General features: G+C 69.8%; 56 protein-coding genes (1 of these 56 cut by a window edge). 10 read left to right on the top strand and 46 right to left on the bottom strand.

Going from position 1 to position 57,091, the window contains the following annotated elements; genetic code table 11:
- From QN206_05105 to QN206_05075, 7 genes are all read left to right on the top strand, one after another.
- Positions 1 to 694: the 3' portion of an ethylbenzene dehydrogenase-related protein gene (locus tag QN206_05105; GenBank protein ID MDR7614184.1), read on the top strand. It extends 206 nt beyond the left edge of the window; 694 of the gene's 900 nt are visible here — the last part of the coding sequence; its start codon lies beyond the left edge, outside the window; its stop codon occupies positions 692 to 694.
- Positions 691 to 1,314, top strand: a complete 624-nt coding sequence (locus QN206_05100) for a molecular chaperone TorD family protein (GenBank protein MDR7614183.1) — start codon at positions 691 to 693, stop codon at positions 1,312 to 1,314. Before QN206_05105 ends, QN206_05100 begins: the two co-directional genes overlap by 4 nt.
- 667 nt (positions 1,315 to 1,981) lie before the next feature.
- Positions 1,982 to 3,139 carry a hypothetical protein gene (locus QN206_05095; GenBank protein ID MDR7614182.1) on the top strand — a complete coding sequence of 386 codons (1,158 nt, stop codon included), beginning with the start codon at positions 1,982 to 1,984 and terminating at the stop codon, positions 3,137 to 3,139.
- Positions 3,140 to 3,205: 66 nt separating this feature from the next.
- Positions 3,206 to 3,781, top strand: coding sequence for a hypothetical protein (locus QN206_05090; protein MDR7614181.1), 576 nt, complete (start codon positions 3,206 to 3,208; stop codon positions 3,779 to 3,781).
- Between the two features lie 15 nt (positions 3,782 to 3,796).
- Positions 3,797 to 5,230, top strand: coding sequence for a molybdopterin-dependent oxidoreductase (locus tag QN206_05085; GenBank protein ID MDR7614180.1), 1,434 nt, complete (start codon positions 3,797 to 3,799; stop codon positions 5,228 to 5,230).
- Positions 5,231 to 5,246: 16 nt separating this feature from the next.
- On the top strand, positions 5,247 to 5,624 hold the full coding sequence (locus tag QN206_05080) for a cytochrome c (GenBank protein ID MDR7614179.1): 378 nt from the start codon (positions 5,247 to 5,249) through the stop codon (positions 5,622 to 5,624).
- A 15-nt stretch (positions 5,625 to 5,639) separates the two neighbouring features.
- The gene (locus tag QN206_05075) at positions 5,640 to 6,563 is read left to right on the top strand and encodes an aldo/keto reductase (GenBank protein ID MDR7614178.1); all 924 of its coding nucleotides are present in this window, start codon (positions 5,640 to 5,642) and stop codon (positions 6,561 to 6,563) included.
- A gap of 29 nt (positions 6,564 to 6,592) precedes the next feature.
- On the opposite strand, the gene QN206_05070 is transcribed toward QN206_05075, so the two are convergent.
- The 26 genes from QN206_05070 to QN206_04945 all read right to left on the bottom strand — a co-directional run bounded on the left by QN206_05070 (position 6,593) and on the right by QN206_04945 (position 31,843).
- Positions 6,593 to 8,005: a 3-hydroxybutyryl-CoA dehydrogenase gene (locus QN206_05070; GenBank protein ID MDR7614177.1), complete on the bottom strand. Its 1,413-nt coding sequence runs from the start codon at positions 8,003 to 8,005 to the stop codon at positions 6,593 to 6,595.
- The gene (locus QN206_05065) at positions 8,002 to 9,306 is read right to left on the bottom strand and encodes a pyrimidine-nucleoside phosphorylase (GenBank protein MDR7614176.1); all 1,305 of its coding nucleotides are present in this window, start codon (positions 9,304 to 9,306) and stop codon (positions 8,002 to 8,004) included. The genes QN206_05070 and QN206_05065 overlap by 4 nt, the downstream gene beginning before the upstream one ends.
- 122 nt (positions 9,307 to 9,428) lie before the next feature.
- Positions 9,429 to 10,256 carry a purine-nucleoside phosphorylase gene (locus tag QN206_05060; GenBank protein MDR7614175.1) on the bottom strand — a complete coding sequence of 276 codons (828 nt, stop codon included), beginning with the start codon at positions 10,254 to 10,256 and terminating at the stop codon, positions 9,429 to 9,431.
- Positions 10,253 to 11,179, bottom strand: a complete 927-nt coding sequence (xerD, locus tag QN206_05055) for a site-specific tyrosine recombinase XerD (GenBank protein MDR7614174.1) — start codon at positions 11,177 to 11,179, stop codon at positions 10,253 to 10,255. The genes QN206_05060 and xerD overlap by 4 nt, the downstream gene beginning before the upstream one ends.
- Positions 11,169 to 11,717: an NUDIX hydrolase gene (locus QN206_05050; GenBank protein ID MDR7614173.1), complete on the bottom strand. Its 549-nt coding sequence runs from the start codon at positions 11,715 to 11,717 to the stop codon at positions 11,169 to 11,171. The genes xerD and QN206_05050 overlap by 11 nt, the downstream gene beginning before the upstream one ends.
- Before the next feature lie 9 nt (positions 11,718 to 11,726).
- Positions 11,727 to 13,388, bottom strand: a complete 1,662-nt coding sequence (locus tag QN206_05045) for a CTP synthase (GenBank protein ID MDR7614172.1) — start codon at positions 13,386 to 13,388, stop codon at positions 11,727 to 11,729.
- Positions 13,389 to 13,452: 64 nt separating this feature from the next.
- Positions 13,453 to 15,198 carry a DNA repair protein RecN gene (recN, locus tag QN206_05040; protein ID MDR7614171.1) on the bottom strand — a complete coding sequence of 582 codons (1,746 nt, stop codon included), beginning with the start codon at positions 15,196 to 15,198 and terminating at the stop codon, positions 13,453 to 13,455.
- Positions 15,183 to 16,052 carry an NAD(+)/NADH kinase gene (locus QN206_05035; protein ID MDR7614170.1) on the bottom strand — a complete coding sequence of 290 codons (870 nt, stop codon included), beginning with the start codon at positions 16,050 to 16,052 and terminating at the stop codon, positions 15,183 to 15,185. Before QN206_05035 ends, recN begins: the two co-directional genes overlap by 16 nt.
- Positions 16,049 to 16,888 (bottom strand): TlyA family RNA methyltransferase, encoded by an 840-nt coding sequence (locus tag QN206_05030; GenBank protein ID MDR7614169.1) that lies wholly within the window; start codon positions 16,886 to 16,888, stop codon positions 16,049 to 16,051. The genes QN206_05035 and QN206_05030 overlap by 4 nt, the downstream gene beginning before the upstream one ends.
- Positions 16,852 to 17,727, bottom strand: coding sequence for a polyprenyl synthetase family protein (locus QN206_05025; GenBank protein MDR7614168.1), 876 nt, complete (start codon positions 17,725 to 17,727; stop codon positions 16,852 to 16,854). Before QN206_05025 ends, QN206_05030 begins: the two co-directional genes overlap by 37 nt.
- Positions 17,705 to 17,983: an acylphosphatase gene (locus QN206_05020; GenBank protein ID MDR7614167.1), complete on the bottom strand. Its 279-nt coding sequence runs from the start codon at positions 17,981 to 17,983 to the stop codon at positions 17,705 to 17,707. Before QN206_05020 ends, QN206_05025 begins: the two co-directional genes overlap by 23 nt.
- Positions 17,976 to 18,431, bottom strand: a complete 456-nt coding sequence (nusB, locus tag QN206_05015) for a transcription antitermination factor NusB (protein MDR7614166.1) — start codon at positions 18,429 to 18,431, stop codon at positions 17,976 to 17,978. The genes QN206_05020 and nusB overlap by 8 nt, the downstream gene beginning before the upstream one ends.
- A gap of 6 nt (positions 18,432 to 18,437) precedes the next feature.
- Positions 18,438 to 18,998: an elongation factor P gene (gene efp / locus QN206_05010; GenBank protein MDR7614165.1), complete on the bottom strand. Its 561-nt coding sequence runs from the start codon at positions 18,996 to 18,998 to the stop codon at positions 18,438 to 18,440.
- Between the two features lie 82 nt (positions 18,999 to 19,080).
- On the bottom strand, positions 19,081 to 19,947 hold the full coding sequence (locus QN206_05005; protein MDR7614164.1) for a GGDEF domain-containing protein: 867 nt from the start codon (positions 19,945 to 19,947) through the stop codon (positions 19,081 to 19,083).
- A gap of 10 nt (positions 19,948 to 19,957) precedes the next feature.
- On the bottom strand, positions 19,958 to 20,707 hold the full coding sequence (locus tag QN206_05000; protein MDR7614163.1) for a prepilin peptidase: 750 nt from the start codon (positions 20,705 to 20,707) through the stop codon (positions 19,958 to 19,960).
- A gap of 6 nt (positions 20,708 to 20,713) precedes the next feature.
- Complete coding sequence (locus QN206_04995; protein ID MDR7614162.1) at positions 20,714 to 21,178, bottom strand: hypothetical protein; 465 nt, start codon at positions 21,176 to 21,178, stop codon at positions 20,714 to 20,716.
- Positions 21,179 to 21,191: 13 nt separating this feature from the next.
- Positions 21,192 to 22,769: a hypothetical protein gene (locus QN206_04990; protein ID MDR7614161.1), complete on the bottom strand. Its 1,578-nt coding sequence runs from the start codon at positions 22,767 to 22,769 to the stop codon at positions 21,192 to 21,194.
- Between the two features lie 44 nt (positions 22,770 to 22,813).
- A complete protein-coding gene (locus tag QN206_04985; GenBank protein MDR7614160.1) occupies positions 22,814 to 25,228 on the bottom strand; it encodes a secretin N-terminal domain-containing protein in 2,415 nt (804 codons plus the stop codon).
- Positions 25,225 to 25,845, bottom strand: a complete 621-nt coding sequence (locus QN206_04980) for a hypothetical protein (GenBank protein MDR7614159.1) — start codon at positions 25,843 to 25,845, stop codon at positions 25,225 to 25,227. Before QN206_04980 ends, QN206_04985 begins: the two co-directional genes overlap by 4 nt.
- The gene (gene pilO / locus QN206_04975; protein ID MDR7614158.1) at positions 25,842 to 26,459 is read right to left on the bottom strand and encodes a type 4a pilus biogenesis protein PilO; all 618 of its coding nucleotides are present in this window, start codon (positions 26,457 to 26,459) and stop codon (positions 25,842 to 25,844) included. The genes QN206_04980 and pilO overlap by 4 nt, the downstream gene beginning before the upstream one ends.
- Complete coding sequence (locus tag QN206_04970; GenBank protein MDR7614157.1) at positions 26,456 to 27,028, bottom strand: PilN domain-containing protein; 573 nt, start codon at positions 27,026 to 27,028, stop codon at positions 26,456 to 26,458. The genes pilO and QN206_04970 overlap by 4 nt, the downstream gene beginning before the upstream one ends.
- Positions 27,025 to 28,068 (bottom strand): type IV pilus assembly protein PilM, encoded by a 1,044-nt coding sequence (pilM, locus tag QN206_04965; protein MDR7614156.1) that lies wholly within the window; start codon positions 28,066 to 28,068, stop codon positions 27,025 to 27,027. Before pilM ends, QN206_04970 begins: the two co-directional genes overlap by 4 nt.
- 175 nt (positions 28,069 to 28,243) lie before the next feature.
- A complete protein-coding gene (locus QN206_04960; protein ID MDR7614155.1) occupies positions 28,244 to 30,139 on the bottom strand; it encodes a hypothetical protein in 1,896 nt (631 codons plus the stop codon).
- A complete protein-coding gene (locus tag QN206_04955; GenBank protein MDR7614154.1) occupies positions 30,136 to 30,786 on the bottom strand; it encodes a prepilin-type N-terminal cleavage/methylation domain-containing protein in 651 nt (216 codons plus the stop codon). The genes QN206_04960 and QN206_04955 overlap by 4 nt, the downstream gene beginning before the upstream one ends.
- Positions 30,783 to 31,298: a hypothetical protein gene (locus QN206_04950; GenBank protein ID MDR7614153.1), complete on the bottom strand. Its 516-nt coding sequence runs from the start codon at positions 31,296 to 31,298 to the stop codon at positions 30,783 to 30,785. The genes QN206_04955 and QN206_04950 overlap by 4 nt, the downstream gene beginning before the upstream one ends.
- Positions 31,295 to 31,843, bottom strand: coding sequence for a GspH/FimT family pseudopilin (locus QN206_04945; GenBank protein MDR7614152.1), 549 nt, complete (start codon positions 31,841 to 31,843; stop codon positions 31,295 to 31,297). Before QN206_04945 ends, QN206_04950 begins: the two co-directional genes overlap by 4 nt.
- Positions 31,844 to 31,977: 134 nt before the next feature.
- On the opposite strand from QN206_04945, the gene QN206_04940 reads away from it, so the two are divergent.
- Positions 31,978 to 33,072, top strand: a complete 1,095-nt coding sequence (locus tag QN206_04940; protein MDR7614151.1) for a GGDEF domain-containing protein — start codon at positions 31,978 to 31,980, stop codon at positions 33,070 to 33,072.
- On the opposite strand, the gene QN206_04935 is transcribed toward QN206_04940, so the two are convergent.
- The gene (locus QN206_04935) at positions 33,069 to 34,580 is read right to left on the bottom strand and encodes an HD domain-containing phosphohydrolase (GenBank protein ID MDR7614150.1); all 1,512 of its coding nucleotides are present in this window, start codon (positions 34,578 to 34,580) and stop codon (positions 33,069 to 33,071) included. The genes QN206_04940 and QN206_04935 overlap by 4 nt on opposite strands.
- Before the next feature lie 44 nt (positions 34,581 to 34,624).
- Positions 34,625 to 36,133, bottom strand: coding sequence for a SagB family peptide dehydrogenase (locus tag QN206_04930; protein ID MDR7614149.1), 1,509 nt, complete (start codon positions 36,131 to 36,133; stop codon positions 34,625 to 34,627).
- A 70-nt stretch (positions 36,134 to 36,203) separates the two neighbouring features.
- On the opposite strand from QN206_04930, the gene guaB reads away from it, so the two are divergent.
- Both guaB and QN206_04920 read left to right on the top strand, forming a co-directional pair.
- On the top strand, positions 36,204 to 37,646 hold the full coding sequence (gene guaB / locus QN206_04925) for an IMP dehydrogenase (GenBank protein MDR7614148.1): 1,443 nt from the start codon (positions 36,204 to 36,206) through the stop codon (positions 37,644 to 37,646).
- 3 nt (positions 37,647 to 37,649) lie between these two features.
- Positions 37,650 to 38,159, top strand: coding sequence for a thermonuclease family protein (locus QN206_04920; protein MDR7614147.1), 510 nt, complete (start codon positions 37,650 to 37,652; stop codon positions 38,157 to 38,159).
- Between the two features lies 1 nt (position 38,160).
- Here QN206_04920 and QN206_04915 read toward each other — a convergent pair whose 3' ends face one another.
- The 18 genes from QN206_04915 to QN206_04830 all read right to left on the bottom strand — a co-directional run.
- Positions 38,161 to 39,138, bottom strand: a complete 978-nt coding sequence (locus tag QN206_04915) for a VWA domain-containing protein (protein MDR7614146.1) — start codon at positions 39,136 to 39,138, stop codon at positions 38,161 to 38,163.
- Positions 39,135 to 40,148 carry a VWA domain-containing protein gene (locus tag QN206_04910; protein ID MDR7614145.1) on the bottom strand — a complete coding sequence of 338 codons (1,014 nt, stop codon included), beginning with the start codon at positions 40,146 to 40,148 and terminating at the stop codon, positions 39,135 to 39,137. Before QN206_04910 ends, QN206_04915 begins: the two co-directional genes overlap by 4 nt.
- Positions 40,127 to 40,996 (bottom strand): DUF58 domain-containing protein, encoded by an 870-nt coding sequence (locus QN206_04905; GenBank protein ID MDR7614144.1) that lies wholly within the window; start codon positions 40,994 to 40,996, stop codon positions 40,127 to 40,129. The genes QN206_04910 and QN206_04905 overlap by 22 nt, the downstream gene beginning before the upstream one ends.
- Complete coding sequence (locus QN206_04900) at positions 40,977 to 42,014, bottom strand: MoxR family ATPase (protein ID MDR7614143.1); 1,038 nt, start codon at positions 42,012 to 42,014, stop codon at positions 40,977 to 40,979. Before QN206_04900 ends, QN206_04905 begins: the two co-directional genes overlap by 20 nt.
- Before the next feature lie 90 nt (positions 42,015 to 42,104).
- Positions 42,105 to 42,926 (bottom strand): carbohydrate ABC transporter permease, encoded by an 822-nt coding sequence (locus QN206_04895; GenBank protein ID MDR7614142.1) that lies wholly within the window; start codon positions 42,924 to 42,926, stop codon positions 42,105 to 42,107.
- Between the two features lie 38 nt (positions 42,927 to 42,964).
- On the bottom strand, positions 42,965 to 43,909 hold the full coding sequence (locus tag QN206_04890) for a sugar ABC transporter permease (protein ID MDR7614141.1): 945 nt from the start codon (positions 43,907 to 43,909) through the stop codon (positions 42,965 to 42,967).
- A 9-nt stretch (positions 43,910 to 43,918) separates the two neighbouring features.
- Positions 43,919 to 44,977: an ATP-binding cassette domain-containing protein gene (locus QN206_04885; protein MDR7614140.1), complete on the bottom strand. Its 1,059-nt coding sequence runs from the start codon at positions 44,975 to 44,977 to the stop codon at positions 43,919 to 43,921.
- Between the two features lie 27 nt (positions 44,978 to 45,004).
- The gene (locus QN206_04880) at positions 45,005 to 46,456 is read right to left on the bottom strand and encodes an extracellular solute-binding protein (GenBank protein MDR7614139.1); all 1,452 of its coding nucleotides are present in this window, start codon (positions 46,454 to 46,456) and stop codon (positions 45,005 to 45,007) included.
- 34 nt (positions 46,457 to 46,490) lie between these two features.
- On the bottom strand, positions 46,491 to 47,627 hold the full coding sequence (locus tag QN206_04875; protein MDR7614138.1) for a zinc-binding dehydrogenase: 1,137 nt from the start codon (positions 47,625 to 47,627) through the stop codon (positions 46,491 to 46,493).
- Positions 47,624 to 48,409: an alpha/beta fold hydrolase gene (locus QN206_04870; protein ID MDR7614137.1), complete on the bottom strand. Its 786-nt coding sequence runs from the start codon at positions 48,407 to 48,409 to the stop codon at positions 47,624 to 47,626. The genes QN206_04875 and QN206_04870 overlap by 4 nt, the downstream gene beginning before the upstream one ends.
- Before the next feature lie 18 nt (positions 48,410 to 48,427).
- Positions 48,428 to 49,219, bottom strand: a complete 792-nt coding sequence (locus tag QN206_04865; protein ID MDR7614136.1) for an SDR family NAD(P)-dependent oxidoreductase — start codon at positions 49,217 to 49,219, stop codon at positions 48,428 to 48,430.
- Between the two features lie 6 nt (positions 49,220 to 49,225).
- Entirely contained in the window at positions 49,226 to 50,164 is a 939-nt protein-coding gene (locus QN206_04860; GenBank protein ID MDR7614135.1) for an ABC transporter permease, read from the bottom strand.
- Between the two features lie 2 nt (positions 50,165 to 50,166).
- Positions 50,167 to 51,099, bottom strand: a complete 933-nt coding sequence (locus tag QN206_04855; protein ID MDR7614134.1) for an ABC transporter permease — start codon at positions 51,097 to 51,099, stop codon at positions 50,167 to 50,169.
- Between the two features lie 3 nt (positions 51,100 to 51,102).
- Entirely contained in the window at positions 51,103 to 52,626 is a 1,524-nt protein-coding gene (locus tag QN206_04850; protein ID MDR7614133.1) for an ABC transporter substrate-binding protein, read from the bottom strand.
- A 25-nt stretch (positions 52,627 to 52,651) separates the two neighbouring features.
- Positions 52,652 to 53,872 carry an LLM class flavin-dependent oxidoreductase gene (locus QN206_04845; GenBank protein ID MDR7614132.1) on the bottom strand — a complete coding sequence of 407 codons (1,221 nt, stop codon included), beginning with the start codon at positions 53,870 to 53,872 and terminating at the stop codon, positions 52,652 to 52,654.
- Positions 53,869 to 54,363, bottom strand: a complete 495-nt coding sequence (locus tag QN206_04840) for a flavin reductase family protein (protein MDR7614131.1) — start codon at positions 54,361 to 54,363, stop codon at positions 53,869 to 53,871. The genes QN206_04845 and QN206_04840 overlap by 4 nt, the downstream gene beginning before the upstream one ends.
- Positions 54,364 to 54,657: 294 nt before the next feature.
- Positions 54,658 to 55,923: a glycoside hydrolase family 1 protein gene (locus QN206_04835; protein ID MDR7614130.1), complete on the bottom strand. Its 1,266-nt coding sequence runs from the start codon at positions 55,921 to 55,923 to the stop codon at positions 54,658 to 54,660.
- Positions 55,924 to 55,974: 51 nt separating this feature from the next.
- Positions 55,975 to 57,091 (bottom strand): hypothetical protein (locus QN206_04830; protein ID MDR7614129.1); only part of this gene is annotated, 1,117 nt, incomplete at its 5' end.

Genomic DNA, 57,091 nt, shown 5'->3' with positions numbered 1-57,091 from the left:
CATGGTTCACCCTTTCAAGATGCGTCCCTCGGTGCCCTCCGTGCAGGCGCGGTCCCTGCACGACGGGGAGCGGATCGCGTTCCTGGTGGAGTGGCGGGATCCGCGGCCTGATCGGCGCACCGTCAAGACCCGGGAGTTCAAGGACGGGTGCGCGGTGATGCTGTTGCCGGGGGAGGCCGGTTCCACGGAGTGGATGATGGGGACCCCGAAGATGCCCGTGACCGTCCTGCACTGGCGGGCGGACTGGCAGCTGGACCTGGACCAAGGGTTCCAGGACCTGGAAGCGGCGTTCCCCAACGTGGCCTTCGACTTCTACCCGCCGCTTGTGGGCGTCGACCGTCCGAAGCTGCCGGAAGGCTATCCCGCCGAAGCCCGCAGGTGGTTGCCCGGCTGGTACGCAGGCAACCCGCTCTCCCAGCCAGGCAAGCGGAGTCCGGTGGAGAAACTGGTGGCGCAGGGCGCGGGGACGCTGGAGCAGCTCCCCACGCAGAACGCCACCGGTCGGGGCGTGTGGAGGGACGGACGGTGGCGGGTGGTGCTGAGCAAACCCCTGCGCGCCACAGACGCCCGGGAGCTCACCCTGGCACCGGGCGGCACCTACGCGGTGGCGTTCGCCGTGTGGCAGGGAGCCACGGGCGACCGGGGAGCCCGGAAGTCCATTACCCTCCTGAACCGGCTGCGGCTCGCGCCATGACCCCGCTTCCGGACCGTCTCCTCCTCAGGGCCTTGGCGTATGGGGCCCTGGCGCGGCTGTTCTCGCCCTTCTCCGACGGCGAGATCCCCGCAGAGGCCCTCTCCCGCCTGCAGGAGGCGGTGGAAGGGCTGGAGATGGAGGAGCCCGCGACGCACCTGCGGGCCTTACGGGCGGACGCGGAGCAGGACCCGGAAGGGTACCGGACCGAGTACCTGCGGCTGTTCGTGCGGGCTGAAGCTCCACCGTACGAGGCCTCCACCGGGACTTCTGCCGGAGCGTCCGGCGGCCCCAACCTGCAGCTGCTGGCGGATGTGGCGGGATTCTACCGGGCGTTCGGGTTCGAGGCCCGGGGCGAGCGGCCAGACCATCTCGCCGCGGAGCTGGAGTTCCTGGCCCTCCTGTGCCTACTGGAGGCGCGCGCGCTCCTTGCCGGACAGCCGGAGGAGGCCCGGGTGTGCGCGGAGGCCCGGGCGTCCTTCCTCCGGGACCACCTCCTGACCTGGCTTCCCACCTTCCAGGAGAAAGTGGAGCACCTCACCTCCCGTCCCGCCCTCCGCCACCTGGTGGGCCTGACCGTACGCCTGATCCAGGCAGACGCTGCCTCTGCACCCGTAAGTTGACGGGGTTCTGGAGGTCTCTTATGTATCGGACAGGAGACCCTGCCCGAGGGCCTCCGGGGTGGGGAGATGGGCCATCCGATCCCCTTTGTCTCCGCGGTGGGGTTCGCCGCGGCCTTGTGGCTGGGGGCGTATCTGTGGACCGCGGGACGAAACCAGCAGACGGCCAAGTGGGCGGCAGCCAGCTTCTTTTCCTTGGCCTTCTATTTTCTGCACGCGGTGCTGTGCCTGCACGTGCCGGCGGTGCACGCGGGCTTTCTCTGGCGCAGATTCCTCGGGTGGTTCATCGTCCCCTTCTTCGCCCTCTGGGTACACACGACCGCGGAGGCCTCAGGCAATTTCCGGCACCGGCGAGATCGGCTTCCCCTGCTCGCCTTGGATGCTGGGGCGATGGCCCTCGCGGGCATCTGGCTGTGGGGTAGGTGGACGTTCACCTCCACCGCCCTGCATCCCGCGGAGCTGCGCCTCCCCGTGGCCGTGTACGGAGCCGCCGCCGGCGCAGCCGCCTCGATCATGTGGCTGTTTTCCCGGAACGACGTCGTACGGCCGGCGATGGCGCTCGCCTCGGGCCTTCGGTCTGGGCGGGGCAATCCTGTCCCCTCCGCTCCCCCCTGGCCTCCCCCCGCAGGTTCCCATCCTGGCTGGGGAGAGCCTGCTCATTTTCGGGGTCATGTGCTCCGGGATCGCGGTGGGCCGCACGGGCCTGTTCCTGGGCGGGAAGGCGGCGGCCAGGGATATGTGCTTGCACCTTGCCACCACGGCGTCCCTCGTCCTGGCCTACGGGGCCATCCTCGTCTTCACCACCGACTTTGCCCGGCGCCTCCGTTTCGATCCCCTGATCCTGGGGGCCATCGCCGTCCTTGGCTTGGTGGTTCTCACGCACCTCCTCGCGGACGATCTCCGCGCCCTGTGGGACCATCTGTTCTTCCCCACCCTGGCCCCTCTCCGGTTACACCTCCGCTCCTTGACCAGCGAGCTCTCTAGGGACGACCGCATGGCCGCCGTGCAGAAGATCTTAAGCGGCGCCAGAAGCGTCCTCCGCGCCCGGTGGGTCCGCCTGGATCTCCCAGGCGGTCCTGCCCTGGGCCTTCCCCGGCACATAGGAGAGGGCGGGGAAGAACACCCCCCTCCAGAGGAGGAGCGGGGTGTTCTCCGACATCCGGTTCACGCTGGGGAGCGCGCGGTGGGAGAACTCCTGGTGGGCCCCCACGAGGATGGCAGACCTTACGGCCAGGAGGAACTCCTTTGGCTTTCCTATTTCGCCGGTCAAGTCTCCCTCTTCCTCTCCCACGAGGTGACGGCCCGGGAGGAGGTGGGACAGCTGGAGGAGGCCCTCCGGCGGCTGAGAGAGATCCGGGAACAGCAACTCCGCCTTGGAAGCGAGGCGCGACAAACCGTCCTCTCCTCCGCCCTGCTGCGGCCGGATGAGGTCCGGTGGATCCTGCGGATGAGCGCCTCCCCCCGCCTGGGCGAGATGGTGTGTTCCGCACATGGTCGTCTGAACTTTCTGCATCCTCTGGGGCCTGAGAGGGTCGGGCACCTGCTCCGGAAGGCGCTGGAGGCCAGCGTGGAGGAGATCCGCCCTGGGGAGGAGGGACCCTCTCTGGCCGAGCTCCGGGACCGGCCTGTACGGAGGAAACGGAAGACCCGGCTCCCCCTCCTGTGGGCCGAGTATTACATCGCCAGGTTGCTCCTGGCAGGGTACACCATCGAGGCCATCGCGGAGGAGCTGGAGCTCTCCCCCCGGCAGATTCACTACCACCTCGACCGTTTGGCGATCCGCCTTGCCCCCCTCCTGGAGGCCCGCTTGCGGGAAATTTCAACGTAACCGCAGCCCCTTTGCTGGCAGAACTCGTTGATCTCCTACCCGAACCGGGCGGAAGTTAGAGAAGCGATGGATCGGGTTCGACCCCGGGGGGTCGTCGGGGCGGCGGTCAGCGTCCTCGTCATCGCGGGGTACTTCCTCCCGATCTGGGAGATGCGGGCGGATGTTCGGGGCCTTGGGATGTTCCGGGAGCCGTTCATCGATCTGCGGATCAGCGGCACCGGCATTGCCGGCCACCTCCAGTCCTTCAACCGGTTCGGACACATGTTCGGCATCCGCCCCATCCGGTCCGAGGCGTTCGTCGAGCTGCGGCTGTTCCCCATGGCCGTGGCCGCGGCCGTGGTCCTTACCCTCCTGTGGGTGGTCCAGGGCCGGAGCTGGCAACGCTGGGTGGTCCTCCTCCTGCTCTGGGGGCTACCTGCAGGGGCCATCGGCCTCACCCAGTTGAGGCTCGCCCACATGGCCTACACGCGGGATCCCATGGCCTCGTACTACATGGACGTCCGCGACCTCTTGCTGCCGGTGTTCGGCACCAAGAAGATCCTGGGCGCGACGATCTACACCTGGCCTGGGCCGGGGCTCTTGCTGTTCGTGGTCGCCGCCCTCCTGTGGACCCTTGCACCTTCCAGACTGCAAAAGCCGTGAAGGGAGGGGATGGGGATGCACGAGAAGTCCGCGAGCCGAAGGACGAGAACCCCCGTCGACGAGGTTCTCCTGCATGCGAGGGAACTGGAGGCCTCCGAGCCTCCCCTGACCCACGAGCAGGTGGAGGTCCTGTGGAGGACCGCCCGGGACTACATGGGCCGCCGGGACTTCCTCCGGCTGCTGGCCCTGGGGGGTGCCGCCGCGGTCCTGGCGGCCATGGGCGAGTGCCGGCAGTTCCGCGTGGTGGCCGAGGCGGCCCCTGCAGGGCCCGAACGGCGCCTCGGCCCGCTGCCGAGCCACTTCCCGGAGCCCCGCACTGAGGAAAAACCCTACGTGAAGGACCTCAGCCGTCACTGGCGACTGGATCCTCTGAACTACGCCCTGCGCTATGAGAACCTGAAGTACGGGGACATCAACGTCCCCACCTCCCTGTACTACGTCCGAACCCACCACGCGGGCGTCATCGTGGACCACACGAAGTGGAAGCTGGTGGTGGAGGGGCCGGGGGTGACGCGCCGGCTGGAGCTCAGTTTCGACGACATCCTTCGCCTACCCTCCGTCAACCAGAACGCGTACACGGAGTGTTCTGGCAACGGCCGCTCCTTCTTCCGCGACGTCATGGGGCGGCCCGCGGAGGGGTTGCAGTGGCGGTGGGGGAGCAACAGCCAGGCCAACTGGGACGGGGTTCCGCTTCGGGAGATTCTGGAGCGGGCGGGCGTCAAACGGGAGGCCGTAGCCGTTAACCTCATCGACCTGAGTGCCAAGAAATACAACCGGCCGATCTCCATCGAGGAGGCGATGTTCCCAGGGACCATCCTCGCGTACGGCATGAACGGAACATGGCTCCCCTGGGATCACGGCTGGCCCCTCCGGGCCGTGGTCCCCCGCTGGACCTGCGCCTCGATGGTCAAGTGGATCGGGACGATCTACGTGGACACAAAACCCATCTGGGTGGAGTGGAACACGGAGAAGTACATCTTCGAGGGGCCCGATTTTCCGCCGCAGCCGCCCGCCCGGGGGGTGCCGGTCACCTTCACGACCATTCGGAGTGCTTTGGCGTTGAAGTGGGTGGAGCCGGACGACCCAGTCCCTCACCGCTTGCGGCCGGGCCCGAACCGCATCTGGGGATTCGCCTGGTCTCCGTTTGGGAAAATCCGCAGCGTGGACTATGCCATCGTCCGCCTGAGCACGCTGGACGACTGGAAGAAGGTGGACCCCGCGGATCGGACGAGGGTCAGGTGGCAGCGTGCACGCCTGAGTTCTCGGCAACGGAGCGAGATCGAGTGGGTTCGGTTCGAGTTCGAGTGGGACGCGTCACCCGGGCTGTACGGCATCCTGACTCGCGCGACCGACGAGAAGGGGAATGCCCAGCCGCTGGAAATGCCGAAGTGGAACAAACTTGGGTACGGATGGAACCGGCCCGTGGCGCATCCGGTGCAGGTGGGGTAACGCCCTTGCCGGGGCGTTGATCCTGGGCGCCGCGGTCAAGGTGGGGCTGAGCGCTGCCCTCCCCCGCGGCGTCCAGGACCAGATCGAGCGGGGAGAAAGGCTGTACGCCTTCTACTGCGCCTCCTGCCACGGCCGCCGGGGTGAGGGAGGAGATCGGGTGCCAGCCCTCATCGGGCCGTCCCGGCAGTACTGCCGCCGCTTCGCCACTGCCCTGGACCTGTACCGGTGGGTCGCCCGACAGATGCCCCCTGAGGACCTGCTGCGACCGCAGGAGTACTGGGACATCCTGGCCTTCCTGCTGGACGCGAACGGGGAACTCCCTCGAGCCCGGGTCCTGAACCCGGAAACCGCGGGCCGGATCTCCCTCGGCATCTCCTGCCGGAAGGGGCCCTGAACGTACAATGGTTCCGTGCAGGCCCAGACCGTCCGCATCGGAACGGCGGAATTTCCCGCCCTCGGCCTTGGGACCTGGCAGTGGGGCGACCGGTGGGTCTGGGGCTTCGGCCGCGGATACGGCGAGCCGGACCTGCGGGGGGCTTTCCTCGCCTCGATCCGTGGCGGAGTGCGGCTGGTGGACACCGCGGAGGTGTACGGAGGTGGGTACGCGGAGCGCCTGCTGGGGAAGCTCCTGCGGGAAACGCGGGCGCCGGTGCTGGTGGCCACCAAGTTCATGCCGTTCCCCTGGCGCCTCACCCGGGCAAGCCTCCTGCGGGCCCTGCGCCGGAGCCTGCAACGCCTCGGGATCCCGAAGGTGTTCCTCTACCAGGTGCACTGGCCCTTCCCGCCCCGCCCCGTGGAGTTCTGGGCCGAGGCGCTCGCGGACGCTGTCGAAGAAGGCCTGTGCGAGCACGTGGGCGTCTCCAACTTCAGCACGGACCAGGTGCGCCGGGCCGCGGACCGCCTCGCCCGCAGGAGCGTGCGCCTGGCCTCCGTCCAGGTGTCCTACAGCCTCACCGACCGCGGTCCCGAGCGCAACGGCCTCCTGGAAACCTGCCGCGCGCTGCAGGCCGTCCTCCTCGCCTACAGCCCCCTGGGGATGGGCCTGCTCACAGGAAAGTACGGCCCCGGTAACCTCCCCCCGGGCTTCCGGCGGGCCCGCTTCGCCCGGCAGCTGCGTCGGTGGTCGGCCCTCCTGCGCGCCCTGGGAGAAGTCGCCCGGACCCGTGGCAAGACCCCCGCGCAGGTGGCCCTCAACTGGCTCGTGCTGCGCGGGGCGGTGCCGATCCCGGGCGCGAAGAACGCCCGCCAGGCCGAGGAGAACGCGGGAGCGCTCGGCTGGTCCCTCACCACCGAGGAGGTGGCACTTCTGGACTCCGCCGCAGGACCCCCCTGACCCTGGCCGCATGGCGTGGCGGCCGGGAACTATCCGCCGTACTCGTAGAACCCCTTCCCCGTCTTGCGTCCGTGCAGGCCCGCGAGGGCCATCTGCTTGAGCAGCACGGGCGGGGCGTACTTGGGGTCCTTCAGTTCCGCGAACATGGCCTCCGCGATGTAGTAGGTGGTGTCGATCCCCACCAGGTCCAGGAACTCGAACGGCCCCATGGGGTGGTTGAGGCCCAACCGCACCGCGGTGTCGATGTCTTCCTTTGAGGCAAGCCCCCGCTCCAGGGCCCGCACCGCCTCAAGCAGGTACGGGAGGGAGAGGGAGTTCACGATGAACCCGGGGTAGTCCTTCGCCACCACCACGGTCTTGCCCAGGGACTCCGCGAAGGACCGGCAGATCTGGACGGTTTGCTCGCTGGTGAGCTGCCCGCGCACGAGCTCCACCAGCCGCATCACGGGCACCGGGTTGAAGAAGTGCAGGCCACAGAACCGGTCCGGACGTTTGGTCACGGAGGCCATCTCCGTGATGGAGAGCGAACTCGTGTTGCTGGCGAAGATGGTGTGCGGGGGACAGATCCCGTCCAGGGCGCGCCACAGCTCCTTCTTGAGGTCCATGTTCTCCGTGATGGCCTCGATCACGAGATCGCATTCCCCCAGGTCCTCCAGCCGCGTGGTTCCCTGGATCCGGGTCCAGGCCGCGTCCCGCTCCTCCGGGGTGATCTTCTGCCGCTCCACGGCCCGAGCCATGGACTGCTCGACCCGCCGCAGGCCCCGTCGCAAGAGGTCCTCGCTCACCTCCCGCACCACCACCCGGTACCCGGACCGGGCACACACCTCCACGATGCCGGACCCCATGAGGCCACACCCCACCACCCCCACGCGGCCGATCGTCATCTCCCTCACCTCCTTTTGATCGGGTTGGCTTTCCGCACGCGGCCTCCAGGGGGCAGCGATCTCCACCACGACCTCCTCCTGCCCGCGCTCGTCCAGCGCGTACCAGGCGTCGTAGCCCTCCCGGGGGATCTGCTCCAGGGCCGTCCGCAGCATCCGGTGGTGACGCTCGATCACTTCCGGACCCACCCGGCGCTCCCGGGATCCGTCCCGGACAAGACACGTCTCCCGAGAGGTAAGGAATACGAGGGCCACCACGGGAACCCCTGCCTGGCGGGCCAGACTCCGCAGCTCCCGCCGGACCCGGGGGGAGAGGGCGGTGCTGTCCGCCACGGTGAGCCGCCCCAGGGCGAGGCGGTGGCGGATGATTTCGTAGAAGAGCTGGAAGGCCCGACCGCTCACCGCCAGGTTCGATTCGTCGTCGCTGATCATGGCCCGACACCCGTCGCTGCTCACGATCTGCGTGGGGGAAAACCACTTCCGCGCGAAGGTGCTCTTGCCGCTCCCCGCGGGACCCACCAGAACCACCAGGGCGTTGCCGGGGATCGAAATCCGTCTCACGCCACCACGGCGTGCACCAGAGGCCGGAAGCGGGGCGCTTCCGGCCCGATCCGGTAGGCCGTCCGGACGTGTCGGGCGGCCTCCATCCCGGTTTCCTCGCTCCGGCACAGGAGCCGGGCGAGGGGCTGGCCCGCCTCCACCCGGGCTCCCACCTTCGCCTCCACCCATAGGCCCACCCCGTGGTCGATGCGGTCGTCCTTGCGCACCCGGCCTGCCCCCAGGATCATCGCGGCCCGGCCCACCGCTTCTGCGTCCATGGCCTGCACGTACCCGCTTTCAGGCGCCAGGACCTCCACGACCCGCGGCGCCCGGGGAAGCCGGCGGGGATCGTCCACCACCGCGGGATCTCCCTCCTGCGCCTCGATCATCTCCGCCAGTTTCCGGAGCCCCGCCCCGTCCCGGAGGCGCGCCCGCAGCAGCTCCTTCCCCTCCTCCTCCGTCCGGGCCTGCCCGGCCAGGAGGAGCATCTGAGCGCCCAGGGCCAGACAGAGCTCCACCAGGTCCTCGGGGCCCTCTCCCCGCAGGGCTCCGATGGCCTCCTCCACCTCCACGGAATTCCCCACCGCGCGCCCCAGGGGCTGGTCCATGTCGCTCACCACCGCCACGGTTCGCCGCCGCAGTTGCCGCCCGATCTCCACCATGAGCCGGGCCAGATCCAGGGCGTCCTCCACCCGCTTCATGAAGGCGCCGCTCCCGGTCTTCACGTCCAGCACGATGGCGTCCGCCCCGCCCGCGAGCTTCTTGCTCATGATGCTGCTGGCGATGAGGGGCACGCTGTCCACGGTGGCGGTCACGTCCCGCAGCGCGTACAGCTTCTTGTCCGCGGGCACGAGCTCCTCGGACTGCGCCACGATGGCGCAACCCACCCGCCGCACCTGCTCCACGAACCGGTCCACGGAGATCTCCGTGCGCAGGCCCGGGATGGACTCCAGCTTGTCCAGGGTCCCGCCCGTATGGCCCAGACCGCGGCCCGACATCTTGGGGACCTTCACCCCGCACGAAGCCACGAGCGGCACCACCACCAGGGAGGTCTTGTCCCCCACCCCGCCGCTGCTGTGCTTGTCCACCTTCGGACCGGGAACGCCGCCGAGGTCCAGCATCCGGCCCGAGCGGGCCATGGCCAGGGTGAGGTCCGCGGTCTCCCGGTCCGTCATCCCGCGGAAGTACACCGCCATGAGCCAGGCGCTCACCTGGTAGTCGGCCACCTCGCCCCGCACGAACCCGCCCACCAGGAACTCCAGCTCCTCCGCGGTGAGCTCCTTGCCGTCCCGCTTCTTGCGGATCAGGTCGTACGGCCTCACGCGATCCTCCCTCCGGAACCCCAGGACCCCACCGGACCCTCCTCCCGCCGCCGGAATCTTTCCGGCAGGGCCGCGGCCGGCTCCGCCCCTCGCATCCAGCCCCACGTCCGCCGCACGGTCCTCTACAGATCCAGCTCCCGTACGATCCGGCGCACCAGCCGCACGAACCGTGGCTCCAGCTCCCTCGCCACCCGCAGCACCTCCTCGTGGGTCACGGGCTGCACCACTTCTCCCGTGGCCATGTCCGTGATGGCGCTGATCCCCAGCACCCGCATCCCCAGGTGGCGGGCCGCGATCACCTCAGGGACCGTGGACATCCCCACGGCATCCGCGCCCAGCAGCCGCAGCATCCGGAGCTCCGCCGGGGTCTCATAAGAAGGGCCCAGGACCGCCACGTACACCCCCCTGCGCAGCGGGATCCGCTCCTCCAGGGCGCACCGCTCCGCGAGCGCCACCAGTTCCGGGTCGTAGGCCCGGGACATGTCCGGGAACCGGGGGCCCAGGCGCTCGTCGTTGGGCCCGAGGAGGGGGTTGGTCGCCTGCAGGTTGATGTGGTCGGAGATCACCATCAGGTCCCCCGCCCGCCACTCCCGGTTGAGCCCGCCCGCGGCGTTCGTCACCACGAGCAGACGACAGCCCAGGGCGTGCAGCACCCGCACCGGAAAGGCTACCTCCTGCGGGGAGTAGCCCTCGTAGAGGTGGGCCCGGCCCCGCAGGATCGCCACGGGCTTCCCCTCCAGGCGGCCCAGCACGAGCTCCCCCGCGTGTCCCTCCACGGTGGGCCGGGGGAAGTGGGGGATCTCCGCATAGGGCACCGTGCCCGTCCGTTCCACGTGATCCACGAGGGCCCCAAGCCCCGTCCCCAGCACGATGCCGATCTGGGGACGGAACGGCACCCGGGCCCGGATGGCCGAGGCCGCCTCCTGCACGGATTCCCAGGTTCCGCTCATGGCCGCGACATCCGGTCCCGGGGATGGGCGCGGTCGAAGGCCTGACGGAGGTGCTCCCGGGTGACGTGGGTATAGATCTGGGTGGTGGCGATGCTGGCGTGGCCCAGGAGCTCCTGAACCGCCCGCAGGTCCGCCCCGCCCTCCAGCAGGTGCGTGGCGAAGGAATGACGGAGCACATGAGGGCTGACGGGGGAAGCGATCCCCGCGAGGCGCGCGTACCGGCGCAGCATCCCCCACACCCCCTGCCGGCTCAGCGGCCTTCCCGCCCGGTTTACGAACAGCGCCCGGGTCTGCCGCCCCCGCAGCAGCGCGGGCCGTCCCAGGTTCAGGTAGGCCTCCAGGGCCCGCACCGCGTAGCTTCCCACGGGCACCACCCGCGGGCGGCGGCCTTTGCCCGTGACCCGCACGAGCTCCGCCTCCAGGTCCACGTCTCCCACCTCCAGCCCCACGAGTTCCGCGACCCGCAGTCCGCTGGCGTAGAGCAGCTCGAGGATGGCGCGATCCCGGAGTCCTTCCGGGCTCCGGGCGGAGGGCTGCGTCAGCAGGCGCGCCACCTCTTCCCGGGAGAGGACCTTCGGGAGCGGGCGGCGGCGTCTGGGCCCACGGACATCCTCCGTGGGATCCGTGTTCGCCTCACCCTCCTGGACCAGGAACCGGTAGAGGGTCCGAAGGGCCGAAAGCCGCCGCGCCACGGTGGCCGGGGACATGCGCCGGTGCCGGAGGGAGAACAGGTAGAGGGTGACCTCCGCCCGCGAGACGGCCCGGAGATCCGTCACGCCCCGCGCCCGCACGAACCGGGCGAAGTCCACGAGATCCGTCCGGTAGGCGGCGCAGGTGTGCGGGCTGCACCCCACCTCCAGCCGCAGATGATCCAGAAAGGCGTCCACGGGCCCGAGCAGCCCATCCAGCCCCTCATCCCCCATGGCCGACACCCCGTTGCTTGGCCGCCAGCAGGATCCCCAGGATGCTCTTCGCGTCCCGGATCTCCCGGCCGATCATGCGCAGGGCCTCCGCGAGGGGCACCCGCACCGCATGCAGCATTTCCTCGTCTCCCGGAGGTCGAGGCCGAGGCCGGAGATCCGTGCAGAGGTAGAGGTGGACCTGCTCCGTGAGGAACCCCGGAGAGGGGAAGAACGTGAGGAGGAACGCCGCCCGGCCCGCCTCCACGCCCAGCTCCTCCGCGAGTTCCCGGTTCAGGCACTCCTCCACGGTCTCCCCGGGCTCCAGGGTGCCCGCGGGGATCTCCAGGGTCCATTGATCCAGGGCCCGGCGGTACTGCCGCACGAGCAGCACCTCGTTCTGCTCCGTCACCGGGACCATGGCCACCGCGCCCCGGTGCTCCACGATCTCCCGGGTGGCGATCCGTCCGCTTGGAAGCCGCACCTCTTCCACCCGGACCCGCACCAGCCTCCCCTCGAAGGGATAGCGGAACGAGAGGACTTCCTCCGGCCGGTCCGCCACTCTGACCTCCTAACGGCTGGGGGTTAGGCCGTGCACGTCCGCGGGGAGCGCCTCCCGGCGGCGTTCCGCATACGCCAGGGCCGCGGCCACAAAGGCCCGATACAGAGGGTGCGGGCGGGTGGGTCGGGATTTGTACTCCGCGTGGAACTGGGTCCCCAGAAACCACGGATGGTCCTCCAGCTCCACGATCTCCACCAGGTTCTTTTCGGGGTAGACGCCGCTCACCCGCAACCCCCGCTCCACCAGCCGGGGCAGGAGTTCGTTGTTGACCTCATAGCGGTGGCGGTGTCGCTCCCACACCACCAGTTCCCCGTAGGCCCGGTGCGCCAGGGTTTCCGGAACTAGGTGACAGGGGTAGCTGCCGAGCCGCATGGTTCCGCCCTTCTCCCGCACCGCCTTCTGCTCGGGCAAAAGGTCGATCACGGGATACGGGCTGTTGGGATCCACCTCCGTGGTGTTCGCGCCTTCCAGGCCGCACACGTTTCGGGCGAACTCCACCACCGCCCACTGCATCCCGTAACACACGCCGAAGAACGGGACCTTCCTCTCCCGCGCATAGCGGATGGCCCGGACCTTTCCCTCCACGCCCCGGCTCCCGAACCCCGGGCACACCAGGATGCCATCGAAACTCCGGAGGCGTTCCTCCACCTCCTCCTGAGGGAGGACCTCGAGATCCTCCGCGTCCACCTTCACGATCTCCACGTGGACGTTGTTCGCGATGCCGCCATGCCGCAAGGCCTCCACGATGCTCACGTAGGAGTCCTCCACCCCCATGTACTTGCCCACCAGGGCGATCCGCACCCGGTGGCGGGGGTGCTTGAGGCGGTGGACCATCTCCCGCCACTCCTCCAGGTCCGGCTCCGTGTCCGGGAGCCCGAGGGCCCGCGTCACGAGCCGACCCAGCCCTTCCTGTTCCAGGATGAGGGGGACTTCGTAGATGGTCTCCGCGTCCCGCGCTTCGATCACCGCCTCCGGCTCCACGTCGCAGAACAGCGCGATCTTCTCCCGCACCGCGGGCGTGAGGGGCAGCGGGGTGCGGCAGACGATGATGTCCGGCTGGATCCCGATGCTGCGCAGCTCCCGCACGGAGTGCTGGGTGGGCTTGGTCTTGAGCTCCCCGGACCCCGGGAGGTGCGGAACCAGGGAGACGTGCACGTACAGACAGTTCTGCTCCCCCACCTGCCGGCGGAACTGCCGGATGGCCTCCAGGAACGGCAGGCTCTCGATGTCGCCCACCGTCCCGCCCACCTCCACGATGACCACGTCCGCGCCGCTCTGCTCCGCCACCCGCCGGATCTCGTCCTTGATCTCGTTGGTGACGTGCGGGATGATCTGCACCGTGGCCCCCAGGTACTCCCCCCGGCGTTCCCGCTGGATCACGGCCCCGTAGATGCGGCCCGTGGTGGTGTTGTTGTCCCGGCCGAGATTCGCGTCCAGGAACCGCTCGTAGTGGCCCAGGTCCATGTCCGTCTCCGCCCCATCCTCCGTAACGAAGACCTCCCCGTGCTGGTGAGGGTTCATGGTGCCCGCATCCACGTTCACGTACGGATCGAACTTCAGCATGGTGACCCGCTGACCGCGTGCCACCAGCAACCGCCCCAGGGACGCGGCGGTGATCCCCTTCCCCAGGCCGGAAACCACGCCGCCCGTGATGAAGATGTACTTGGTCAAAGCAGGACCTCCTACCCCTGTGGATTCTATCCGCGGCCCTTCCCCCGGACAAGCGACGGCGCAGCTACCGGGAAGGAGCGATCCGGTGACGCAGGAGCAGCTCCCGCGCGTGCCGCCGGCTCATCTCCGTAGGCGGATCTCCCGCCAGCATCCGCGCGATCTCCTCCACCCGCGCATCGCCCTCCACCCGGTGGACCTCCGTGCGGGTGCGGCCGCCGGCGGTGACCTTGCGGATGACGTGGTGGACGTCCGCCTGCGCCGCGATCTGGGCGAGGTGGGTGACGCACAGGACCTGAGCCCACCGGGCGAGGGCGGCAAGTTTCGCGCCCACCACGTGGGCGGCGTGTCCGCCGACCCCCGCGTCCACCTCATCGAAGACCATCACGGGCGTGGGGCGAGCCTCCGCGAGGGCGCTGCGCAGCGCCAGCATGAGGCGGGAGAGTTCCCCGCCGGAGGCCACCCGGTGCAGCGGCCGGGGAGGTTCTCCGGGGTTGGCGGAGAAGAGGAACTCCACGCGATCCGCGCCCCGCGGGGTGAGCTGAAGCCGCCGCGGTTCCCCGTGGTCCGGAAGGAGCACCGGCACCCCTTCGGGATCCTCCCGGACCTCGAAGGCCACCAGGAAGCGGGCTTCGGGCATCCCCAGCGCCCGGAGGTGCTCCTCCACGGATCGCTCGAGACTCCGGGCCGCCCTGCGGCGCGCCGCACTCAGAGCAGAGGCGGCCCGCCCCAGGGCCTCCTCCGCAGCCTGCAGGGCCTCCTCCACCTCCGCGCGATGCAGCTCGAGGTTCTCCAGCTCCGCGATCTCCCGCAGGGCCCGGTCCCGGTACGCGAGGATCTCCTCCACCGTGTCCCCGTACTTGCGCTGGAGGGCGCGCAGGGTCTGGAGGCGCGCTTCCACCTCTTCCAGCCGGCGGGGATCCGCCTGCACCTCCTCCGCGTATCGCCGCAACTCCAGACCCACCTCGTCCAGCTGGACCTGCACCGCCTCCAGCGCTTCCACGAGGGGACGGAGCTGCGGATCCCATGAGGAGGCCTGACGCAAAAGCGCCGCGGCCCGGCCCACGAACCGGACCGCGCCCCCCTCCCCGTACAGGGCCTCGTACGCGCCGCCCGCGGCCTCCGCGAGGCGGCCCGCGTTCACCAGCCGCGTCCGGATCGACTGGAGCTCCTCCAGCTCCCCGGGCCGGGGCCGGACCGCCTCGATCTCCCGCACCTGCCAGTGGAGGAGGTCCAGGCGCTGTGCCCGCTCCCGCTCCGTGCGATCCAGCTCTGCCAGGCGCGCCCGGAGCCCGGACCAGCGCCCAAAGGCCTCTCCCACCTCTTCCCTCAGCCTTCGCACCGTCTCGTCCCCCGAGGCGTCCACCAGCTCCAGGTGCGTCCGGGGTTCCAGCAGCCGTTGCCCCTCGTGCTGCCCGTGGATCTCCACGAGAAGACTCCCGATCTCCCGCAGGGTTCCCACGGTGACCGGGGTTCCGTTCGCGTACGCCCGGCCCCGGCCTCCGATCTCCCGCACCAGGACGAGGAACTCGTCCTCCAGGGGGATCCCTACTGCGTCCAGGGCCGCCCGGGCCTCCGGGGCCCGGGAGAGTTCGAAGACCACCTCCACCCGGGCCTCCGCCGCCCCGGTGCGAACCACATCCGAACTCACCCGGTGCCCGAGACACGCCCCCAGGGCGTCCAGCAGGATGGATTTGCCCGCGCCCGTCTCGCCCGTGAGGACGTTGAGGCCGGGGCCGAACTCCACCCGCACGTCCTCCAGGAGGGCGAAGTTGCGTGCGTGGAGCTCCCGGAGCACTACCGCCCTCCCCAACCGAACTTCCTCCGGAGGAGATCGTAGAACGAGGGCGGCCGCAGCCGCACCAGCCGCGCCCGCTCCTCGGCTTCCCGAACCTCCACCCGATCTCCCGGCCGGAGGGGGATCCCGACCTGCCCGTCCACGGTCAGCCAGACGTCCTCCACGTCCTCCGCCACCTCCAGGGTGGCCACGTCCGAGGCGTCCAGCACCACGGGGCGGGCGTTGAGGGTGTGGGGGCAGATGGGGGTTACCACCAGGGCCCGAACCGTGGGGCTGAGGATGGGGCCGCCCGCGGAGAGGGAGTACGCGGTGGACCCCGTGGGCGTAGCCACGATGAGGCCATCCGCGAGGTAGGTGGCCAAGTGCTCGTGGTTCACAAAGGCGCGGATGGGCATGAGGCGCGCGTACCCGCCCTTGGTGATCACCACGTCGTTGAGGGCCAGGGCCCGGTGCACCGCGTGGCCCTCACGCCGCACGCAGGAGGCGAGCATCATGCGCTCCTCCACCGCGTACGAGCGCTCCAGCAGCCGGGGCACGGCTGCCGGAAGCTCCTCGGGTTGCAGCTCCGCCAGAAACCCGAACCCGCCCAGGTTCACGCTGAGGATCGGCACCCCCCGGGGCGCGCTCAAGCGGGCGGCCCGGAGGATGGTGCCGTCCCCACCCGCGGCCACCAGGGCGTCCGCGGTTTTGATGATCCCCTCCTCCTCCTCCCCCAGCTCCTCCGCGCCCAGAAGCCGGGCGCTCTCCCCGTTCACCCGCACGACCACGCCCCGTGTCCGCGCCGCCTCCATGGCCTCCCGCAGGAAACCAGCGGCCTCCGGGAGCTCCTCGAGCTTCTCCGGGTTTATGAAAAACCCGATGACCTTCACGGAATCCTCTGGGCCTCCTCCACGGCTGCCTCGATCTCCTCTTCCGGCAGGGAAGGACTCGCCCCCTTCCGGAACAGCACGAGGAACTCCGCGTTTCCCGCATCTCCCCGAATGGGAGACGGCACCACGGCTTGGGCGCCGAGTCCGTGCTTGGACAGCTCCTCCACCACCTTCCGGATCACGGCCCGGTGCACCTCAGGATCTTGCACCACCCCCCTTTTGGCCACCCCCCGGCCCGCCTCGAACTGCGGCTTCACCAGGGCCACCACGGCCGCGCCCTCCCGCAACAGGGGGATTAAGGGCGGCAGGGCTCGGGCGAGGGAGATGAAGGAGACGTCCGCGCACGCGAAATCCAGCACTTCCGGGATGAGGGCCTGGGAGAGGTCCTTGGCATGGGTCCTTTCCAGCACCACCACCCGGGGATCCGCACGCAGCCTGGGGTGGAGCTGGCCATGACCCACATCCACCGCGTACACCCGCTTCGCCCCGTGCTGCAGCAGGCAATCCGTGAATCCCCCGGTCCCGGCCCCGAGGTCCAGGGCCACCGCGCCCCGTACGTCCAGGCGGAAATCCCGCAGGGCCCGCTCCAGCTTCAACCCCCCCCGGCTCACGTACGGGTGATCCGGACCCCGCACCTCCAGGATCGCCTCCTCCGGCACCGGGGTCCCGGGCTTGTCCACGCGCCGTCCATCCACGAACACCCGGCCCGCCAGCACGTATGCCTGGGCCCGCTCCCGGCTGGGCGCGAGGCCCCGGCGGACCAGCAGCGCGTCCAGCCGCTCCTTCCTCCGGGCCGCGTTCACCATGCCCGCTCCACCGCGAACCGCGCGAGGCACCTCAGGACCTCCGCCCGTTCCCCCAGGGGCTCCAGGGCCTGCAGGGCCTGCTCCATCTCCATGCGGCTCAACCGCCGGGACTCCTCCAGGCCGAACACCCGTGGATAGGTGGCTTTCGGGAGGGCGGATTCCTCCTCCGCGTCCAGGACGTCGTCCGCGATCTGGAAGGCGAGCCCCAGGTGTTCCCCGTACGTGGTGAGGGGATCCAGGTCTCCCCAGGAGCCGCTCAGGATGGGGCCCAGGCGCGCACAGGCCCGGATCAAGGCCCCCGTCTTCCGGCGGTGGATCTCGGCCACCCGGTCCGCGGGAAACCGTCCCTGCTCCGCCAGCAGGTCCAGGACCTGGCCGCCCACCATGCCCGTGGGGCCGATCGCCTCCGACACCTCCCGGGTGGCCCAAGCCACCCGGTCCGCCGGGATCCCGTCTTCCACGAGCCGCGCGAGCCAGCAAAAGGCGAGGGCGTGGAGGGCATCCCCCGCGAGGATGGCCATGGCCTCCCCGAAGGCCACATGGCAGGTGGGCTTTCCCCGCCGCAGGTCCGCGTTGTCCATGCTGGGCAGGTCGTCGTGGATGAGGGAGTACGTGTGGATGGCCTCCACCGCGCACGCGGCCCGCAAAGCCCGCTCCGGAGGGAGGCCGCACGCCTCGCTGCTCGCGAGGACCACGAGGGGACGAAAGCGCTTGCCCGCGCCGAAGACACTGTGCCGGATCGCGCGGTGGAGCACGCCCGGTTCATCCTCCTCCGCGGGGAGCCAGCGGTCCAGGGCCTCCTCGATGCGGGGGCTCCACGTACGGACGAACCCTTCGAGGACCGCCTCAGTACCGGATGGAAAATCCATGCTCTCCCCGCGGCTCCTCCCAGCGCACCCGGAAGTCCTCCACCCGCGCGGCCCGGGGTCCCTGGCGCATGGCCTCCAGGAAGCGCGTCACGGCCTCCGGGTCTCCCTCCGCCACGATCTCGAGCCCGCCGTCCGGAAGGTTCCGGGCGTAGCCGCAGACCCCCAGCCGCTGTGCCCAGTCCACCGCGAAGAACCGGAACCCCACGCCCTGCACCCGGCCCCGGAGGATGGCGTGCGCGCGCACCCGTTCACCCACGGCCCGAACTGCCCAGAAGCGCCATCCGCTCCCGGTAGATCCGGCCCAGGATCCCGTTGATGAACCGGCTGGAATCCTCCGTGCCGTACCTGTGCGCCAGCTCCACCGCCTCGTTGATGACCACCGCGGGCGGCGTGTCCGTGTGGAGGAGCTCGTAGAGGGCGAGACGCAGGATGGCGAGGTCCACCCGGGCAAGGCGATCCACGGACCAGTCCTCCGCGTATCGGCCGATGAGCTCGTCCGCCTCCGAGCGGTGCTCCCAGGCTCCCCGCGCCGTCCGCACGATGAACTGCCAGGCGTCCTCGTCCCACCCGAACCCCGGCGTTCCCTCGTTGGTCACGGGCCCCTCCACGTAGTCCGCGATCACCTGCTCCAGGGGCCGGCGGCCCACCTCCGCCTGGTAGAGGATCTGAAGGACGGCTTCCCGGGCCTTGCGGCGGCTGCTCATGGCCCTCTACCGCACCCGCTCCAGGTACTGCCCGGTCCGGGTGTCCACCCGGACCCGATCCCCCACCTCCACGAACAGCGGCACCTGGACCGTGGCCCCCGTCTCCAGCTTTGCGGGCTTGCTCCCGCCCTGGGCGGTGTCGCCCCGCACCCCGGGCGGGGTCTCCACCACCAGGAGCTCCACGCTCGTGGGGAGCTCCACCTCGATGGGAGCCCCCTCGTGGAAGACCACTTCCACCTCCATCCCCTCCTTCAGGAACCGCGCGGCCTCCCCGACCACGGAGGCGGGGATGGAGAGCTGCTCGTAGGTCTCGGTGTCCATGAAGGTGAAGTTGGCCTCGTCCCGGTACAGGTACTGCATGGTCCGGCTCTCCAGGATCGCGAGCGGCACCCGCTCTCCCGCGTTGAACTTCCGCTCGATGGTGGCCCCGGTCCGCAGGTTTCGGATCTTGGCCCGCACGTACGCGGACCCCCGGCCGAGCTTCACGTGCTGGGCCTCCAGCACCGTGTAGAGCTCACCCTCCAGGACGATGTGCACGCCGTATCGGAGATCGTTCGTGGAGATCAACCCTGCTCCCTCCCCTGCCTCCGAGGTTCCGTCCGTATGGTACCAGAGAGACGGGGCGGGTTGAACGCGATGGTGGCAGAGGTCACGGCCGATACACGAGGCTGAGGTTCCCGCCCATGCGACGGGCGTCTTCTAGGGCCTCCTCCGCCCGTCGCAGCAAGGTCTCCGCGTCCGCCGCGTGCTCGGGGCAGGAGGCGATCCCGATGGTCACGCACAGCGCGTGGGAATCCGGGCCTGCTTCGAAGGGACCCGCGGATGCAGCCCGCTCCCGCACCCGCTCCGCGGCCACCAGGGCCTCTTCCGGCCCGGTCTCGGGCAGCAACACCGCGATCCGGCCCCCGCCCACCCGGTAGCGGGTGTCCGTGGACCGGAGCATGCGGGCCAGCATCTCCGCGATCTCCTCCACGGCCCGGTCCGCCGCCTCCGGGCCGTAGAGGCGGGCGAGGTCGTCGTAGGCGTCCAGCTCGACCAGCATGAGGCTCAAGGGCCGGCCGTATCGCAGGGAACGTTGGACCTCCAGAGGCAGGATCAGGCGGAAACCGGAGAGGTCGAACTCCGGCGTCCCGCGCGCCGTCGAAACGGAGGCGGGCTCCGGGCGGGGGTGCTTCCCGTCGTGCCAGGCGGCCAACACGAGCGCGGCCCGATCGAAGGCTTCGTCGAGGGCTTCCCGGATCGGTGGAGCAAGGCCTGCGAGGGTCCTGAGGGCGGCCCGCCGGAAGAGCAGCAAGAGCTCCAGGGGCTCCGCCACGGGGCCCACGGGAGCCCCCTTCACGAGACCCAGGACGGCCTCCTCAATGGCGGGGGCCCGGCCATACAGGAACTGCTCCGTGGCCTCCACCAGAGCCTGGCCCCACCCACGGAGGGCGTGTTCGGACCGAACCCGGCTCGATCCTTCCCGCACGAGCCGCAGCCAGGTCTCCAGGATCCGCGCGCGGTCCGTGGCCCGCACCGCTGCTCCCTCAAAGCCCGAAGGCCCGCAGGTACGCGTGGAGGAGCTGGGTCCCCCACTCCATCCCCACGAACCCTCCCAGAGCAAGGGCCGGGCCGAAGGGGATGAGGTCCTTCCGGCCCTTGCGGCCGGTGAGCAGGAGCACCAGGGCCACAAGTCCCCCGAAAAGAACCCCCGCGAACATGCCCACCACGATGTTCGGCCAGCCCAGAAAACACCCCAGCATGGCCGCGAGCTTGATGTCCCCTCCCCCCATCCCCCCCGGACTCACGAGGGCCACCGCCAGCAGCACCCCGCCCGCGCCGATCCCCGAAAGCAGGGCGCCCACTCCCCCCGGGAGCCCTCCTCGGGCGAGGGAGAGCAAAAGCCCCAGGACCATCCCGGGGAGGGTGAGCCGGTCCGGGACGATCCGGTGCTCCAGGTCGATGAAGAACACCGCCACGAGCAGCACCCCCAGGGCCGCGGTGCTCACAGCGTCCCAGCTCAACCCGTGGCGGAACGCCGCGTAGGTGAAGATCAGGCTCACCAGGAGCTCCACCGCCGGATACCGCCAGGAGATGGGCCGCGAGCACGCCGCGCACCGCCCCCGCAGGAGCACGAAGCTCAAAAGCGGCACGTTCTCCCACCAGCTCAGCCGGTGCCCACAGGCCGGGCAGCGGGAGGGGGGCCAGACCACGGACTCACCCCGGGGGATGCGGTGGATGAGGACGTTGGTGAAGGAACCGAAGATGGCACCCAGGACGAAGGCCACCAAAGCCATGCCGAACTAGGGGGCGGGCGGGGGTTGCGGAGGAGGACCGGGAGCTGGACGGACGCCGCGCGACAGCACCTCCACGTCCCGGGTGAGTTCCAGGAGCCTGGGGAGCAACCGCCCCGCCGCCTCCCAGTCCCCCCTGGACTGGTACAGCTCGTAGAGCAGGAGATGGGCGCCGAGGTGTCTGGGGTCCGCGGCGATGGCGGCCCTGAACTCCCCCTCCGCCAGCCGGTCGTAGCCCTCCCCGTACGGGACGAGCCGGCCCCGCCACAGCCGCCAGGCCACGTAGTACGCGTAGCCCAGCCGGAAGTGGGCCTCCGCGTTCCGGGGTTCGGCCTCGGCGGCCTGCCGGAGGGGAGCGATGGCCTGTTGGAAGGACTGTTCGGTGGGGTACAGGAGCACGGGCGCGAACTCCTGGGCGGAAAGGGGGGCCGCGAGGAGCACCAGGGCGGCTACGGCTCCGAGTGTTCTCTTCACGGCCCCCTCCCCGCTATGGCACCGCGGTGAACTCCCACGTGTCGCTAGCGACCGGCGGGTTCGGTGCCGTCTTCACGGCCGTGACGCGCCACTGGTAGGTCCGCGGGCACGGGTTCGGATCCGTCCACGTAACCAGCGCGGACGTGTTGGTGGCCCCGGCCACCACCGTGCTGCCCACCAGGTTGCCCGTCGGTTTGTCGTAGACGTCGACCCGATAACTGGTCGCGTTCAGCACCACGGTCCACGTGAAGAGGACAGACCTCGTCCCGTTCGCCGCACAGGCTGCCGCGCCGAGGGCCACGGTTGAGCCGTTCGGCGGGCTCACGAGGAACGGTTTCTCCACGGTCATGGTGAAGGTGGAGAAGCCGCTCCAGAAGACGTTGGAGTTCACGTGGGCGCCCACCCGCCACCGGTACTGAAGCGCAAGCTCGGGCCGGCACACCACCGTCTCTGTCGTCTGGCTCGCGGTCACCGTGCGGCTCAGGAACAGGGAGCCGTCCGAGGCCCGGTACACCTCCAGGGTGTAACTCGTGGCATTCTGGACGTCCGTCCAGTCGAAGTTCACCCGGCCGTTGTCGGGCGCCTGGCACTCGATGGTCGCCCCATCCGGCGGGGAGATGAGCTGGGGAGCGTTGACGCCAGACACCATCGTGAAGGTGAAGAATCCGCTGAACACCGTATTCCCATTGACGTTTGCCCCTACCCGCCACCGGTAGGTGATGGCTCCGTTCGGCTGGCACGGAATCGTCTCCGTAGATTGGCTTGCTGTCACGTTCCGGCTCACAACCAGGGATCCATCCGAAACCCGGTACACCTCCAGCGTGTAGCTGCTAGCATTCTGGACGTCCGTCCAGTCGAGCAGCACACTCCCATTCGTCGGAGTGCTGCACTGAACCGTCGCCCCGTCCGGCGGGGAGATGAGCTGGGGCCCGCCTCCTCCGGGAGCGCCCGAGACGCTGAAGGTCCACACCGGGCTCTGGACCGGCGGATTGGGGAAGTTCTTGACGGCGGTCACCTGCCACCGGTAAGTGTCCCCACAGAAGACCTGGATCTCTGTGCTGGTTCCGGTGACGCGAGCGGTTGCTGCCACCTCGCCCCGCCCGTTCCACACGACCAGGTTGTATTCGGTCGCGTCCCGCACGACGGTCCACGAGAACCGCACGTTAACCCGGGGCGGCGTGGTACAGCTCACCGTATCTCCGTCCCGCGGGGTGATCAGGCTGAAGGTCTCCCCCGTCAGGGTGAACCGCCGTCTCGGGGTCCAGTAGCTCGATCCACCCGGGTTCGCCGCCACCTGCCACGAGTAGCTGGCCCCGCAGGGGAGCTGCAATTCGATGGTCGTGTCCGTGGTCGTCCGCGTCAGGAACTGCTGCCCCGAGGCGTCGTACACCACGATGGTGTAGCTCCGGGCCGCCGCCACCGGGGTCCAGCTGAACCGCACCACCCCCGCGTCCACCGAGGAGCAGCTGATGACCGCGTTGTCCTCAGGCGCCAGCAGCCGGAGCCCCAGGGACTGCTCGCAGGCCGCGAGCACCACCAGGGCCACCACCGGCAGGCTCAAACCCCGCACCGTTTTCTGCGTCAGCCGCATCGTCCACCACTCCCTCAGTCAGCGCTGGGCTCGCTCATCGCCCGCTACGGCGCCGGCGTGGGCGAGGGGCTGGGCGCAGGCGTGGGCGGGGCCAGAACCCTCGGCAGCCGACGCGGCGTGATGATGAAGACGATCTCCGTGTTGATCTGCTCGGTCCGCTCGCTCCGGAAGAGGGACCCGATGACCGGAATGTCCCCCAGCACCGGGACCTTCACCACCCGCCGGCGTTCCTCGTTCTGGATCAGTCCCGCGAGCACGATGGGGCTCCCCTCCCGAACCCGCAAGGTGGTGGCCGCCTGACGGGTGCGGACGTGCACCAATTGCGGGGTGGGAGGGGCGGCGAGCGAGCTCACGTCCGTGAGGATCCGGAGGGTGATGTCGCCCTCGGGATTGATCTTCGGGGTGATGTTGAGCCGCACCCCCACCTCGATGGTGCGGGTGACCGCGATGGCCTGTCCCTGGGGGCCCGTGCCGGGGAGGGTGATCTCGATGCGGTCGCCCACCAGAACCGTGGCCGGCTGGCCGTCCCGGGTCACGACCCGGGGGGTCGCCATGACCCGGGCCCGGTTCTGTTCCAGGAGCAACCGCAGGATGGCCTGGAAGCTGAGGGGGCCGCGGGTGATGGGGTTGAAGAGAATCTGGCCGGGGTTGGTGGGGAGTTCCTCGAAGGGTAAGGTCAGGGTACTGCTCCACTCCACCCCCAGGTCCTTGAGGTCGCTCAGGTTGATGTCCAGCACGCTGGCCTCGATGAGGAGCTGGTCTCCCGGCACGTCGATCTGGGCCAGGAGCTCCTGGATCATCCGGTGCTGCTCCTCCGTGGCCGTCACCACGAGGGCGTTCTGCCGGTAATCGAAGGTGACGTCCTCCGCCCGCAGCCCCGCGTGCTGGCGAACCAGGGCCGCCAGCGCCGCACCGGGATCCGGCGGTCCCACGGGGGCCAGGATCCGCTCCGCCTCCGTGCCTGCCCGCGGCCGCTCGTCCGCGAAGATCCACTGCAGCCGGTAGACCCGGGTGACCCTGGGCGGAGGTGGGGGGCTCGGCGGAGGGGGAGCGGGCCGGGCCTCCGGGATGTCGAGCCGCCGGATGATCTCCCACACCCGGGCCTGATCCGACCGGGAGGCCACCACGAGCAGGGAGTTCGTAGCCCGGTCCACCGTCACCTGCGTGCGGACGACGACCGGCGTGGGGGCGGGAGTGGGCGTAGGAGGAGGGGTGGGACCCACCTGCACGATGGTGGGAGCCGGAGGGGCTAAGCGCTCCCCGAACAAAAGCGGGGTGATCACCCTCGCCACGTCCTCTGCCCGCGCGTACTGCAGCCGGTAATGGCACACCACCGCCGCCTCCGGCGGCACCTGGTCCGCGGGGACCACCAGTACGTTCCGGTCCACGAGGACGTAGGCGAGCCCGAGCGGCCGCGTGACGAGGTCCAGGGCCTCCCGCAGGGTCACGTTGAGCAGCCGGATGGTCAGCCGCCGCTCCCCGGCTTCCGGGCTCACCACGATGTTCACCCCGGTGATGCGGGCGATAGCGGTCAGGATCACCGCGAGCCGCTCGTTGAGGAAGGAGAGGGTAAACCGGCGCTCGTTCGGGACCCGCGGGGCAGGCCGGGGCTGGAGGTCGTCGAAGCACTCCCGGGTGGGACCGGGAGGGGGGGCCGGTGCGGCAGGCGCCTGTGCCTGCCGAGGGGCCTGGGCCTGCGGCTTTCCGTTAGGGCCGGCCAGGGTGGCGCCGGAGAAAATCACCGCGAGCCGCCTTCCCTCCGACTCCCGCACGAGCCGGACCGAATGTGGCTCCCGGAGCTCCACCGCGAGCCGTACCACGCCGGGCGCCTGCTCTCCCAGCCGCACCTCCCGGACCGAGCCCGAGCCCGGGATGCGCCGGGAACCTCCGGGAAGCTGCACGCCCACGAGATCCACCACCACCAGGGTCGCGGGCTTGCCCGCCCACGAAACCTCCCGGAAGGTGAAGGGTCCGTCCGAGACCACCTCCACGCGCACCGCGCCGTTTGCCTGGCTGATCCGCACGTCCCGGATGGCGTGCAGGATGGGCTGGCGCGCGGGCTCCCCGAAGGCCACGATCACCCCCCTCCGGTCCTGCGCAGGCCGCACCTGCACCACCCGGGGCTCCCGGAGCTCGATGGCCAGGCGAACCGTGGTGGCATCGTGCTGGCTGATCCGGGCCCTCGTGATGGACGGATGCCGCAGGGGGAGGTCTCCGGCGGGAATTCCCAGGATGGCATCCTGCAGGTCGAGCACCACGAGTCCCGCGGGTTTGCCTGCCCAGTCCACCAGCCGGTACTGCACGGGCCCGTTTGCCCGGACCGTAAGTTCCAGGCTTCCCTCCGTGCCCCGGAGGGACACCTCCGTCACCTGGGCGGTCGGGGCGGCGGGAGCGATGGTTCCCACAAGTCCCAGGAGCAGCGTGAGCGTGAGCGCGAGGGCGGATGTGCGTCGTCTCATTGCGCCTCGACCTCCCCCAGATGGAACACATGCTCGAAGGTGCCGCGCTGGACCCGCACGAATTCCGGTTCTACCGCCACGATTCGAAATCCTTCGATCACGTCGCCCACCCGCGCGAAGTAGGTTCGCTGCCCGGCCTGCAGGACCGCCACCCGCACACCGCCCTGGATGACGGTACCCGTGGCCCGGAAGGGCACCGTGGGCCGCGGGGTGGGTGTGGGCCCGGGAAGAGGTACCTGGCCCGGCCTCGGCTCCTCCCCCGGGAAGAACGGCGGCGGGGCAGGAGGAAGCGGGGGTGGAGCGGGCCGCACAGCCGCGCGGGGTGTGGGAGTAGGCGGCCGAGGGACGATGAGCGGGTTAAACGGGTTGGGGCGGCCCACGGGCCGGGCGGGAAGGGCAACCCGAAGCGGCGTCGGAGTTGGCGACGGAGGGGGCTGCGCGGCAGGCGTCCCTTCCGGCGCGGGAGCGGCTACGGGCGGTGGACTGAGGGGGGGCAGGACCTGCGGTCTCGGTCGGGCGGAGATCCTCGTGTAGGCCGCGTAGCCCAACAGGATCACGAGGACTGCCGCGAGATAGGGCAGTAGACGGCCCTGCTGTCCTCTCCCGGGCGAGGTCACGGCCTTGCCTCCGTCTCGGGCAGGACATAGGTGGTGGCCCGCACGGAGAGTTGCAGGACAGGCGCCCTCCCGGGCTGCGGCTGGCCAGCTGGGCTCATCCGCACCTCCGAGAGCACCAGCAGCCGCGGGAAGTTCTGCAGCCGCTGCAGGAAGTCCACCAGGGCCTCGTAGTCTCCCCGAGCGCCCAGCTCCACGGAGAACTGCTGGTAGGCGGGCGCCTGGGGTTCCTGCGGGCGCTGGCCACCGGGCCGCTGCCCCGGCGGGGGAGTGGGAGCCGCGAGGGGGCCCGGTCGGATCAGGGTGATCTGGGCCCGGGACTGCCGCACGGTCTGTTCCAGCTGCACCAGCAACGTTGGGATCTCCCGGGCCGGTGGGAGCTTCGCCTCCAGCTCCGCGAGCCTCCCCCGCACCTCGTTGAACTCCCGCTCTACCTCGGGCCGGGAAGCGACGAGGGTCGCGAGGCGCTGCCGCTCCGCGGTGGCCCGCTGGATCTCCCCCTCAAGCCGTCGGAGCTCCGCCACCCGGGGGAGATACACCAGGTAGTAGAAGCCCACGAGGACCAACAACGCCGCCGCCACCACGAGGAGGATCTGCTCGCGGGGTCTCAGGGTCACTGCGTCTCTCCCGCCGGCGTGGGCTGCGGCCCCCCTGCGAGGGCGCCCGTGAGGGTGAACCTCAGAACGTCCTGGGTGCCGATACGCTGGAGCTCGCTCACCTGCAGGTCCACGTTCTCGAAGTGCGGGGTGCGCTCCAGGTTCACCATGAAGAGGGCGATGGACTCGTTGTCCCGGGCCGTGACCCCCTCGATCTGCACCGCCCGGCCGCCCTGCACCGCGAACAGGGTGATCCAGGAGTCCTGCGGGATGGAGAGGCTGAGGTCCAGGATGGCCTCCGCGGCCGGGATCTGGGAGGCGAAGAACTGCCGGACGAGGGCCTCCCGCCGGCGCAGCCCCTCCACCACCCGCCGCATCCGCTCTACCTCCTGGGCCTCCGGCCGCAGCTGCTCCACCTCCGTCTGCAGTCGCGCCAGCTGAGCGCGGTTCGAGGCCACCCGGACCTGCATCACCACAGCAGCCACCACCAGGACCATCACCAGGGCCGCGAGGGCCCCGAGGCCCACCGTCACGGGCGTGATCCGTCGCCGCCTCCGCTCCGGGGCCAGCAGGTTGATGCGGATGCTCAAGCTTCCAACCCCCTCAGGGCAAGCCCCGTGGCCACCGCGAAGGCCGGGCCCACATCCTGCACCGGCCGCTCGGCGGGGTAGTACCGGAAGACGTCACCCACCTCCACCGGGAGGCCTAACTCGTCCGCGAAGAAGGCCGGGAGATTCGGGATGCGGGCGGTCCCGCCCACCAGCAGCACCTTCCGGATCTCCTGGCCGCCCGACCGCGTCAGGAAGAACTCCGCGGACCGGCGGATCTCCGTCACCACGTCTGCCAGGACCGGGGAGATGGCCTCCGCCACCCGGGCCGCGGTGGGGTCCTCCACGGGTAAGGAACCCACCGGGGCCACCGCCTTCTCCTCCTTCACGATCTCCGCGGCGCCGGGCTCGAGGTCTAGGGCCGCGGCCACCGCCCGGGTGAGGGTGTTGCCGCCCGTCACGAGGGTCCGGGAGAGGTGGAGGCGATCCCCCTGGACGATGAGGATCTCCGTGGTGTCCGCGCCGATGTCCGCCACGAGGATCGGTCCTTCCCTGGCCTCCTCCCGGAAGACACGGGCCAGGGCGAAGGTGGTGACCTCCAGCACCTCGGCCCCGAGCCCCGCCACCTGCAGGGCCCGCACGAAACCCTCCACCACCTCGGCCCGGGCGGCCGCGAAGAGCACGCTGAGCTGCTTGCGGACTCCCTCCCGGACCTCCCCCACCACCTGGTAGTCCACCCGCAGGTCTTCCCCGGCCACGGGCACGTAGCGCTCTGCCTCGAACCGGACCGCGTTGCGGAGCTCCTCCTCCGGCATCTCGGGGACCTGGATCTCCCGCACCACCGCGGCCCGGCTTCCGAGGGCCGTGACCACCCGGCGGTGCCGGATGCCGGCCTCTTCAAGGGTCGCCCGAATGGCCGCGCCGAGCTTCTCGGGGTCTGCCGCCGTCCCTTCCAGCAGCGCCCCCAGAGGGGTGCGGGTACTGCCGAGGCGTGCGATCCGGTAGCCGTCCCGGCCCCGGACGAGCTCCACCACCTTGATGGCGGCGGCGCCGATGTCGAGCCCTACGGGAGTGCGTGCCATGGTTTCCCTGATATGCCGTGACGCATGCTACGTCCCCGCCCCTGCGTGGAGGGCTCCGTCCACTGGGGGGCTTGGGTTCGACGCTTTTCGAAAAAATTCCTGCAAGGCCCAGCTCCGATTTCCGATCCCTCCAGCCGAGGCCGAGCAGCCGTCTACCGGGTTTACCCTGAGCCCCTCAGAACCCGATCTCCCGCCATGAGGTGACCACCACCGCGGACCCTCCGGGGGCGGCCAGGAAGTTGTCCAGGGTGAGGGGGAGGTAGCGGCGCAGATCCGGAACCTGGTAGAGGTCCACGTTCTGCTCGAACACCAGCAGCCGCGAGATCACCGACCCGTAGAGCTGCAGGTTCTTCTGCATGGTGAGGTCGCACCGCTCCGGCGGCAGGCCCGCCTCGCACCCGCTCAGCACCACGAGGTTGATCTCCTGGTTCGCGGGGTTTCCGCTCAGGCCGAACCGCACGCGACCGTGGACCAGCACGGTGAGCAGGTCTCGGGTGGGGAAGGTGGTTTGGGGATAGAACACGCCGCTGCTGGCCCGCCGCTGAGCGCGCAGCATCTCCCGGACGTCGAAGCCGTAGGCCGGGGAAGCGCTGTTGGGGTTGCAGGCCGTACCGGACTCGCAGGCGACCACCAGCAAAGCTCCGTCGTCCGGGCGACAGGGATCGGAATCCCCTGCCGCGGGGTTACAGGCCTGCGTGGGATCGTCATCCACCCGGTAGTCCACGTCCCGCAGCACGGACAGGCTGCCGGGGATGTAAATGACTTGCCCGGCCGCCACGTAGAGCGTCCCCTTTGCCTCGTTGCGGTCGTAGTAGTAGTACGCGGCGCAGTGCCGCAAAACGTCTCCCAAGGACGCGCCGGACGAATGGTTCTTGCACGCATCGACCTTGCCCCGCTTGGGGATGCGCCACTCCTGGGTACCCAGGGTCAGGTTCTGGGTCTGAGTCGAATCCTCAACCCACGACCCGGACCCGCCCGGCGGTTTCAGTACCACGAGCCGTGAGGCCGATCCTGAGGCGTCGAGGTGGTTCGTGTAGCGGTCCCAAAGGCCGGGAAACTCCCGGGTGCAGTTCTCCTCGTTGATGGGCGGTTGCGGGGTTGGGTCCTCCAGTCCCCGGATGCATCTGGTGGCCCGGAAGACGTTTGCCAGGCGGATGTCCGGCACCACTTTATCCTGGAGGAGCTTGTACACCTCCATGGCCCCGCCCCGATCGATGCGCTCCCCCGCGATGTGCACCCCCAACATGGGTTTTTGGGGAGTCCCGATCTGGGCGTTGCCCTGGAGGATCAGGTTGCCGCACACGAAGGTCTGGTTGTCATAAACAGGGTCTTCCGAGTCCCCCGTGGAGACGGGACGGTCGTTCAGCTGCTGGCTGTTCCCCTTGAACTCCCAGTCTCCGCGAACGTAGACGGACCCGTGGATCCGGAAGGTGCCGTTCCCCACGCGGGTGGCGTCCACCCGGAGGGCGGAGTACGAGACGAAGTCCGCGGGCGTCACCCGGTGCACGGTGAACTCGAATCCCCGGCTCGCCCGGCCCACCGTCCCCACCGCCCGGAGCCGGATCTCGTTCGGACCCGAGGTCCCCAGAACGGTGACCGTGTACCGCCCGAAGCTCTGTGCATCCGGTAGGGGAGACGGAGACGCCGCCGAACTTGTCACGCTCTTGGCCGCGCACACGGGCTCAGACGCCCCGCCCGGGGGCGCCGTGGCGCTTGCCGCAATGGCTCCGTACCTGGGATAGGGGACGTCCCGCATGCACTCGCCCCCAAGCAGGTCGTAGAGCACCCCGCCCTCGCACCGGCCCACCGCGTCCCGGCCTCCGGGATCCGCCTCCGCCCAGTTCGCGTCCAGCCGCAAGGACGCGAGGGCCCGGGCTGCGGCCGCATCCGCCACCAGGAACGCCCGGGCGGAGTCCTCCGCGGTCTGGGCGGTGAAGGTCTCCGTGATGGCCGCGGTGACGAGGGCCGCGGTGAACAGCAACAGGACCATCACGGTGATGAGGGCCACCACCAGGGCCATCCCCCGCTCCGGCCCGATCCGGCTGCTTCCCACCCCCCACTTCCGCCTCACGGCAGCACCTCCAGCCTCCGGGTGGCCTGGCTTGCCACCACCAGCTCCTCTCCCAACCGTGGGCTCCACACCCGCACCCGCACCTTCACCCGGAAGATATCGGCGAGTTTCCCCGTCTGGACCGATCCCGAGCAGGTCTCCTGGCCGGCCGTCACCGTGAGGGACTGATCCGGGACCAGCTGGTCGTTCAGGTCGTAGTAGCAGAAGTTGAGGTCCGTGACCGTGACCTCCCCTACTTCCTCCGCGGGGGTAAGCGCCCGGAGCACGGTCCCGCCACCGCCGGTCATCCGCTCCACGAGGCGGTTCCCCTCGAGGGTGTAGTCCAGCCGCTCGAAGGGGCCGCACACCCCTCCCGGGGCCACGTCTGCCAGGAACGCGAACTTCGTGGGCGTGGCTTCTTTGTAAAAGGGAAGACAACCGGCCCACTGCCGCTCGTAGCCCTGTCCAGCGAGTCGGATCCGCCGGATCATCCAGTCCAAAGACGCCCGCCCGGCCTGCTGCACCCCCACCCGGTGCTGGCCCACGGCCCAGGTCCGGGCCATGGCACTGCTGGCCGTAAACAGGGCGCCCAGGGCCACCGCTAGGATCACCACGGCGAGGAGGAGTTCCACCAGCGTCAGGCCCCGCTCGTCCTTCCACATCCTCATCGCCGCACCACGCTCGTCGCCCCTTCCACAAAGGGCACGGGATCCCCCTCCTGGCGGTAGAGCCGCACCCGGGCCCGCATCACCGCGATCACGCAGTTGCTGGGGCATCCCTCCAACCCCTCCACCTCCAGGATCACCTCCGCCTTCTCAAAGCCCGGAGGAAGCGCGCTCTCTCCGGGTTCCTTATTGGTGCGCGTGATGGTGCGTCGGACGGCCGCCCCGGACCGAACCCAGTCCCCGCCCGGGTCGAGGTACTTCTGCGTGAGGTACCCGTAGCCCCGGGAACGTAGGTAATCGAGTTCTCCCTGCAGCCACTGCAGGGCCACCGTCTTCGCCCGCGCCGGATGCTCGGCCTGCTCGGTGCGGGCCGACCCGATCTGGGCCACGGCCCGGGTGACGAGCTGCACGCTCGCCAGCACCACCGCCGCCACGAGCGTGAGGGCTACCACCACCTCCAGCATGGAGAGGCCGGCCCCGCCTTTCACGACCCCCTGCAAACCCCTTCCCCTCACGGACAGGACCCTCCCGGCGGCGGCACCGTCACCAGCCCCGCGGCGTTCACGCAGACGTACCGGACATGCCCTCCGCCCCGCACCGTGACCCGAAATGCCGTGCAGTTGTCTCCGGTGCAGGTGGGGTACACGGTCCCGGATGGGACGAACGCCAGGGCATCGTCCGGGCCGTGCTCCACGGTCACCCCCGTGGGGTACTCCTGGGAACTCAGGAGGACCCCGTAGGCCCGCAGGCCCGAAGCACTGGGGTCGGTGCAATCGAACGAGGCCTCTTGGGGGACCACGTACACCCCCACCCGGCTCTCCTCAAACGCCACGCCCACGCACTTGGCCTCCGCGGACTTCGCCACCGCGGCCTGCTGGGCCACCCGAATGTCCGCGGCGATCTCCCGGGTGGTGTTCTGCACCCGCCGTTCCATCACCACCCGCTGGTAGGCGGGAAAGGCAAGACCCAGCAGGATGGCCAGGATCACCACCACGAAGAGGGTTTCGATCACGGTGAACCCGACCTGCCCGCTCTCCCGCTGCACCGGAGCGTCCCTCATTCCCCCTGCTCCACCCGTTAGCAGAGCAAAACACGTGCCACCCTCCCCGCCTGCAGAGGACGTCTGAATCATCATACCATGTGGCACCGGATTTGCTTTCAACCCGGTGGGAGACCATGGGGCTGAGGCGGCCAATGGATTCCCTACCGGATCACGGGGGGCTTCGGCGCGCGGAGCGCACGCGGGGCCTCCTGCTGGGGGCCCTGGGGTATGCCCTGGGGCTAGGGATCCTCCTGGTGTTCCGCGCCACGGATCAGGCCCGTTTCGCCTGGCGGGACTTCTGGGCCACCGCGGCCTGGACCACGGGGGTCCAGGGGTTTTTGCTCCTCGTGGTGCGTCGGGGGTACGACCGCTTGGTCCGCACCTGGGATCCGCACTTCGTCTACGTCCCCCTCCTGTTCGCCATCGCCCTCCTCACCCGGTACATCGCCCTGGTCCCGGAGGCCCGGACCACCCTCCTGGTGGGCTGGTTCGTCGCCCTTCCCTTCGCCGCAGGGTACGGATCCTTCTGGCCCCTCCTGGGCCTCACGGGGCTCATGGGCGTGGCCTACCTCGCGGCGGTGGTGGGATCCCCGCCCTGGGAGGGCGTGCGCCAGACCGGGATCCGGCCGGCGGCGGAGGTGATGCAGGTCCTGATGCTGGCGGCCGCGGGTGGGATCATGAGCGCCACCCTGGATCGGATGCGCCGGCAGAGGGAGCGGAACCGGGCCCTGCGCCAGGAGCTCGGCCGGCTCAACCGGGTCCTGGCGGAGATGGCCATGACCGATCCCCTCACGGGCCTCCACAATCGCCGCTACCTGGAGGCGGTGATGGCCCAGGAGTGCGCGCGGGCCGGCCGATCCGGGCATCGGTTCGCCCTGGCCCTCCTGGACCTCGACAACTTCAAAACCTACAACGATACCTTCGGGCACCCCGCGGGCGACGACCTTCTCCGGGAGGTGGCGCGGGTCATGCGGGCAAGCCTGCGGGCTGGGGACATAGTTGCCCGGTACGGCGGGGAGGAGTTCGCGGTGATCCTCTTCGACGTGACCGGGGCTCAAGCCCACCGGGTTCTCGAGGGACTCCGGAGGCGGATCGAGGAAGCCACCCGGGAGCCCCTCACCGCCAGCGTGGGCGTGGCCCTCTGCCCGGATCACGGCACGGATCCCGAGGTCCTGGTGCGGCTCGCGGACGAGGCCCTCTACCGAGCCAAGGCCCTTGGGAAGAACCGGACGGAACTGGCGAACTAGGCGTCCTGAGCGTCCGGACCCACAGCCTGCCGCGCCCGCCACCGATCCACCACCTGGAGGAAAGCCTCCACGCAACGGGGATCGAATTGAGAGCCGGCCATATTCCGGATGTGGGCCACCGCCCTCTCGTGGGTCCACGCCCTCCGGTACGGGCGCTCGGAGGTGAGGGCGTCGTAGACGTCTGCCACCGCGAGGATCCGGGCCGAAAGGGGAATGCGCTCTCCGGCCAAGCCCTCGGGATAGCCGCGACCATCGTACCACTCGTGGTGGTACAAGATGGCGGGAAGCTCCCGCCTCAGGGAGGGGATCTGGCGCACGATGTCGTGGCCGATCCGAGGGTGCTGCCGGATGAGGACGTACTCCTCTTCCGTGAGCGGACCCGGCTTGCGGAGGATGTGGTCGGGGATGGCGATCTTTCCGATGTCGTGGATCCGGCCCGCCCTCCCCAGGGACCGGAGAACCTCCGGAGGCAGGTGCATGGCCTCCCCGATGAGCACCGCGAGCTGGGCCACCCGGGCGGAGTGACCGTGCGTGTAGGGATCGCGGGCCTCCATGGCGGCTACGAGGGCAAACACCGCCTCGCTGTAGCCCGACTCGATGCGGTCGATGAGGTCCCCCGCGAACAGCACCTCCAGCAGTCCCCCGAGAGACCCACGGGTGTTGTAGGCCCCTCCGAACCCCACCAGGCAGGAGGCGAAGCCTCCAAGGACGAGCCCGTGGTAGGCCCACCAGCTCAGGGCCCATGTGGGAGAGACCGTCATGGAGACCTGGGCCTCGCCGAGGAACACCAAGCCCGCCGCGAGGGCCGCGTGGGCCGGTAATCCCGCGGTCCGGTAGTCCCGCAGATAGCGCCAGGCGGCCCCTCCGAACAGGAGGACCACGAGGGCGCTCAACGCATCGAACCGCGGGCTCTCCGGAGACGGAGAAGGGGAGGGCATCTCGTAACCACCGTAGGCCTCTGGCGCCGCGTGGGAGGGGGCCGGCCGAGGATGCAGTTCTGCTAGGAACGAACCTGCCCCAAACGCCAGGATGCCCACCACGAACACGGCAAGGAGGATCCCACGGACCCAGAGGAGACGGGCGTTCCAGGCGTTCCCCCAGGGGACCGCGCTCAGGGCGAAGGCCACGGCCCCCACCAGCAGGCTCAGGCGTGCGGCGAGACCCACGGTGGCGTTCGGTCCCACGAGCACGTGGGGAGTGGTGAGGGCGTGGACCAGGAAGAAGCCCGAGATGCTTAAAAACCCCAGCCCCAGCCACAAAGCCCGGGCATCCGCCACCCTCCGGGAGGCCCGCAAAACCGCGGCGGAGAGCCCGAACCCCACGAGGCTCACCAGGGTCACCACGTAGAAGTGCGCCACGGGCGCCTCCACCCGGACATCCCAGCTGGGCTGCGCGACCAGCAGGAGGATGCCTCCGAGGGGACTGGCGACGAGGAGCCCCGCGAGCGCCCTCCGGACGACCTCCCCGGGCACCTGGATCCCCTCTACCCGCGCCTCCACAATCCGCATGCCTTCCTGGGCGGGAGGGAGCAGCAAGAAGCGTGCCAGGAAGTCTACGCCCTGCGGCCGAACACCACGAGGAACATGGGGTTGTGGCCCGCGGCGAGGGGCGAGAAGAAATCCGTGATCTCGTCGTCGTAGAAGGTGAGGGCCGTGGCCCGGAGTCCCAGGGCGTGGGCGAGGAGGTAGACCTTCCCTCCCCGTACCCCGCCCTCGAGCTGCGCCGCCCGGTAACCGCGGCCGCCGAGGGCGTGGAGGATTTCTGGGAGGTTCGCCATCCAGAACACCGCCACCGCGGCCTCCCCGGCCGCGGGCTGTTCTAGGGCCATGTACGCGGCCTCCCCGCGAAACTCCCCGGGCCGGAGGAGCTCCACGGCTTCCCGATCCCGGCGAAAGACGTACGCGCCCGGCGGGAGTCCCTCCACCGCGTGCACGATCAGGAAGGGAACCACGAGCGAGGTGCCGCCCGGGAGGAAATCCGCGGGGACCGCGCCCGTGGCCCGCAAGAGGATCTCCGAGAAGGCCTCGAAGGGGATGGGGATCCGGGAAAACCGGCGGGTGGATCGCCGACGCAGGATCGTCTCCTCGACGGGGACGCCCGGCAGCCGATCCGGGGGCATGCGGCGAAGGGGGTAGAGGGGCCCCGAAGGCTCGCCCAGCGCCACGCCAACCCGAACCCCCCGCCAGATCCGCACTTCCTCCGGGGACCCGAGCGAGGAGGCCGCGTGGGCAGCGAGGACGAGGGGTTCCCGGATCTCCCGGCGCAAGGGGGGATCCACCGCGTATCCCAGGGGCCCCACGGGGCTCGGAGGGGGCGGGGGATCGGTCTGCCCCAGGGCCACCAGGGCCACGGGAAGCTCCTGGTCCGCTTCCAGGTCCAGGAGCCGCACGATCTCTCCATCCACGAACCCCGCGACCACCCGCACCGGGATCCCGTGCGCGGCGGCCACCGCGAGGAGGTGGCTCAGCAGGGTTCCCGAGTCCCAATAGACGTGCCGGTAGGCCCGGGCCCGGTACTTCCAGGCGTTGCGCTGCCACACGCTGGTGAGGATCAGCACCGCCTCGGCCCGTCCCACCGCCTCCAGATCCCCCGCGGCCCGGGCGAGGAGGGCCCGGTGGTCGCCTGCCCGGAGCCGGCGCAGGCTGCGGTCGTGCGGGCTGAAGTGGTACACGCCCGCGGGAAGACCCGGTAGGTCCGCACACACCGGGTAGACCTCGATGTGGTACAGGGCCCCGGTGCAGGGGGCGGCCCGGAAGGTCACCTCCCCGCCCGGATAGCGGCGGGTGCGCAGGATCCCCGCGCTGTAGTGCAGCAGGGCCGCGAGGATGCGGAGGTCGAGGCTTGCCCGGCCCTCGTCTCCGGGCGAGGCCACCGCCTCCACCGCGGGGAGGCTGCTTTTCGGGAGGTCTCCGGGGAGCCGGAGGGGCTCGAGCCCCCGGTAGACCTTCGCGAGACGCGGCTCATTGGACCAGTCCAGCCTCCCCGGAGCGCGCCGGACACTCCAGTAGGAGTGCTTGGTGGCCTCGTGGTAGGCCAGCAGTTCCGCGGACCCGTTGCGCATGGCAACTTCTTCCTTCATTCTGCGTAGGGGGCGGACTTTCCCCCGAGGTCGGGCCACAGGGAGGCGGACCATGCCTCAGGATCCGTTCCGGTTGGGACTCACGTTCGACGACGTCCTGCTGGTGCCCAAGCGCAGCGGGGTGGCCTCCCGCGCGGAGGTGAGCACCCGCACCCGCCTCTGCCGGGGGATCACGCTCGAGATCCCCCTGGTGAGCGCCAACATGGACTCCGTCACGGAGAGCGAGATGGCCATCGCCATGGCCCGGGTGGGCGGGATCGGCATCATCCACCGGTTTTTGCCCATCGAGCAGCAGGCCGCGGAGGTGCGGCGGGTGAAGCGGGCGGAGAGCGTGGTGATCGACCGCCCCTACACCTTCCGGCCACACCAGACCCTCCGGGAGGCGGTGGCCTTTATGGAGGAGCACGGGTCCGCGGGCCTGCTGGTGGTGGACGAGGAGGGAAGGCTGCTCGGCCTAGTGACCGCCCGGGACCTGCTCTTCGAGGAGGACCTGGACCAGCCCATCACCCGGGTGATGACCCCGCGGGAGCGGCTGGTGACCGCACCCCCGGACGTGACCCTGGAGGAGGCCAAGGAGATCCTGCACCGGCACCGGGTGGAGAAGCTGCCGCTCGTGGACAGGGAAGGGAAGCTGCGGGGCCTCATCACCCAGCGGGACATCCAGAGCCGCATGCGCTACCCGCAGGCGACCAAGGACAGCAAGGGCCGGTTGCGGGTGGGCGCCGCGGTGGGAATCCGGGGGGACTACCTCGAGCGGGCCGCGGCCCTCGTGGCGGAGGAGGTGGACGTCCTGGTGGTGGATGTGGCCCACGGGCACAGCGAGGGCGTGCTGCAGGCCCTGGAGCGGCTGCGGGAGGAGCATCCGGGCGTTCCCCTGATCGCGGGCAACGTGGCCACCGCGGAAGGGGCCCGGGACCTGATCCTGGCCGGCGCGGACGCGGTGAAGGTGGGGGTCGGGTCCGGCAGCACCTGCACCACCCGCATCGTGACGGGTGCCGGCGTACCGCAGCTCACCGCCATCCTGGATGCGGCCCGGGCGGCCCGGGAGTACGACGTCCCCGTGATCGCGGACGGCGGCATCCGGAACTCCGGGGACATCACGAAGGCCCTGGCCGCGGGCGCGAGTACCGTGATGCTCGGGAACCTCCTCGCGGGCACGGAGGAGAGCCCCGGCGCGCTCGTGGTGCAGGGGGGCCGGCAGTACAAGCTCTTCCGGGGGATGGCGAGCCTGTGGGCCACGGCCCGCAGGCGCTCCCTGGACCATCCCGTGGAGGAGGAGGAGCTGAGCCAGATCGTGGCGGAGGGGATCGAAGCCCGGGTGCCCTACCGGGGCAAGGTGGCGGACGTGGTCGGGCAGCTCGTGGGCGGGCTGCGGAGCGGAATGAGCTACTGCGGGGCCCGCACCATTGAAGAGCTCCAGCGGAACGCGGAGTTCATCCGGATCACCCCCGCGGGCCTGCGGGAGAGCTACCCGCACGACGTGGAGCCCCTCTAGCCCATGCGGCGGCGCGGCCCTGTTGGCCTGGTGGCCCTCCTCTTGCTCCTGGCCGCCCTGTGGTGGCGGGAGCAGCCGCCGTCTCCCCTCTGCCCGCACCCGCCGCGCCCGGAGGAGGTCCTGGAGGCCACCGTGCGGCACGCGGTGGACGGGGATACGGTGGAAGCCGAGGTCCAGGGCCGGCCGGAGCGGATCCGGCTCATCGGGGTGGATACCCCCGAGATGCGGGATCCCCGCCCGTCCGTCCGGGAGATGGCTCAGCGCGCGGCCCGCTTTACCCGGGACCGGCTCGTGGGCCGGCGGGTGGGGCTGGAGCTGGACGTGGAGCGGCGCGACCGGTACGGACGGCTGTTGAGCTACGTGTGGCTGCAGGACCGGCTCTTCAACCTGGAGCTCCTGGAGTTCGGATACGCACGGCTCTACACGGTGCCCCCGAACGTCCGGTACGTAGACTGGCTCCGGACCTGCCAGCGCCTGGCCCGGGAAGCCCGGAGGGGGCTGTGGGCCCGGTAGCTCAGGGCAGGCGGTGGAGGTGAAGCACGGAGAGGGCCACGGAGCCCATGAGCAGGACCGCGGCCGCGGCCGCCGCGAGGGCGGTGACCTCCGTGGGCCTGCGCTCCCACCCGATCACCCGCCCCAGGGTCCGGTAGACCCGCCGGAGCTCCGAGGCGGTGCTGGCGTGGTGGTAGGTACCCTCCGTGATGGCGGCGATCTCCTTCAGAGTCTCCTCGTCCAGCCGTACCCAGATCATGCGACCACCGAGGTTGAGAAAGGTGCCCTCCGGGGTCCCCACCCCCACCGTGTACACCTTCACCTGCAGATCCCGGGCGATGCGGGCCGCGTCCAGGGGCGGGACCCCCCGGTTGCTCTGCCCGTCGCTCATGAGCACCACGGTGCCGGGCGGGAGTTTGCCCTGAGGGGGTCGCGGGGGACTCGAGAGGTCCTGGGGGCGCTCCCGTCCCGGAAGGGCATAGACCGCCTCCAGCAGCCCGTCCCCGATGGCGGTGGCGAACTCCGCCACGAGCCCCTCGATGGCACGGATCACCCGCTCGTGGTCCGTGGTGGGCGGGACCAACAGCGACGCGTACGAGCTGAAGGTCACCAGCCCCACCCGGGCGTCCCGGGGCATGGCCCGCACGAACTCCACCGCCGCCCGCTTGGTGGCCTCCAGACGATTCGGCGGGATGTCCTCCGCCAGCATGCTGCGGCTCACATCCAGGGAGAGGACCACGTACACGTTGCTGGCGGGGACGGGAAGAGGAGCCACGGGCCGGGCAAGGGCTCCCAGGGCCGCCGCGAGGGCCAGCCCGAACAGGGCGGCACTCAGGTGCCGGTGCCAGCGTCTCCCCCGGGTCGCAGCGGCCAGGAGGGTGGCGGCGTCCGGGTGGGTCATCGCCCGCGCGCTGCGCCGCCGCAACAGCCCCCCATACCCCAAGGCCAGGAGGGGGAGCAGGAGCAGGCTCAGCAGGGCCGCAGGCCACTGGAAGCTCACGGGAGCCTCCGGTACCACATGAGGGAGAGCATCCCCCCCACCATCATGGCAAGCCCCCCTGCCGCCGCGAACAGGGCCGAGAGTTCCGTGCGCTGCCGCTCCCACCCGAACGACCGCCCCAGCTCCCGGTACACCCGCCGCAGATCCTCACCGGTGGGGGGATAGAAGTACCGGCCGCCGGTGATCGCCGCGATCTGCTGCAACCCTGTCGGGTCGAAGGGGATAAAGACCAGCTGGCCGTCCACCGTCTGCACGCTGCCCTGCGGGGTCCCCACGCCCACCGTGTAGATCTTCACCTCGAACCTCCGGGCCACCTGGGCCGCCTGGAAGGGATCCACGCCAAAGTTGCTGACCCCGTCCGAGATCAGGAGGATGGCGCCGGGCGGGAGGGGCTCCGCGGTGGGCGAGGGCGTGGGGGGGGGAACGGGAAGCATCCCGGGCTGCCCCATCAGGAGCTCCTGCCCTGCGCCCTCCCGGCCGGGAAGGGCACGGACCGCGGTGAGGATGGCCGATCCGAGGGAGGTGGCCTGCGTGGGCTGCAGCCGGTCCAGGGCCTCCAGCACGTCCTGGTGCTGGGTGGTGGGCCGCACCAGCACCTGTGCGTAGTCGCTGAAGGAAACGAGGCCCACCCTGGCGCTGCGGGGGATGGCCCGCAGGAATTCTCGGGCCACCTGCTTCGCGACCTCCAGCCGGCTCGGCTGGAGGTCTGTAGCGACCATGCTCTTGCTCATGTCCACGGCGAGGATCACCGCTGCCCGGTTCGCGGGGAGGAGGATGGCGCCCACGGGTCGGGCGGAGGCGAAGATGAAGAGCCCGATGGCGAGGAGGTACAGGTAGAAGGGCAGGTGCGGGACCCGCAGCTTCTGCCCCCGTTGGAGCAGGGGCAGCAGGTGCGGGTCCGCGAACGCGGTCGCGGCTCGGGCCTGGTATCGGCGCAGGGCCCACCATCCTGCCAGGAGCAGGGGCAGCCCCGCCAGGCCCACCAGCATCACCGGCCACGTGAACTCCACCGTCGCCTCCTCCGGAACGCCACGAACCGCACGAGGGGCTCCACGATGCTGGCATGGGTGGAGATGACCAGCACGTCCACGCCCGCACTCCGGAAGATCCTCTGCAGCCGCTCCTCCCGCGCGGCCACCAGCTCCCGGTAGGCCTTCCGGACCGCGGGGTCCGAAGTATCCACCCGCACCTGCTCCCCGGTCTCCGGGTCCTCGAAAGTCACCACGCCCACGTCCGGGAGCTCCCGCTCCGCGGGATCCGTGACGCGCACCGCGATCACGTCGTGCCGGTGGGCCAGGTGCTGCAGCGGTCCCTCCCACCCATCCGGGGCCAGGAAGTCGGAGACCACAAACAGCAACGAACGCCGCCGCAGCATTCGGTGCAGGGATCTGAGGGCCCCCGCGAGGTCCGTGCGCCCCCCGTTCCCCCGACCCTCCGCCCGGGTGAGGGCGTGCACCAGCCGCAGGACGTGCCGCCGGCCGGTCCGAGGGGGGAGCAGGACCCGGTCCGGGAAGAGCAGGGCTCCCACCTTGTCCCCGTGCCGGGCGATGATGTAGGCGGCAGCCCCGCAGAACTCCGTGGCCAGCTCCCGCTTGAGAACCCTCCGCGTGCCGAAGGCCATGGAGGGGGAGAGGTCCACGAGGAACCAGGCGGTGAGCTCCTTCTCCTCCAGGTACTGGCGGACGTGCAGGCGGGCGGTGCGGGCGGTGACGTTCCAGTCAATGCGCCGGACCTCGTCTCCCGGGATGTACTCCCGGACCTCCGCGAGGTCGAGGCTGGGGCCGTAGAAGATTCCCGTGTAATCGCCGAACAGGAACCCGTCCAGCCGCCGGACGACCTTAAACTCGAGGCGTCTCAAGATCTGCTCGGGTGTCTCCATACGGATCCCCGATGTGTACCTTGGGAAGGGGCACCCGTTCCAGGATGCGGGTGATGATCTGGTCGGGGCTCACCTCCTCTGCCAGGGCCTCGTAGGAGAGCACCATGCGGTGCCGCAGGACCTCAAAGGCCAGGTCCCGCACGTCCTCCGGGAGCACATACTCCCGTCCCCGCAGCACCGCGAGGGCCTTCCCGCCCAGCACCAGGTTCAAGGGCGCCCGGGGACTCGCGCCGAAGGAGATGTAGCGGCGGAGCTCCGGCAGCCCCACGCCCCCGGGATCCCGGGTGGCCACGGCCAGGGAGACCGCGTACTCCATGACCCGGGGAGGCACGTACACGGTGTCCGTGATCCGCTGCAGCTCCCGCAGCTGCTCGGTGTCGATGATCTGGTTCGCCTCCGGCGGCCGCTCCCCCGTGCCCCGTTCCACCACCTCGATCTCCTCGTGCACGGAGGGATACCCGATCACCACCTTGAACATGAACCGGTCCAGCTGCGCCTCCGGGAGCGGATAGGTTCCCTCGCTCTCGATGGGGTTCTGGGTGGCCATGACCAGGAAGGGATCCGGAAGCTTATAGGTCTGCTTGCCGATGGTGACCTGCCGCTCCTGCATGGCCTCCAGCAGGGCCGACTGCACCTTGGCGGGCGCCCGATTGATCTCGTCCGCCAGCACCAGGTTGGCGAAAATCGGGCCCAGTTCCGTCTCGAAAGTGCCCCGGGCCTGGTTGTAGATCCGGGTGCCGACGAGGTCCGCGGGCACGAGGTCTGGGGTGAACTGGATCCGTTTGAAGTCCCCCCCGATGACCCGGGCCAGGGTCTTCACCGTGAGGGTCTTCGCGAGTCCCGGGACCCCCTCGATGAGCACGTGGCCTCGGCTCAGGAGGGCCACCAGGAGCCGCTCCAGCATGAGATCCTGGCCCACGATGACCTTCTTGACCTCGAAGAGGACGTTGCGCAGGGTGCTGGCCGCCTGCACGTAGACTTCCGTGGCGAGGGGCATTCCCGACCTCCCGGGGCTCCGTTTGATCCGATGGTACCGCCGGCCGCAGGAGGGGTCAACGCGGGAGCTTCACACCCCCGTGACAGACCCCTAGCCCTTCACGGCCCCCGCGGTGAGCCCCGCGATGAACCGGTCCATGAAGGCGGAGTAGACCACCGCGATGGGGACGCTGGTGAGGAAGCAGGCGGCCATGAGGGATCCCCAGTAGAAGACGTCCCCCCGGACCAGGGCCACGGGGACCCCCAGGCTGATGGTCATGCGGTCCACCTGGCTGATGAAGGTGAGGGCGTAGATGAACTCCTGCAGGACCAAGGTGAACGCGAAGATGACCACGGTGAGCATCCCGGGAACCGCGAGGGGCAGCACCACCTTCCCGATCACCGCGAGCCGGCTGTAACCGTCCACGAGCCCCTGCTCCTCCAGCTCCCGGGGCACGGATCGGAAGAAGCCCATCATGAGCCAGGTGCAGAACGGGACCGTGAAGGTGGGGTAGACGAGCACCAGGGCCCAGAGGGAGTTCTGAAGGCCCAGCCAGGAGACGAGCCGGGCGAAGGGCAGGAACAGCAGGGTGGGAGGGACAAGGTACGTGAGGAAGATCCCGATCCCCAGCCGCTCCCCCCACCGGCCTGCGAGCCGGGCGAGGCTGTACCCCGCGGGCACCGCCACCAGCAAGGTGATGAGGACCACCAGGGCCCCCACGAAGGCGGTGTTGCGCAGCCACAGGAGGTAAGGGGTGTTGAGGAAGAGCAACCGCACGTGGTACAGGGTGGGCGGTTCGTTGAAGATCCAGGGGATGTGCTGCAGGTTCGTGGCCCCCACGTACAGGTCCCGATTCTGCTTGAAGGCGGTGATGAGCATCCAGTAGAAGGGGAAGACCGCGAAGAGGGTGAAGGCCAGGGCCGCGGCATACAAAAGGGCCCGCCGTAGGAGCCTGCCCGGCCCACGGCCCCTCACGCCCCCACCTCCGCCCTCCGGGCCACCCGCAGCAGGAGCACCGCCACCACGAGGAGGATGGGCAGGAGGAAGATGGCCACCGCGGCCCCCTGCCCCAGGCTCGCGCCCAGGATCCCGCGTTGGAAGGCGAGGGTACTGAGCACGTGGGTGCTGTTGTAGGGGCCTCCCCGGGTGAGCAGCCACACCACGCTGAAGTCCGTGGCGGTGAACACGAGGCCGAAGAGCACCGCCACCGCCACCACCGGGAGCAGCATGGGCAGGTTCACGTGGAACAACCGCCGCCAGAACCCCGCCCCGTCCATCAGAGCCGCCTCCTTGATCTCCTGCGGGATGGCGGACATGCCCGCCAGGATGACCACGGTGGCGAAGGGGAACGTGCGCCACACGTGCACGGTGAGAATGGCCACGGTGGCCAGGGCCGGATCCCCGAACCAGTACCACCATCCCTGCAGGAGGCCCAGCTTCTTGGCGGTCCAGTTGAGCACGCTGAAGGTGGAGTCGAAGATCCACACCCAGGCCATGGAGGACAGCGCCACGGGAGCCGCCCAGGGCAGGAGGAGCAGGGACCGCACCAGCCGCTTTCCCACGAAGGCGGCGTCCAGCACGTGGGCCGCGGCCGTGGCGAGCACCATCACCAGCAGCTGCGAGAGGATCATGAACCGGAGGGTGTTCTGCAGGGCTCGGTGGAACTGACCGTCGGAGAGGAGCACCTGGAAGTTCCGGAACCCCACCCAGGAGAACTCCAGCCCGCCCGCCACCGCGGAGGAGAAGCTGAGGAGGATGGCCATGAAGAAGGGAACGCCCACGAGGAGGATCACGTAGAGCAGGGCCGGCGCCAGCAGGAGGGGACCGAGAACGGATTCCCGATCCGCCAGGGTCCGCCGTCCGGGCCGGACGGCGGGGGCAAGGAGGGGGGCCTCCGCGGGGCGCCGCAGGGCCATGGAGCTCGCCTAGCTGGTGGAGATCCGCACGACCCCCGCCCGCTCCAGGCGACGGCCCGTGTTCCGGTCGAAGAACCGCAAGGCCCGCCGGGGCACTGCGAACTCGTACACCTCACCCTCCGCGATGGGCACGGTGATGGTGGCGGGGACCGCGGCGATCACGGGCTGGTCCGTGCGCTGCTCCTCCTCCAGGTAGCCGTACACCAGGCGGTCCGAGCCCAGATACTCCACCTCCCGTACCCGGAGGGAGTAGGTGACCACGTCCTCCGCGGGATCGAAGACACTGCGGGGCAAGAACGCCTCCGGCCGGAATCCCACGATGGTGTGCGGGTCCTGCTCGATGAGGTTCATGGGCGGCGAGCCGAGAAAGGTGGCCACGAAGGTGTCCGCGGGGTCGTCGTAGACCTCCTGGGGCTTGCCGACCTGGCGGATCCGGCCCGCGTCCATGACCGCGATGCGGTCTCCGAGCCCCATGGCCTCCACCTGGTCGTGGGTCACGTAGATGGTGGTGGTTCCCAGCTGCCGCTGCAGTTGCTTGAGCTCGAACCGGGCCACGGCCCGCAGCTTCGCGTCGAGGTTGCTGAGGGGCTCGTCGAGCAGAAAGAGCTTAGGATCCCGCACCACGGCCCGGGCCAGGGCCACCCGTTGCCGCTCCCCGCCCGACAGCTGCCGCGGCCTCCGGCCCAGCAACCGCTCGATCCCGAACATCTGGGCGCTGCGGACCACCCGCTCCCGGATGCTCTCCCGGGCCAGGCGCATGGCCTCCAGGGGAAACGCGATGTTCTCGAACGCGGTCTTGTGGGGATAGAGGGCATAACTCTGGAAGACCATGGCGATGCCCCGGGCCCGGGGCGGTACGTTTTCGTCCACCAGCTGCCCGCCGATGTAGATCTCCCCGCTCGTGGGGACCTCCAGGCCCGCGATCATGCGCATGAGAGTGGTCTTCCCGCAACCGGAGGGGCCGAGGAGGACGAGCAGCTCGCCCTCCTCGACCGACAGGTTCACCCCGTTCACGGCCCGGACGTCCCCGAAATGCTTATGGAGGTCCCGGATCTCCACGTACCCCATGGCCACCGCCCTCAAATCCATTCTCCCTCACCGCCGGTCCCGATCGCCACCCCCCACGAAGCCCTGGCGCCGCCACTTCTGGAAGATCTCCAGGCACCGGCGGTGGGTCTGCGCCACGGCCTCCCGCACGCTCAGGCGGCCCGTGGCGGCCTGCGCGAACATGTCGGGGATGAGGTAGGTGTCGAAGATCTCGCCTTCCGCGGGGTTCGCGGGCCCCGGGTGCCCGATGTTCGTGGACCACTGCTCCGCGTCCGCGAGCACCGCCAGCTTGTTGACGGGCCGGGACCCGAAGGGGTCCCGCAGGCAGGCGGCCCGGATCCACTTCCGCCCCTCCTCCGGCTTCTGGGCCACGGGCACCCGCTTATCGGCCACGGAGCCCATGAAGGAGGGGAAGTTGTAGAGCTTGCTGGCGAGCACCGCATCCCGATAGTTGTCCACGAGGTGCAGCAGGAACTCCTTGGCGTTGTCGGGGTTACGGCTGAACCGCCAGATCACCCAAACGCCCATCACGTGCTCGCTGGCCCATCGTCCCCCCGGTCCCCGCAGGGCCGGCACGAAGAAGATGTCGTCCGCCACGGGGAGCCGGTTGTCCTGGGCCGTGCGGTACGCGGAGATGGAGTTGAGGATGTAGCTGGTCTGACGAGCGTTGAGGGCCTGGTTGTTGCTGGCCGCGTTCCAGCTGAGGACCGCGGGGTTCATGCACTCCCGGAACAGCCTTACCCCGTACTCCACCGCCCGGATGGTCTGCTCGCTGTTCAGCACCACGTTCTCGTTCGCGTCCTGGATGCTGGCGCCGAAGGACCACAGGATGGCCCGGCAGGCCATGTTGGAGTCGATGTCCTGGCTGAACCCGATGCCGATGGGGATCTGGATCTCCGGGAACCGACGCTTGATCTCGTTGCCGGCCTTGATCAGGTCGTCCCAGGTGCTGGGCCCGTTGGGATAGCCCACCGCGGTCCACACGCTCCGGAGATAGTCGCCCGGATCCGGCACCCAGTTGTCCGAGAATCCGTAGAACTTCCGGGTGTTGGGGTTGTAGACGCTCTTGCGCACGAGCGGCACCATGGGCCCGTAGCGCCGCTCCGCCTCCTGGTTGATGTCCCGCAGGTCCAGCACGTGGGGCTCGAAGGCGCTGGGAGGGGCGAGGAAGAAGAAGAGGTCGTGGCCCTGCTGGGCCGCCACCTCCGCATTCGCCCGGGGCACGATGTCCGCAAACGAGATGTGGTCCACGGTGACCCGGATCCCCCGCTCACGCCCCCACCGCTCCGCAAAGGGGTCGAACCACTCATCGAAGGCGGGCACGAAGTGGCTCCAGGTCACGATGCGGAGCTCCCGCTGCTGGGCCGCGGCGTAGTTCCGCACGAACACGTACGGCGCCCCCAGCACCGCGCTCCCCACCATCGCCCGCCTCAGGAACTCCCGCCGGGAGATCCGCGCCTCACCTTCGTCCCCCGCTTTCCCCTTCCGTTCCTCGTCCATTCCCTCCACCTCCTCCCTGGGCATCAAGGAACGGTTACGCCCTCGCGGCAGGCTTTTCCTGCGCCCCCGATCCGTCCGGAACCACCACCGCCCGCCCCACGATCTCCCCCCGGTCCAGGGCCCGATAGGCCGCCTCCGCCTCCTCCAGCGGGTAGGTGCGGGAGATGAGCTGGTCCAGGGGAAGCGCTCCCCGGGCCAGGAGATCCAGGAGGAGCGGCATGTCCGAGCGAGCCCGTCCTCCGTAGGATCCCACGATCTGGAGCTTGCGCCGCACCAGGCGCGTGATCTCCACGGGTGCGGTGGCCCCTGCGGGGGCAATCCCCACCATCACCGCCCTCCCGCCGTCCCGCACGGATTCCACCGCCTGCACGAAGGTCTCGGCCCGCCCCAGAGCCTCAAAGGCCACGTCCACTCCCCGGCCGCCCGTGAATTCCCGGATGGCCTCCTGCGGGGCTTGCCGTCTGGCGTCCACGGTGTGCGTGGCCCCCAGACGCCGGGCGGCCTCCAGCTTCTCCTCCCGCACGTCCACCGCGATGACGGGATGGGCTCCCACGAGCCGCGCCAGGGTCACCAGGGCGGACCCCACCCCGCCCACCGCGAACACCGCCACGGATTCCCCGAACCGGAGCCGGGCCGCGTGGCGGATCGCGCCGAAGGCGGTGAACACCGCGCAGCCCAGGACCGCGGCGGGTTCCAGGGGAATCCCCGGGGGGAGGGGGAAGACCCCCGTGGCGGGAACCACCGCGTACTCCGCGAGGCCGCCCATGGAGTACATCCACACGGGAGACCCGTCGGGCCGGTACAGGCGCGTCTCGCCGTCGTAGAGGGTTCCCCGCAGCCGGTTGAACTGGAAGAACCGCTCGCAGAGGTCCTCCTCCCCTCGCACGCAGTAGGCGCACCGTCCGCAGGGGAGGATGAAGGTGCACACCACCCCCTGGCCGGGCGCGAGGTCCTCCACCCCGGGACCCACCTCCTCCACGACCCCGCTGATCTCATGGCCCAGGACGCAGGGGGTGGGGAAGGCCACCTCTCCTTTGATCACGTGGAGGTCCGTGTGGCAAACCCCGCAGGCCCGGACCCGGACCAGGACCTCGCCGGTTTTGGGCCTGGGATCCCGCAGGATCTCGAGGCGCAACGGCTCCCCCACCCCGGGGAGGACCGCCGCCCTCACCGCGAACCTCCGACCCCCACCACGGCGTCCAGGAACTCCGTGACGTGCCGCGCGAACGCTTCCGGCTGTTCTACCTGGGGGACGTGGCCGCAGGCCTCGAGGGTCACGAGCCGCGCCTGCGGGATCCGCTCCAGGAACATCCCCGCGGAGCTCGCGGGGATGAGCTCGTCCTGCTGGCCCCACAAAAGCAAGGTGGGGATGCGGATGCGGAACAGCCGCGCGGCCAGCTTCGGTACCGTGGGCGCGGAGGCCCAGGAGAGCCGGGCGGAGGTGGCTCGGTTCCGGTACAGGACCCGCAGCTCCTCCCGCCCCAGGGGCGGACGGGCCGTGGCCAGGGACTTGTCGTAGTACGCCAAGGGTGCCAGCTCGTCCGGTGGGGTGGCGAAGATGTCCACCTGGGCGGCTCCGAGGTTGATCCCCACGGGGGCCACCAGCACGAGGGCCCGGAGGGAATGCGTGCACAGGCTCGCCACCTCCGAGGCGATCCAGCCCCCGAGGGAGTGGCCCACCAAGGCCACCTCCCGCAGCTGAAGCGCCTCCAGGAACTCCAGGTAGAAGATGCCGAGGTCGTGCACCGTCTCCACCCACCCCGGACGCCCGCTCTCCCCGAACCCCGGGTGCTCCGGGAAGAGGACGGTGTACCGGCGGGCCAGAAGTTCCATTCCCGGAGCCCATGCGGGGCCCCCCGCCCCGTGAAGGAACAGGAGCGCAGGTCCTTCCCCCGCCCGCCACATGCGGATCTCCGCTCCCGCCACCCGGGCGCGCTCCCAGCTCGGCTCCATCTCCCTCACCTCCTTCCCTCAGGGTGCGATGTACAGGCCTCCGTTCACGTCCAGGGTTGCGCCCGTGATGTAGCTCGCCGCATCCGAGCACAGCAACAGGACCGCGGCGGCCACCTCCTCCGGAGTTCCCGGACGTCCGAGCGGGATCCTCCGGACGAGGGCTTCCAGATCTCCCCGGACCTCCCCGTGGGGGATGAAGCCCGGGGCCAGGGCGTTCACGGTGATGCCGTAGGGCGCGAGCTCCAGCGCCAGCTGCTTGGTGAGACCGATGACCCCGGCCTTCGCCACCGCATAGGGTCCGCTGCTGAAGGTCTCCCCGGGCCCGGTGCCTGCCCGTCCCGCCACGGAGGCGAAGTTCACGATCCGGCCCCAGCGCTGCCGCACCATCCACGGGACAAAGGCCCGACAGGCGAAGAAGGTCCCATCCAGATTCACGGCCAGAATTCGGCGCCAGGCCTCCAGCGAACAGTTCGCGACCCCCTGGAAGACGGACGGAGGTCCGCCTTCCAGGTCCTCCGGTCCGATGGCCCAGCTCCCGCCCGCCGCGTTCACGAGGATGTCCACCCGTCCGAAGCGTTCCGCCACCGCCTCCGCCACGGGCTGAAGATCCTCCATCCGACTCACATCTGCCCGCACGCACACGCACGGAACGCCGAACGCCTCCACCGCAGCCCGAAGCGCCCCAAATCCGGCCTCGTAGAGATCCGCGACCACCACGCGGGCTCCCTCCCGGGCGAAGCGGACCGCCGTGGCAAAACCGATGCTCCCGGGCTTGGCGGCCCCGGTGAGGACGGCCACCTTCCCTTCCATTTCTCCCTAGCCCGCGGGAATCCTGCGGGACGCGAGCCGGGCGGGCTCCGGTTCCAGCTCCGCCCGCTCCACACGTCGCATCCAGACGCCCCGGGAGACCGTGGGATCCAGGGCGTCCCGCACCGCGTCTCCCAGCAGGTTAAAGGAGAGCACCGTGAGCAACAGAACCAAGCTGGGTGCGAGCACCACCCAAGGCGCTTCTCGAAGCACCATCTGCCCCATGCTGGCGATGTTCCCCCACGTGGGCGTGGGCTCCACGATGCCGATCCCCAGAAAGCTCAAGAGGGCTTCCGTGAGGATGGCGGTGGGGACGGTGAGGGTCCCCAGCACGATGAGGGCATCCAGGGTGTTGGGCAGGATGTGGCGCACGAGGATGCGGGGGGAGGAGGCCCCGAGGGCGCGGGCCGCCTCCACGTAACTCTGCACGCGGACGGCCAGGACCACCGCCCTCGCCACCCGCGCGAAGCGCGGGGCAACCCCGAAGCTCAAGGCCACCACTACGGGGAAAACCCCGTTCCCGATCAGGGTGACCACCACCATGGCGAGGATCAGGGGAGGGAAGGCCAAGAAGACATCCACCAGCCGTGAGAGGACCTCCTGGACGAACGGGCCGGAAAACCCCGAAGCCATCCCCCACATGGTTCCCACCGTTCCCCCCACCGCCACGGTCCCGATCCCCACCGCCAGGGCGTAGCGGGTGGCCCAGAGGGTACGGCTGAAGACGTCGCGGCCCAGGCGGTCCGTCCCGAAGGGATGGTCCGGGCTGGGAGGGCTCAGGCGTTCGAGGCTCTGCGCGAAGGGGTCCGAAACCCCCAGGTAGGGGACGAGGACGGCGATCCCCACCAGGAGCACCACGAACCCGCTCGCCATCCAGAGGATCCAGCTCCCCCGGATGGCCCGCCGGAGCCGCCGGGCCGCGGAGCTCTCCCACCCTCCAAGCCGCATGGCTACGCCGTCACTCTCGGGTCCAGGAGGGTGTAGAGGAGGTCCACGAGCTGGTTGAGGAGGATGGTGAGGAGGACGGAGACCAACACGATCCCCTGGATCAGGGGGTAGTCCCGGGCGTAGATGGCGTCCAGGAGGAGGCGTCCGAGCCCTGGTCGGGCGAAGATCCCCTCCACCACCACCACCCCTCCGAGGAGCGTTCCCATGTTCAACCCCACCACCGTCACGACCGGAATGAGGGCGTTCCGCAGGACGTGCCTCCGGAACACGTGCCGCGGCTCGAGACCCTTCGCCCATGCGGTGCGCACGTAGTCCTGGCCGAGTACCCCCAGCACGCTCGACCGGGTGATCCGGCTCACGAGCCCCGCGAGGAACATCCCCGTGGCCACGGAGGGGAGCACGAGGGCCTTCAGGGTCCCGCCGATCCCCTCTCCCAAACCCGATGCCGGGAGGATCCGCCAGTGGAGGGTGAAGACCACGAGGAGCACCACCCCCCACACGAACACGGGAAGGGAGACGCCCACGAGGGCGAGAACGCTCACCAGCTGGTCCACGGGCTTGCCCCGGTTCAGGGCCGCCACCACCCCCGTGGGAACCCCGATGAGCACGCTCACCACGGTTCCCCCCAAAGCCAGCAGCAGGGTCGGGCCCAGGGCTTGGGCCAGGAGCCGGGCCACGGGGACCCGGAACGCGAGGGAGGTGCCCAGGTCCAGCCGGAGAAGCCCGGCCACGTAGTCCAGGAACTGTCTCCACAGCGGCCGGTCCAGACCCAGCTGGGCCCGCAGGGTCTGCACGGACTCGGGGGTGGCGCTCACGCCCAGGATGGCCGCCGCGGGATCCCCGGGCACGACGCGCAGGAGGACGAAGACGATGACCAGGGCTCCGAGAACCGTGGGCAGGATCTGGACCAGCCGATGGAGGAGGCGCCTGGTCATGCTTCACTCGAAGAAAAGCCGCGACAGGTCCAGGCCCCACAGGGCCTCCACCCGGCGCGGCATCCCCCGGAGATTGGGCACATGCACGTTGCGGTCGAACTCCATCACGAGCGGGATCATCCACACGTTCTCCATGATCTTCCGCTGGAGCGCCACGTACATCTGCCGCCGCTTCTCCACGTCCGTCTCCCGGCGCGCGGCCGCGAGCTCCGGCTCGAGATCCAGCCCGCTGATGTAGATGGCCCCGCCCTTGGACCGGCTGAAGATGTCCGAGAGATAGAAGTCCGGGTCCGGCTGGCGCACGCAGCAGTGCACCGCGAAGGAGATGCTGCCGTCCCGCCGCAGGACCCGCTGGATGAAGGTGGGCTGATCCAGGACCTCCTGCTGGACCCGGATGCCCACCCGTCGCAGCTGCTCCGCGATGACGTCCGAGGTCACCTTCATCACATCGAAGACCTGCATGGGGAGGTCCAGACCGTCCCGGTAGCCGGCCTCCGCCAGCAGCTGCCGGGCCTTCTCCGGGCTGTACTCGTACCGCGGAACCTGCGTGGTGGCCGCGAAGTACCCCTCCGGAACGGGGGAGTACCAGGGCCGGCCGTACCCCGCCATGCTGAGGGCGATGATCTGCTGCCGGTTGATGGCGTGGGCGATGGCCCGCCGTACCCGCAGGTCGTCCAGAGGCTTCTTCGTGACGTTCATGAGGAGCACCCGGGGCAGGTTCCGGCTGTAGAGGGTCAGGGTAAACCCCCGCTGCTGCAGCCGCCTGATCACCGACTCGTCCAGGGCCTGGATGCTGTACAGCATGTGGTACTGCCCGTTCTCCAGGCCCACCACCATGGCGTTCAGGTCCGGGACCGTCCGGGTGATGATGCGCCGGATGCGGGGGCGTCCTCCGAAGTGCTGATCGAAGGCCCGGAGGACGACCTCCGTGCGGGGAACGGCCCGCTCCACCTCATACGGTCCCGTGCCCACGGGATCCCATGCGAAGGCCGCCCCCCGCTCCCGGGCCGCCCGGGCGTTCACGACGGGACCCACCCGGTAGTTGGTCAGCAGATGCAGGAAGGGCGCGTAGGGCTCGCTCAGCACGAACCGGATGGTGTAGGGATCGAGGACCCGGATCTCCCGGACCATGGACAGAAGCCCCGCGAAGGGAGACTTCGTCTCGGGATCCCGCAGCCGGTCGAAGGAAGCCTTCACGTCCTGGGCGGTCAGCCGCCCGTATCCCTTCTGCCAGACCACGTTCCGCCGCAGCCGGAAGGTGTACGTCAATCCATCCGGGGAGACCTCCCAGCGCTCCGCCAGGTCCCCCGTGAGCTCCGTGGTGTCCGGCTTGTACTTCATCAGGGCGTTGTACACGTTCCGCACCACCAGCATGTCCTGGGTGGTGACCGCGAAGTGCCCGTCCAGGGTTCCCTGATGGGAAGGGAAGACGATCACGAGGGTGTCCGGCTCCGCCGGCCCCCCGAAGCTCGCCGCGGCCAGGACCAACGAGAGCAGGACCGTACCTGCCACCCACCGAATGCGCATTCCCCTCACCCCCTGCGGATGGTTTTTACATCCTTCGCGAGGCGGACCCTTCCTCCTCCAACGGGACCCTCCGCACCTCATGGGCATGGAGGGCGGGCAGGACCTCCCGGGCGAACCGCCGGAGCTGGTTCACGAACATCTCGTGCGGCATGGCCCCCCGGTTCATGTGGACGAGGACGGTGTTCGCCCCCAGGGCCTCCGCCTCCTCGAGGATCCGCTCCCGAACCTCTTCCGGGGTCCCCCACGGCAGGTGCTCCACGTGCTGCCGCAGCCGTTCCGGGGTCATCCCCCGGTACCACTCCCGCTCCATGAAGGCCGCTGCCCGGTTTTCGGGCCGGATGTAGTCATGGGCGCGCTCGCTCACGTACCCCATCTCCCGCTGCACCCGGGTGTCCGTCACGTTCCCGTGGCTGAAGAGGGTCCGGTAGAAGTACAGCGCATAGGGTCCGGCCTCCCGGAAGGCCTGCTCTTTGCTGTCCGCCACGTACACGTCCACGCTGATCACCAGGTGCTCCGGGGTGATCCGGTGCCCGTGGGCGCTGAGCTGCGTCGCGTAGTACCGGATGATGTCCTGTTGCAGACCCCGCATCCCCCGGCCGCCCAAGCCCGGGGTGATGGGCAGGTTGTGCCTGGCCGCGAACTCGATGGTCTCCTTGCTGGTGGTCACGGGCACCCACACGGGGGGATGGGGCTGCTGGACCGGTCTCGGCCAGAGGGCCACGTCCTTGAACGTCCAGTACTTCCCCTCGTAGCTGAAGACCTCCTCCGTCCACAGGCCCCGGAGGATCTCCCACGCCTCCTCGAACCGTTCCCGGGACTCCTGGTAGGGGATGTTGTACACCCGGTACTCCCGGGGGATTCCCCGGGCGATCCCCGCGATGATCCGGCCGTTGCTGAGGCAGTCGAGCATGGCGATCTCCTCCGCGAGCCGGAGGGGGTTGTGGAGGGGGAGGAGGTTCGCGTAGATGAGCATGCGCAGCCGCTTGGTCCGTTGGCTCAAGGCCGCGGCCATGAGGTTGGGGGAGTTCATGAGGCCGTAGGGGGAGGTGTGGTGCTCGTTGAACCCCACCCCGTCGTAGCCCAGCCGTTCCATCTCCTCCCAGGCTTCCAGGTGCTCCTCATACGTGCGGACCGCCACCTCCGGCTTGAAGTACCGCTTCGGCAGCGGCCACGGCAGCTCATCCCCCACCTTCAGGTGGTCCAGGTGCTCCGCATAGGGCAGGAGGTCGAAAACGAAGACCTTCACGGCCCACCCCTCCCGTTCAGGATCCAGTATCCCCGGCGGAAGAAGAGGAGAGGTGCGTCCTGCGGCCGAGGAACGTCCCCATGCTCCACCTCTCCTAGGTACAGGGTGTGGTCGCCGGCCTCATAGGTGGCCACGACCCGGGACTCCAGGTAGGCGAGGCACCCCTCGATGATGGGAGCCCCGCTCCGTCCAGCCCGCCACCGCACCCGGCGGAAGCGCTGGAATCCGTCCAGCTCCGGGTTCGAGAAGACCCGGGCCACCTCCTCCTGATCATGGGCCAGGATGCTCACCGCGAACCGGCCCGCGGCATCCAGCACCGACTTTGTCCGGGAGGCGTTCGCCACGCACACGAGCACAAGGGGAGGGTGCAGGGAGACGGAGGTGAAGGCGTTGGCGGTCATGCCGTGGAGTACTTCCCCTGCCCTCGCGGCCAGCACCGTCACCCCCGTGGCGAACTCCCCCATGACCCGACGGAAGGTATGGGCATCCACGACCCTGTTGAGATTATAGCCTATATCTGACCAAAGTCAAGGCCTACCGAAGGTGTTTTGGGGAAAGGCTCAGGGGCCATGCTGGGCAGCCGGGTAGTGGTGGAGCGGGTACCAGTGATGGGGGTTGCTGACCCGAGCCAGCACGCGCAGGGTACGTTCGGTCAGCGGATTCCCTGTCTGGCGCTGTGGGTTTTCCAGTACGCCCTGCCGCTGCTGGCACATCTGTAAGCAACCCCTGCCACAGGAAGCGATAGGCGAAATCCGTGCAAACACAACCGTGAAACAGTTCCGCCATTACCCGGGCAGGGCGTTGCGGGCACAGATCTCCGCATAGAGGTGGGCGCTGGGCCGGAAGGTGCGGGCCTGGGTGTGCGGGTCCACTGCGATGAGCCCGAACCGGAGGCTCCACCCCTCCGCCCACTCGAAGTTGTCCACGATCGACCAGTGGTAGTAGCCGCGCACGTCCGCACCCTCCTCGATGGCCCGATGCAGGGCGGCCAGGTGCTGCAGGAGGAATCCGGGCCGCAGGTCGTCGTCCGCGTCCGGGAGTCCGTTCTCCGTGACGAACACGGGCTTGCGGTAACGCATCCACACCTCCCGCACCACCCGGTACAGACCCTCCGGATACACCTCCCCGTAGTCCCCGTCGCTGTAGAGGGCTCCGGGATCCCGCACGGCCCGCGCGAGGCCACCGGAAACCCGCCAGGGAGCAAACCGGAGGCGGTCCCGGGTGTAGTAGTTCACGCCCACGAAGTCCATGGCCCCCGCGCACTCCGGGAGGTGCCAGGTCCCGAGGGCGGAGGAGGCCAGCCCGTGGTGCAGGGCCTCCAGCCACATCCAGTTGAAGAACTGGCCGTGCACGGAGGTGATCCACCGGTCCAGCCGGGACTCCGATCGAACGGGATCGAAGGGGCGGAGGTTGTGGGCGGTACCCACCCGAGCACCGGGCTGCACCTCGTGGAGGATCCGGTAGGCGGCCGCGTGGGCCCGGAGGAGGTTCGGGATGGCCCGCCGGGCCCGCAGGGGGTTCTGGACAGCGGGTGGGTGCTTGCCGTGCAGGTACCCCAGGGCCACCACCACGTTGGGCTCGTTGATGGGGACCCAGAGGGAGACGAACTCTCCGAAGGCCTCCGCGCACCGTTTGACGTGTCGCGCAAACCAACGGACGATTTCCGGGTTCTCCCACCCGCCCTGACGGGCCACCCACAGGGGCAAGGTGAAGTGGTGGAGCGTCACCATGGGCTCGATCCCCCGCTCCCACAACCCCCGCAGCATCTGGCGGTACCGGGCCTCGGCTCCTTCATCCCACCGGCCCGGCTCCGGCTCCAGGCGGCTCCACTCCAGGGAGAGGCGATGGGCGTTCTGATGGAGCGCCCGCATCCGGTCGAAGTCCTCTTCCGCCCGATGCCACCAGTCGCAGGCAACTCCTGAGCGGCTGCCGTCCCGGATGCGGCCGGGTTGCTGCTCGAAAAGCCACCAGTCGTTGTTGGTGTTGTCTCCCTCCACCTGGTGGCTGCTGGTGGCGGTCCCCCACCGGAACCCTCTAGGGAAGCGCCTCATGGGACGGAGAGCGGGGCCGGGGCACGAGGTCTGTGCCCCGGCCCGGATGCGCTACCAGCTCGTGAACAGGTACGCGCCCACCACCTGGTTCGTGGTCACGTTGTTCACCGCGATGTTCGTGTAGTACACGGAGAGGGAGGTGTTCGCGGCGAGGATCCAGGTCATCCCCAGCTCGTACAGGGCGTACGGGACCCCCGTGGACTTGTAGTTCCCGAACTCCCCCACTCCCCAGGCGGCGAGGGCATCCGTGAGGGTCCAGTCCAACCGCAGACCCCAGGCGCTCAGGTCTGCGTTCGGATCCAGGGTCCCGAAGAAATCCGGGCTCGCAAACTCTCCCCTGGGGGAAGGAAGGGGTGGGAGCACGTAGGGGTCCAGGTTCTTGTACCACAGGGCGATCCGGGGGGCCCGCTCCCACGGGGTCAGCTGAGCGAGGTTCACCGCCAGCTCCCCGTACCAGTAGTTGCCCACCTGGCTTGTAGTGTCGTTGCGGTAGTTCACGTACTCCCCGGTGAGCACGACCCCGCCCACCAGCTCCGCCCGGAGGTCCGCTCCCCAGCCCAGCCCGCGTTGGAGCGTACCCGAGGGGTCGGCGTCGCTGCGGAGGTTAACGCCCACCGTCCACCCGGGGAGCAGGGAGTAGGTGAGGCGCCCTCCGAGGAGGGTGGCGGGGTTTGCCTGGTTGGGATCCGAGTACTGGCTGAACCCCAGAAGGGAAAGCGCGCCCCGCTGCCACCGGAGGAAGATCCCGGTACGGTTGTCGTTGTAGTAGTCCTCGTCCAGCAAAAACCCGATCGGGCCCAGAACCACCACGTCCCGCCCCGCCCGCAGCTGCAGCCCCTCCATGCCCAGGAAACGGTCCACCTGGAGGTAGCCCCGATCGAAGTCCAAGGCGTTCTGCGGCGCAGGAGCAGTCCGGGAGATGTACCGGGCCCGCAGGAGGGCGCTTACATCCGGGGCGACGGCTCCGGTGTAGGTGAGCCGGATCCGGGGCCCGAAGATGAGGTCCGGCGGGACCGCGGGGGTCTGGTTTGCGGTGTACCACCACTCCAGGGTGCCCGTGATGCGGGTGTTGTCCAGGCGGGCCCGCAGGGCCTGCAACTCCTCCTCCAGCGCCGTCACCCGCACCCCCAACGCCTGCAACTCCGCCCGAAACTCGTTCACCAACCGC

This window comes from Armatimonadota bacterium, assembly GCA_031460175.1.
GTDB classification, from domain to species: Bacteria; Sysuimicrobiota; Sysuimicrobiia; order Sysuimicrobiales; family Sysuimicrobiaceae; genus Sysuimicrobium; species Sysuimicrobium tengchongense.
This window is presented reverse-complemented; position numbering and strand designations above follow the sequence as displayed.

What these genes read in the sequence shown, in the direction of transcription:
- QN206_05100 (MDR7614183.1), top strand. Translation starts at nt 691, where the DNA reads ATGACCCCGCTTCCGGACCGTCTCCTCCTCAGGGCCTTGGCGTATGGG.
- QN206_05095 (MDR7614182.1), top strand. Translation starts at nt 1,982, where the DNA reads ATGTGCTCCGGGATCGCGGTGGGCCGCACGGGCCTGTTCCTGGGCGGG.
- QN206_05090 (MDR7614181.1), top strand. Translation starts at nt 3,206, where the DNA reads ATGGATCGGGTTCGACCCCGGGGGGTCGTCGGGGCGGCGGTCAGCGTC.
- QN206_05085 (MDR7614180.1), top strand. Translation starts at nt 3,797, where the DNA reads ATGCACGAGAAGTCCGCGAGCCGAAGGACGAGAACCCCCGTCGACGAG.
- QN206_05060 (MDR7614175.1), bottom strand. Translation starts at nt 10,256, where the DNA reads ATGAGCGGAACCTGGGAATCCGTGCAGGAGGCGGCCTCGGCCATCCGG.
- xerD (MDR7614174.1), bottom strand. Translation starts at nt 11,179, where the DNA reads ATGGGGGATGAGGGGCTGGATGGGCTGCTCGGGCCCGTGGACGCCTTT.
- QN206_05025 (MDR7614168.1), bottom strand. Translation starts at nt 17,727, where the DNA reads ATGGATTTTCCATCCGGTACTGAGGCGGTCCTCGAAGGGTTCGTCCGT.
- nusB (MDR7614166.1), bottom strand. Translation starts at nt 18,431, where the DNA reads ATGAGCAGCCGCCGCAAGGCCCGGGAAGCCGTCCTTCAGATCCTCTAC.
- QN206_05000 (MDR7614163.1), bottom strand. Translation starts at nt 20,707, where the DNA reads ATGGCTTTGGTGGCCTTCGTCCTGGGTGCCATCTTCGGTTCCTTCACC.
- QN206_04990 (MDR7614161.1), bottom strand. Translation starts at nt 22,769, where the DNA reads ATGCGGCTGACGCAGAAAACGGTGCGGGGTTTGAGCCTGCCGGTGGTG.
- QN206_04985 (MDR7614160.1), bottom strand. Translation starts at nt 25,228, where the DNA reads ATGAGACGACGCACATCCGCCCTCGCGCTCACGCTCACGCTGCTCCTG.
- pilM (MDR7614156.1), bottom strand. Translation starts at nt 28,068, where the DNA reads ATGGCACGCACTCCCGTAGGGCTCGACATCGGCGCCGCCGCCATCAAG.
- QN206_04955 (MDR7614154.1), bottom strand. Translation starts at nt 30,786, where the DNA reads ATGAGGATGTGGAAGGACGAGCGGGGCCTGACGCTGGTGGAACTCCTC.
- QN206_04945 (MDR7614152.1), bottom strand. Translation starts at nt 31,843, where the DNA reads ATGAGGGACGCTCCGGTGCAGCGGGAGAGCGGGCAGGTCGGGTTCACC.
- QN206_04940 (MDR7614151.1), top strand. Translation starts at nt 31,978, where the DNA reads ATGGATTCCCTACCGGATCACGGGGGGCTTCGGCGCGCGGAGCGCACG.
- QN206_04935 (MDR7614150.1), bottom strand. Translation starts at nt 34,580, where the DNA reads ATGCGGATTGTGGAGGCGCGGGTAGAGGGGATCCAGGTGCCCGGGGAG.
- QN206_04930 (MDR7614149.1), bottom strand. Translation starts at nt 36,133, where the DNA reads ATGCGCAACGGGTCCGCGGAACTGCTGGCCTACCACGAGGCCACCAAG.
- guaB (MDR7614148.1), top strand. Translation starts at nt 36,204, where the DNA reads ATGCCTCAGGATCCGTTCCGGTTGGGACTCACGTTCGACGACGTCCTG.
- QN206_04920 (MDR7614147.1), top strand. Translation starts at nt 37,650, where the DNA reads ATGCGGCGGCGCGGCCCTGTTGGCCTGGTGGCCCTCCTCTTGCTCCTG.
- QN206_04900 (MDR7614143.1), bottom strand. Translation starts at nt 42,014, where the DNA reads ATGCCCCTCGCCACGGAAGTCTACGTGCAGGCGGCCAGCACCCTGCGC.
- QN206_04890 (MDR7614141.1), bottom strand. Translation starts at nt 43,909, where the DNA reads ATGGCCCTGCGGCGCCCCGCGGAGGCCCCCCTCCTTGCCCCCGCCGTC.
- QN206_04885 (MDR7614140.1), bottom strand. Translation starts at nt 44,977, where the DNA reads ATGGGGTACGTGGAGATCCGGGACCTCCATAAGCATTTCGGGGACGTC.
- QN206_04880 (MDR7614139.1), bottom strand. Translation starts at nt 46,456, where the DNA reads ATGGACGAGGAACGGAAGGGGAAAGCGGGGGACGAAGGTGAGGCGCGG.
- QN206_04870 (MDR7614137.1), bottom strand. Translation starts at nt 48,409, where the DNA reads ATGGAGCCGAGCTGGGAGCGCGCCCGGGTGGCGGGAGCGGAGATCCGC.
- QN206_04865 (MDR7614136.1), bottom strand. Translation starts at nt 49,219, where the DNA reads ATGGAAGGGAAGGTGGCCGTCCTCACCGGGGCCGCCAAGCCCGGGAGC.
- QN206_04860 (MDR7614135.1), bottom strand. Translation starts at nt 50,164, where the DNA reads ATGCGGCTTGGAGGGTGGGAGAGCTCCGCGGCCCGGCGGCTCCGGCGG.
- QN206_04855 (MDR7614134.1), bottom strand. Translation starts at nt 51,099, where the DNA reads ATGACCAGGCGCCTCCTCCATCGGCTGGTCCAGATCCTGCCCACGGTT.
- QN206_04850 (MDR7614133.1), bottom strand. Translation starts at nt 52,626, where the DNA reads ATGCGCATTCGGTGGGTGGCAGGTACGGTCCTGCTCTCGTTGGTCCTG.
- QN206_04835 (MDR7614130.1), bottom strand. Translation starts at nt 55,923, where the DNA reads ATGAGGCGCTTCCCTAGAGGGTTCCGGTGGGGGACCGCCACCAGCAGC.